A 57,671-nucleotide genomic window follows, 5' to 3' on the forward strand; every position below is an offset into this window, starting at 1 on the left:
CCCCGTCCAGAACGGGGACAGCGCCTTGCGCGATGATCGGGCCCACATCCATCTCAGCGGTAACAAAGTGCACCGTCGCTCCATGAATGCGTACCCCCTCGGTCAACGCTCGCTCATGAGTGTGCAGACCCGGAAAGCTCGGCAGCAGAGCAGGGTGGATGTTGATCATCCGTCCTTGCCACTGGTTCACGAACCAAGGCGTCAGCAAACGCAAAAAGCCAGCCAGAACAAGCAGCTCTACATTGTGTTGTTCCAGCATGGCGTGCAGATCACGCTCAAACGCCTCACGGTCCTTGCCGTAAAGCTTGTGATCCAGCGCGAACGTCGCAAAGCCCTCGTTAGCAGCGCGTTCCAGACCTTTCGCGTCAGGTCGGTTGGAGCCAACCACGACGATTTCCGCCGGATAATCAGGGGCTTTTGCGGCCTCAATAAGAGACAGCATGTTGGAGCCACGCCCTGAAATCAAAACACCAACGCGTTTCTTAGGCTGCGTGCTCATTTGGCAAAACCCAGCGCACCGTCAAACACAACCTGCTCAGTCCCGTCCTGCGCTGCTTCCAGCGTTCCGAGGGTCACAACAGTTTCACCTTCACGCTCAAGCACTTCGCGAACAGCATCCGCTTTGTCAGCTGCAACCGCAACCACCATGCCAACACCGCAGTTGAACGTGCGCAGCATCTCAAACTGCTCAATACCACCAGCATCAGCCAGCCAGCCGAAGACAGCAGGAGAGGAAATTGCAGAAAGATCGATCCGGGCAGCCAGCCCTTCTGGCAGAACGCGCGGCAGGTTCTCAGGAAGGCCGCCGCCTGTTATGTGCGCCAGAGCTTTAACGCCATTGGTTTCTTTAATAGCTGCCAGCAGCGGCTTTACATAAATACGGGTCGGCTCCATCAGCGCTTCGCCAAGGGTTTTATCCGCATCAAACGGCGCTTTATCAGCCCACGTAAGGCCAGAAACCTCAACGATCTTGCGAACCAGAGAGAAACCGTTGGAGTGAACACCGGAAGAGGCCAGACCAAGCAGAACGTCACCTTCGCCAATATCCTTGGATGGCAGCAGCGTACCGCGCTCAGCCGCACCAACCGCAAAACCGGCCAGATCGTAGTCACCAGCCGCATACATGCCCGGCATTTCAGCTGTTTCACCACCAATCAGCGCAGCTCCGGAGATCTTGCAGCCCTCTGCAATCCCCGCAACAACATCGGTCGCCATGTCCACGTCCAGCGCGCCAGTGGCGAAATAGTCAAGGAAGAACAGCGGCTCAGCGCCTTGCACTACAAGGTCGTTTACGCACATGGCAACCAGATCAATCCCCACGCCACTATGAACATTGGTGTCGATCGCAATTTTCAGCTTGGTGCCCACGCCATCATTGGCCGCCACAAGAACAGGGTCTTTAAATCCGGCGCCTTTCAGATCAAACAGGCCGCCAAAGCCGCCAATATCACTGTCAGCACCCGGACGACGCGTTGCTTTTACCAATGGGCTGATACGCTTGACCAGTGCGTTCCCGGCGTCGATATCGACCCCCGCTTGTGAATAGGTAAGGCCGTTTTTGCCGTTCTGGTCCTGGCTCATGGATACTGCTCCGCATCATCAAGAGTGTGGCGGCGGGGCCGCCTATGTAATTTGGCGGCATAAAAACAAAACTGCAGGGAATTGCAAGGCCGAAACAGAGAGGAATCGCAGCTGGTATCTCAGAAAAACGCAGATCTGTGCAGAACCAGCTAAGCTTTTGCAAATAAATGACGCTTTGAAAATCTCTTCATTTGAGGGAAAGATTTTCACCCCTATGAAGGTTCCCTCCAAATCACGCTGGCAAAATGGTGGAGTAGCTACTCTGGCAAACCTGATGCTGCGACTTGACGTAATAAGTCTATCGAAACTACAACCAACGTAAATTTTAAAGATGAGTTTGCGAGCAACCGCACCGCCGAAGATCCGGCTGGCCGCCGGGCTCCCTGCCTCCACCTGGAGATCGTTTATGAGTGTAAACAAGCAGTTGTTCTTCTGGTTGCTGTCCTTAGCAGCCTTCATTCTGTTTCTGACTGTCTTTCAGGGCATCCTGCTGCCGTTTGTCGCCGGCATGGCACTGGCCTATCTCCTCGATCCGATCGCCGATTATCTGGAAACCCACGGCTTCGGACGCATCTGGGCCACGGTCACCATCCTGCTCATCTTCCTCATCGTCTTCGTCGCAGCCCTGCTGATCCTCCTGCCAATTCTCGGCAAACAGCTGATCGCGTTTCTGGACTACCTGCCAGAACTGGCCGCAAACCTGGAAACCTTGCTCCGCGAAGGCCTCGGCCCGCAGCTGGACCGTCTCGCCAACCTGTCAGGGCAGGGCCAGAAGATCGACTGGGGCGCTTTCGTTGGCCAGGCAGCCAACTTTGTCGGCGGCTTACTCTCTTCCATCTGGAGCGGCGGTCAGGCCCTCATCTCCATCATCGGTCTGGCAGTCGTCACACCTGTGGTCGCCTTCTACCTGCTGCTCGACTGGGACAACATGATCGAGCGCATCGACAGCTGGCTCCCACGCGACTACCAGCAAACCATCCGCACCCTCGCGCGTGATATGGATTCCGTGGTCGCTGGCTTCGTGCGCGGACAGGTCCTTATGTGCCTGATCCTCGGAACGTTCTACGCCGTTGGCCTGCTCATCGTCGGCCTGAAATTCGGTCTGCTGATCGGTCTCACCGCCGGCCTCATCAGCTTCATTCCATATGTGGGCGCGATCGTCGGTTTCGGCCTCTCAATCGGTGTCGCTCTGGTCCAGTTCTGGCCTGATCCATTCATGATCGGTGCTGTACTTGCCGTTTTTGTTGTCGGTCAGTTCCTCGAAGGAAACGTCCTTCAGCCCAAACTTTTGGGTGGAAGTGTCGGTCTTCACCCTGTCTGGCTCATGTTTGCACTGTTCGCTTTTGGTTCTCTGATGGGATTTGTGGGGATGTTGATAGCAATTCCAGCCGCAGCAGTGGTTGGGGTACTAGCAAGATTTGCTCTCAGGCAATATCTTGCAAGTTCGCTTTATGCAGGTCACTACAAAAATACCAATAAGACGGAAGGACTGGAATGACAGGATCGACAGGGCCACAACAATTGCCTTTGGTCTTGCCCCATGAGGAGGCATTGGGGGTTGATGATTATCTGGTTTCAACGTCAAATCAGGCTGCATTCAATCTGGTTACCAACTGGCCGGAATGGCCATCTCCAATCGTCACCCTGCAAGGGCCGATTGGTTCGGGTAAAACACATCTGGTCAACGCCTGGCAGGAGCTCAGCGGCGCACAGATTGTCGGCGGCGATGAACTGGAATACCTCGACCTGACAGCACTGGCAGAAGCCGGTCCGGTTGCGGTGGAAGATCTGCACGCAGGCTTTGATGAAGCATCCCTGTTTCACCTGTTCAACGCGGTGCGTCTGACAGGCGGCAACATGCTGATGACCACCCGTGAGTGGCCACACACGTTCGACTTGAAAACAAAGGATCTTGCGTCCCGTTTTCGCGCAGCAACGCCTGTACAGGTCGAAGAACCGGATGACATGCTGCTCGCAATGGTCATGACCAAACATTTTTCAGATCGTCAGGTAACTGTTGACTCCAGTGTGATAGATTACCTCGTGATACGAATTGAACGGTCACTGGATGCTGCGCGCAATGTTGTAGACATGCTGGACAGGCACGCACTGGCGACGGGTCGGAAGATTTCTCGCGTTATGGCCTCCAAAATCTTGGAGAGTATGGGCGAGTAGCCACCTGGCTTTATTTTCCCGTCAAAAATGTGTGGTCTAAATGACCAGAATCATACAATTGCCAGCGCAATCGCCAGATAATCTTAGGCGAGGTGCGCCGATACTGGCGAACCCGGTCCACGGGCTGCGGAGGTACACGGAATGAATGAGTTTACGGAAATGAACGCTTTGGAAGACGAGACCACCGACACCGCAGACTATGAGGTGAACACAGGGCTGGCTCTGATGCAAAAGCCGGAGCGCTTTGTAAACCGTGAGCTCTCGTGGCTGCAGTTCAACCGCCGCGTTCTGGAAGAATCCATGAACCCGAGCCATCCACTTCTGGAGCGGCTTCGGTTCCTGTCCATCTCGGCCAACAACCTTGATGAGTTCTTCATGGTGCGTGTGGCTGGTCTGCGCGGCCAGCAACGGGCAGATGTGACAACCATCTCTGATGACGGCCTGACGCCGCCAGAACAGCTGGAAAAGATCTCTGTAGAGGTCAGCAAGCTGCAAAGTGAGCAGCAGGCACGGTTCCGTCAGTTGCGTTCTGAGCTGGCTGATGAAGGCATCTTCATCGTAGAAGCCCAGAACATGAGCCAGGCAGAGACTGATTGGCTGGAAGAGTACTTCCTCCAGCACATCTTCCCGGTTCTCACACCGCTGGCTATTGATCCGGCGCATCCATTCCCGTTTATCCCAAATCTGGGCTTCTCGCTGATCCTTGATCTGCGCCCGGTGGATGGCGGGGCAGGCATGACAGCACTGCTGCGTATGCCAAGCCAGATTGGCCGCTTCGTTGTGCTGCCAACACCGCGTGATGCAGGGCCAAAAGCCACTCGTTTCATCCCGATTGAAACCATCATCTCGCTGTTCATCGGCAAACTCTTCCCGGGCTATGAAGTCTGTGGCAAAGGCGCGTTCCGCGTGCTGCGTGACTCAGACTTGGAAATTGAGGAAGAAGCGGAAGATCTCGTACGCGTTTTTGAAACCGCACTGAAGCGTCGCCGCCGTGGGTCTGTGATCCGACTGGAGATTGAGGAAAGCACACCGGAAAGCCTGCGTGCCTTCGTCGCCAATGAGCTGGAAGTGACGGAAGAGGAAACCTTCCTTGCCAACGGTCTTCTGGCGCTGAACGACCTGTCTCAGGCCGTGAACGTTAAGCGCGATGACCTCAAGTTCCCACCATACAGCCCACGCTATCCGGAACGCATCCGTGAGCATGGTGGTGATTGTTTTGCTGCGATCCAGCAAAAAGACATTCTGATCCATCACCCTTACGAGAGCTTCGACGTTGTCGTCCAGTTCCTCCGTCAGGCGGCGCAGGATCCGGATGTTGTGGCAATCAAGCAAACGCTGTACCGCACATCCAACAACTCACCAATCGTGAAGGCACTGGCTGAAGCGGCAGAAGCCGGTAAGTCTGTGACTGCGCTGGTTGAGCTCAAGGCACGTTTTGATGAAGAAGCCAACATCCGTTGGGCACGAGATCTGGAACGCGCTGGCGTTCAGGTGGTCTTCGGCTTCCTTGAGCTGAAAACCCACGCAAAAGTCTCCATGGTCGTGCGCCGCGAGCAGGGCGGTTTGAAAACCTACTGCCACTTCGGCACAGGCAACTACCATCCGATCACCGCGCGCATTTACACCGATCTGTCTTACTTCACAGCTGAGCCAGCCATGGCCCGCGATGCAGCCAAAGTGTTCAATTACATCACGGGTTACGCTGAGCCGGGTGAACTGGAGCGCCTCGCTGTCTCTCCGATGAGCTTGCGCGCCCGCATCATTCAGCACACCGAAGAAGAAATCGCGCACACCAAAGCAGGTCGTCCGGGCCAGATCTGGATGAAGATGAACTCTCTGGTTGATCCGGGTGTCATTGATGCTCTGTACCGGGCCAGTCAGGCCGGGGTGCAGATCGATCTGGTCGTGCGCGGCATTTGCTGCCTGCGCGCAGGTGTGCCGGGCCTTTCTGACAACATCCGTGCAAAATCAATTGTGGGAAGATTTCTGGAGCACAGCCGTATCTTCTGCTTTGGCAATGGTCACGGGTTGCCCTCAGATGAAGCCCATGTCTATATCTCCTCAGCGGATATGATGCCGCGCAATCTGGATCGCCGGGTGGAGACACTTGTACCTGTTAAGACGCCAACAGTTCACAAGCAGATTCTCGACCAGATCATGGTTGCGAACTTAGAAGATAATCAACAAAGCTGGCGTCTGCTTCCAGACGGTAGTCATGAGCGTATTGTTGCAGAACCAGACGAAGATCCGTTCAACGCACACAAGTTCTTCATGACGAACCCATCTCTGTCTGGTCGTGGTAGCTCGCTACAGGGTGATAGCCCGAAACTTTTTGTAGAACGGCCAAATAGTGACAGATATCTCGACGAGTGATGAGCCTCGAGGACGATTTACAGAACCCGGACCAATAGCAATCATTGATATTGGTTCCAACTCTGTCCGTCTTGTAATTTATGAAAGACTGGCGCGTAACCCGACAGCGTTGTTCAATGAAAAAATCCTGGCAGGACTGGGGCGCGGCGTAGGCGCCACAGGCCGCTTGGGAGAAGAAAATGTAGCCACTGCATTGCGTGCATTGGTGCGGTTTCGTCGTGTCTGCGACCATGTCGGTGTCATCAAATTGCATATTCTGGCAACTGCAGCTGCTCGTGAAGCTGAGAACGGCGCTGACTTCATCGCTAAGGTAGAGAACATCTGCCGCGCCAAGGTTCAGATCCTGTCTGGCCGCGACGAAGCATTCTACTCTGCCATGGGCGTTTACTCCGGCTTCTGGCGTGCTGATGGTCTTGTTGGTGATCTGGGCGGTGGATCTCTGGAGCTTGTCGACATCAGTGCCCATGGCATTGGTGATGGCCGCACGTTCCCGCTTGGCGGTATTCGCCTGCAGGAGTCCTCTGAAAAGGACCTTGCATTAGCTAATGAAATCGCCCGCGAAGAGCTGGAAAAGGCCGATTGGCTTGGCAAGGCCAAAGACCGAAACTTCTATGCAATTGGCGGCACCTGGCGATCACTGGGCCGCTTGCACCTGTACCAACAAGGCTATCCGCTGCACGTGATGCATGACTACACCGTGCCTGCTGAAGTTATGATTGATTTCTGCGAGCAGCTCATGCGCGATGATTTGAGCAATGAGCCAAGCATTCAAGTGATCTCCAAGGCGCGTCGCGCGCTCCTGCCATACGGTGCAACCGTGATGCGTCAGACACTACTGCACTGTCAGGCCGATCAGGTCGTCTTTTCTGCACTCGGCGTGCGCGAAGGCTATCTCTATGATCAGCTTGATGAAGAAGGCAAGAAGCAGGATCCACTGATCACCGCAGCGCACGAGCTCGGCGTTCTGCGGGCTCGTGATCCTTCCTATTCAGCCGAAGTGGTTGAGTGGAGTGAGCAAGCCATGCGTGTTGCTGGTGTTGATGAGAGTGAGGGCGAACGCCGCCTGCGCATATCAGCGTGTCAGCTGACAGATATTGGCTGGCGGGCACACCCGGACTATCGTGGTCAGCAGTCACTGAACATCATTTCCAACGGCGGCTTTGTCGGTATCGATCATGCGGGCAGGGCCTATCTGGCACTCACCGTATTCTATCGCTACGAAGGCTTGATGGATGACGCTCTGTCTCCTGCAATCCGCAGCCTGAGCAACCCGCGTCTGATGAAGCTGGCGCGCATCCTTGGGGCGACCTTGCGTGTTGCCGCTCTGATCAGTGCCTCCATGAAAGGCGTGCTGCTTAAGAGTAAGCTGTCTCTGGTCAATGGCAAGCTCGTCCTAGCATTGCCGGCAGAACTTGCAGACATGCAGGGTGACCGCCTGACCAAACGCCTGAACCAGCTCGGAAGAGTGATGGATCTGGAAGCTGAAGTCAGAGTGCTCTAAGCCATCCAACATAGATACGAATAAGAAAGCCCCGACAAATCTTGCCGGGGCTTTTCTTATTTATCAGTAGGTTATACTGAGTGCTGGATTCAAAATCTCAGGTCAGGATTTTGCTTTTCCGTTACGGCTACCACGACGGCGGGAGCTATTCTCAACGCGCTCAACGGGCTCGCCTTGCTCGCAGATGACAACCTGACGACCATTAAACGCAAGGCCAATCTCACCCTTCTTCAGGCGAAGGGCATCTTCACCAAAGAGTTCTCTACGCCAGCCGGAAAGAGCCTGTACATCAGCTTCATCATGGGAAGCAATCTTGTCCAGATCATCCACGGTCGCAATCACTTTTGGCGCAACACCAAAGCTCTCGCTCTTCATCTTCAAAAGCACTTTGAGCAGATCAACGGCTGCAGATGCTCCATCCGGAGAAGGGCGGCCCTTTGGAACTTCAGGCAGATCCTCTTCTGCAATGGCCATAGCGCGTTTGACAGCATTGAGGATCTCTTCCGCATGGCGAGAACGCTCAAAACCGCGTGGAATAGTGCGCAGATGGCCAAGGGCTTCTGAGGTCTGAGGCTTTTGAGTGGAAACCTCAAAAATCGCGTCGTCCTTGATGACGCGGTTGCGTGGAATATCGCGCTTTTGCGCTTCCTGCTCACGCCAGAAGGCCAACTCTTTCAACACAGCAAGGTCACGCGGCTTGCGAACACGCAGCTTCATGCGCTGCCACGCCTTTGCCGGATCACTGCGATAGGTGTCGATGGAAGACAGGGTTGCCATCTCATCTTCTACCCAATGGCTGCGGCCCTTCTGTTCCAACTGCTTTTTCAGGAACAGGTAGACTTCGCGCAGGTGGGTCACGTCAGCCAAGGCATAAGCAAGCTGCTTGTTGGTCAAAGGACGGCGGGACCAGTCGGTAAATCGGGAGGATTTATCGATCCGCTCACCAGTCACTTTGGACACCAGCTGGTCGTAGGAAACGGAATCTCCGAAACCACAAACCATGGCGGCGACCTGGCTGTCGAACAAAGGTGAGGGCACAAAACCGCCCAGATGGTAGATTATTTCAATATCTTGCCGTGCTGCATGGAACACCTTCACGATGTCCGTATTGCGCATCAATGCAAAAAAAGGTTCAAGATCCAGATCTTCAGCCAGCGCATCAACCAACACAGCGTGATCTGGATTGGCGATTTGGATCACGCAGAGTTTTGGCCAGAAGGTGGTTTCCCGCAAAAACTCGGTATCAACTGTTACGAAATCTGAATTAGCAAGCTTGGCACACGCTTGCGCAAGCTCTTCTGTAGTTGTGATCATCTTCATGGTGACAAAGTCTATAGCGCAAGCGAAGGTGCTTGTCCCTATCTAACTTTCTCGTTTTCTCATCAAGTGGTTGTAAATGTCGATTTTTGCTCTCTGGCGACCAAAGGGTCGCAGTCAAAGCCTCGCGAAAACCACGTAGGTAGAGGAAACTCGGGAAATGTCCGCAAGAAACAGCGCCAAAGTCACTCACTTACTTGACTTTAGGATGCTGACATGTCTTTTCCAGCCGGATGACCTTTTGAATGGGTCAACCAGTTTCTGAATTTTATGATTCACTTGAATACCACTGAGGACGCTATGCATCGTTATCGAAGCCATACCTGCGGAGAGCTGCGGGCAAACAATGTAGGTGAAACCACTCGCCTTTCTGGCTGGGTACACCGTGTACGCGATCACGGCGGCCTGCTGTTCATCGACCTGCGTGACCACTACGGCATTACGCAGTGTGTTGTTGATCCGGACTCCGCAGCCTTCAAACTGGCTGAAACCGTCCGCTCCGAATGGTGCATTCGCATCGATGGTGACGTGAAGAAACGTTCTGACGAAACCATCAATGAAAACCTCGGCACCGGGGAAATCGAAATTTTTATCCGCGATATGGAAGTTCTCGGCGACTCTCAGGAGCTGCCTCTGCCAGTCTTCGGCGAACTGGAATATCCGGAAGACATCCGCCTGAAATACCGCTTCCTAGACCTGCGCCGCGACACCCTGCACGCAAACCTGATGAAGCGCACAAAGATCATCAACTCCATGCGCAAACGCATGAATGATGCGGAATTCAACGAGTTCCAGACACCAATCCTGACCGCGTCTTCTCCTGAAGGTGCGCGCGACTTCCTGGTGCCATCTCGTATTCACCCAGGCAAATTCTACGCACTGCCACAGGCACCACAGCAGTTCAAACAGCTGCTTATGATGTCTGGCTTTGACAAATACTTCCAGATCGCACCATGCTTCCGCGACGAAGATCCACGCGCTGACCGCCTGCCAGGCGAGTTCTACCAGCTCGACGTGGAAATGAGCTTCGTTACTCAGGAAGACGTGCTGCAGACCATGGAACCTGTGATCCGCGGTGTGTTTGAGGAGTTCTCTGAAGGTAAGCCAGTTACCAAAGAATTCCCGCGCATTCCTTATGCTGAGGCGATCCGCAAGTACGGCTCCGACAAGCCTGACCTGCGTAACCCGATCGAAATGCAGGAAGTCACTGAACACTTTGCTGGCTCCGGCTTCAAAGTCTTTGCACGCATGATTGAGAGCGATCCTAAGGTTCAGGTTTGGGCAATCCCAGCTCCTAAGGGCGGCTCCCGCGCATTCTGTGACCGCATGAACTCATGGGCGCAGAGCGAAGGTCAGCCAGGCCTTGGCTATATCTTCTTCCGCAAAGAAGAAGACACAATCGCCGGCGCAGGCCCAATTGCGAAAAACATCGGCGCTGAGCGCACCGAAGCTGTCCGCACACAGCTCGGCCTTGACGAAGGCGATGCAGTGTTCTTCGCAGCTGGCGATCCTAAGAAGTTTGCTGATTTTGCTGGTAAGGCACGTACCCGCGCCGCTGAAGAGCTGAACCTGATCGACGAAGATCAGTTCGCACTTTGCTGGATCGTGGACTTCCCAATGTACGAATGGGACGAAGAAAACAAGAAAGTTGACTTCTGCCACAACCCATTCTCCATGCCAGAAGGCGGTATGGATGGCCTTACCAACGTTGAGCCGCTTGAACTGAACGCCTACCAGTACGACGTCGTCTGTAACGGTTACGAAATCGGCTCCGGCGCGATCCGTAACCACCAGGTCGAAGTCATGAAGAAAGCCTTCGAAATCGCTGGTTACGACGAAAGCCTGCTCGAAGAGAAATTCGGTGGCATGTACCGCGCGTTCCAGTATGGCGCTCCTCCACACGGTGGTATGGCGGCTGGTGTTGACCGTATCGTTATGTTGCTGGTTGGCGCAAAGAACCTGCGTGAAGTGACTCTGTTCCCAATGAACCAGCAGGCACAGGACCTGATGATGGGTGCTCCAAGTGATGTGTTCCCAGCTCAGCTGCGCGATCTTCACATCCGTCTGAACCTGCCAGAAGCATAAGAGCCGCTGGCAGAAAAGCAGGTATGGCGAAGCTCGTCATAATGTTATAAATCTCATGAAAGGGCGGTCGTAGATCTACGGTCGCCTTTTCATCTTCTACCGGTAGCAAATTAAGCAGCCATACTTAATTTCGCTGGAAAAGCTGAGGGTTTTAGGTGTTCGACGCCATAAGCAAAAAGCTATTCGCGGACGATGAAGGCGCTCCCAGCCTCATTCGCCGCCTTCTCCGTGAAAACTTCGGGCAATACAAGTTCCAATACATGATCGCGTTTGCTTTCATGATTGTAGCAGCTGCAGCTGGTGCTGGCAGTGCTGCGATTATGAAAAACGTTATTAACCAAGTGTTTATCGACCGTGATATTACTATGGTCTATATTATTTCTGGCGCAGTGGTGACAATCTTTCTAACTAAGGGGCTGGCCACCTATGGACAAACTGTCGTTCTGAGCAAGATCGGAAACTCCATTGTTGCCAAGCTCCAGCGAGATATGTTCGAGAAGGTGACCCGTCTGGGCGTAAACTACTTCGACCACACCACCTTTGGCGACCTGGCAACACGTTTCAGTCACAACACAGGTGCTGCTCGTGGAGTTATGGATTTGATTATCTTGTCTGCAGGACGGGATGTTATGTCCGTGATTGGTCTGGTCACGGTCATGGTCTGGCAAAATCCGCTACTATCGCTGATCTCATTGGCTATTATGCCGCCAGCTGTCTATGCAGTATCTAGGCTTGTGCGCCGCGTGAAAAAGATAGCAAAAAGCCAGTTTGTTTCGCAAACAATGATCCTTTCTTTAGTCAAAGAAATGGCTCTTGGAATTCGTGTCGTTAAATCCTTCAATTATGAAGTGAGAATGCATGGCGCCATGGATGATGCTGTATCAAGCGTGGAGCAACAGTCCAATAAAATTGCAAGACTCACAGCCAGAACTTCTCCATTGATGGAAACTTTGGGTGGCATCGCAATTGGTATCATCATCCTCTATGGCGGTTATAGTGTGATTGCATTGGGTCAGGACCCAGGTGCGTTCTTTGCCTTCATTACCGCGCTGCTGCTTGCATATGAGCCAATCAAACGCCTTGCACGGTTCCAGGTCAATTTGAATACGAAGCTTGTTGGTGTGCGTCTGATGTACGAACTTTTGGATATGCCAGAGGAAAATCAGGTCACCTCTGATAAGCCTGACCTCGTCGTTTCGAAAGGCCGCATTGAGTTTAAAAACGTTGAGTTCGATTATGGTGAGACCAAAGCACTTAACGGTTTGGACATGGTCGCAAAAGCGGGCGACGTGACTGCGCTTGTTGGTGCGTCTGGTGCTGGTAAATCGACTGTCTTCTCGCTTATTGAACGCTTCTACGAGATTGATAAAGGCGCGATCCTTATAGATGATCAGGATATCCGTGACTTCAACATGGAGAGCCTGCGCAGCAACATCGCGATCGTCACACAGGATACGTTCCTGTTCGATCGGACAATCAAAGAGAACATCCTCATCGGTCGTCCGGATGCGACAGATGAAGAAGTCATCGAGGCTGCCAAGAACGCAAATGCCCATGAGTTCATTGAGAAGATGGAGAAGGGCTATGACAGCAAAGCAGGTGAGGGTGGTACACGCCTCTCAGGTGGTCAGCGCCAACGTTTGGCCATTGCACGCGCAATGCTCTCCAATGCTCCAATCCTGCTGCTTGATGAGGCTACGTCTGCTCTGGACGCTGAATCTGAGAATAAGGTGCAGACAGCTCTCGCACGCTTGATGAAGGGGCGCACCACATTGGTGATTGCACATCGCCTCGCAACAGTGCGCGATGCAGATACAATCCACGTTCTGTCACATGGCAAACTTCTGGAAAGTGGTACGCATAATCAGCTCTACGAGATGGATGGCTATTATCGCCATTTGTGTGAGCTTCAGTTCACCAACACAAAAGAAGAAACTCAGGAAGATTCTTCAGAAGACTGATGTTCCTCTTAAGTTTGGGCTCAGAGCAGAAAACTCTGGAACGGTAACAAAAAAGCCGCTGTGATCATCCAATCACAGCGGCTTTTCTTGTTCTGGATCAGATGAACTTACTCTGTGTAAGTCACTGTCGCCCCCAGTAGCTCAGGCAACTGTTGAGGTGCCAGAGCTGCAAGACCACCCAGCTGCATGAGTGGGACCGCAGACTGTGGCGCCAAAGTTACGCGGATGTTGGTTGGCTGGCCAGCAAACTTCTTTGCAGCATTTGCCAGTTCCAGCGCAAACTCAGTCTCAGCCAGCGGGCCAGCCTGCTGCAGAGAACCATCAATCATCATGGATGCCAGCATCTCAGCAGGAACGCCTGCCTGTTCAGCTTGTGCCGCCAGCAACTCACTGATCAGTGGTGAATCCATCACTTCAATCTGAGCACCTTTGAAGGTTGCCAGCGCAATTACAGCTTCTGCTTCATGTGGTTTTTCAAAGAGGGAGCGCGGAATGCCGCCCAGTTGAATATCTGCACGCAGCTTCAAGCCATTTTCCAGCTCAAACTCAAACTTCTCAAGAGTGAGATCTTCTGTGCTCTCATCCCAGGCGATTTTGAAGTCTTGGTTGAGCGTTACACGCTCAATACCAAGACGCTCGAATACACCAAGAACCATAGGTTCTTGCAGAAGTGCTGCGTCAAAGCTCAGGCCACTCACCACGTCAGAGACGCTGGTTGGGATTGGACCGATGTGACCATCCATCTCAATGGTCAGTTCCTTAAGAGAAATCGGGGAATCTAAATCGTCAGCAATACCTTCCGCGTTCTTGATGGAAAACTTGCCAATGGTTGGAATAAGTTCCATTGCAGCTTCAGGGTGCTGATCTGCGGTCTTAGCTTTTTCTAGGATTTCCCGCATGCTTGGCCATGCGACATTGGCAATTTCGAAAGTGCCAACGTCAAAGACAGCATCATCACCTTCAACGGCACCATGGAAGCCTTCCAATGTGATGTTGCCGATGCCGCTCAGGCTGAAGTCGGTCATAGACGCAGATGCCAGCTTCATTTCAAAGCTTGGGGCAACTTCGTTCATACGCTTGGCGCGAATTGGGTCCCAAGACTTGACCTCAAGATTTTTAATGTCCGAGTAGCCAATGTTGTATGAACCGAGAGCATCAAACAGTTCAAGCAACTGCATCTCTTGATCTTCATCAGACTTTGCGTCCAGATTTTCGAAGATAGAGAGAAGCTTGAGGCCATCGCCGTCTTTAATTGACAGGTCTTTTGCTGATGTTGATGCCGCTGTCATAGACAAAAAGCCAATTGGCTCATGCGCTTTAGCGCTATCAATCGACATTTCCAGGCTAATATCTTCAGTAGTGTAGCTGCCGATGTAGTTTGCCGAAGGAGCATCAGCCAACTTGAAGTAAGCAAGCACTGGGCGAGCATCCAAACGATCAATCTTCAGATTCTTATATGAAGTTACCGTGTTGGTGGCAACGTTTGAAGAGATATGCTCTCCGCTGATTTTGCTTTTACCAGTAGAGGTGTAACGCTCAAGCGAGATGGTTTCTGTAACGCCGTCTTTGATTGAGCCGGTTTTGAAGCCTGTCAGGACAGTGTCAGAAACAAACTCATCGGCGATGTTGAAGGTCAACGACATCTCACTGATGGCCGAGCTACCGTAGCTGGTGTTCAGCGACATGCCGAGCAGCTGAAGGAATGCTTCCTGACTGATACCTTCTTTCAGAACAGGGTGATCAACCCACTTCTCAGAAAAGTCAGAGATGGTGTAGTCGGTCATTGAGCCAGAGAACTGTGCAACTGGCTTCAAATCCTTCGCGCTTGCAATGTCTTTTACCGCGCTGTCTTCTTCGAGTACACGGATATCAAAGGTCGCCTTGCCGACCGTCAATGAATCGTAGCTAAAGACATCTCCATCAACCGCAGAGCCCGTAAAGACCATTTTGGGAATGGTAACATCGGCGGAAAATGTAGCAGTTGGCTCACCTTCATCGTTTTTGATGGAGAACACGCCTGCAACATTGTAGTCGCGGATTTCAGTCGTATCGCCGCTCTCAATAGCTTCCGCATAAGAAGCTTTTTCAAAACCGCTTTCCAGATACCAAGCATTGTACTTGTCGAGAAGATCGGATGCTGGGCTGGAAAGGGCAGGTTGGGCGGATAAACCTAATACAGTGATTGAAACGGCAAAAAATCCCTGCCGCTTAAAATTTTGGAAAGGCATTAAATAAACCTTCAATGGTCAGTAGGAGGGTTCCTCGCTAGTTTACATTTGCTTCAAGCGCGATGCCAAGCAAAGAAATGATTGAGACGGGAGAAATTGCAGATACCCCAAGAATTTGTGTTACACTGATTGGTGCCTTAGGGGTAGCACTCAGTGTGATACTCTGCGGATTTTGCAAAAAGCTATAAACGGCTTCCGTAAACTCCAGCTGCTTGGCTTGATCCGGTATCCTCTTAAACTGCTTTTCAGCACGATCAGTCAGCTGGCGGACATACGCTGATTTGGACTGGCCCTGTCGATGGGCCTGCTGTTCTAGAACCTCATCCAGGCCACCTTCATTGATCAGGGACAGGTCGAAGTTTGCCACTGCCGCGCTTTGCAACAGATCCAATGCAATAACGTTGTCTTTGGTCGCCAGCTCAGCGATCTGTTCAACAACGGTATCTGTCAGGCCTTCTAGCTGGACAGAGAGCTGCACGGAAAAGAGATCACGTAAAACAATGGCTGCGCTGGGAATGTTCACTTCGCCAGTATCGCCATTCCATTCGCCTTCAAAATCAATGTCTGCATTCACTTGCGGCAGCCCCAATTCATCAAGAAGTTGCTGTTGAGGAGGGGCAAACATTGTTCGGTTCAGCTCGATATTGGCAACCTGAACGCTCGCGATAATCGGAAAACCGCCATTATTGATGTCAAAGTCAATTGTCACCCGCTCAATGGGCATGGATTGACCGCTGGAGCGGTCCTCAAACAACAGGCCCATGACTTCGGCAGTGGAGTAAAGCGAAGTGGGGAGGTCTGATGCCGGATTTTTCAGATCATCTTCGTTAGGCAGATAAAGATCCGTAATCGCAATCCTGTCTGCAGAGAACTTGAAATCAGTTTCATCAATCTCAAAATTCGACGCTGCAAACGCACCGACAAAAATCCGGCCATCACTTTCCAGCGATGCTTGCGCAAGACCAAGATCACCGATCTTAAAACGCGTTGATTTGTCTGCAGTCGGGTAACCTTCAATACCGCCAATTGAGAGCACGTCGTTATCAACCGTTACCGGCCCCACATGTGTGAGCGTCAGGCCGCGATCCTGCAGGTTTTGCAAAAATGCCTTGGCAACAGGATTGTCAGTATTGATCTGAGCTGAAGCCGCGACTGCGAAAAAGCAGCTCAAAAAGAGAGCAAGGAAGAACGCAAAAGCAGAACGATGACGTTGTAACTCAGAACTGTGCATGTTTCGGCTCCAGGTTTGCCGCTTGAAGGCAGTTGGAGCGTAAAATGACATGGCGAGGGTTAGGGGCGCGTGTATATCACTGCAAAAAGTCAAATCACTCTAAGAGAAAACGACCAGCTTTTGTGCGTTTGGATGCAAATTTTGAAAGCATCTGGGGATCGTTTGGGGTGTTTGGATGATTTTTACAGTTTTAAGTAAGCCTTAATCATAGAAATAGGTAGCCGTAGTCTGCAATTTAAGGTCGTTGTTGTGTCTCGCCATTATTTCGTATTTGTCCGCGCAATTTTGGTTGCTTTGGGATTGGCGCTTCTGCCACTGCTCATCGGAAATATGATCCTTGAGAACTTCGCGATGCATCAGGCGCGCAACGAGATGAACGCCATTGCAGATCGGTACATCTCCCGTAGTGAAGCGGCAATCTCTGACGTGGTGGAAGTTCTGCGCCAGATGCAGGTGAAAGGCCTGACTTCCTGTACCCGCCAAAATCAGGGCGAGTTTGAAAAAACGCTTTCAGAAAATGTCATCATCAACGCCATTGGTATCGTGGATCATCGCGGTGTGCCCATGTGTTATGTGCCTGCTCAGGTGCGCCGCGGAAGCAGCATTCTACCGGCACTGAAGCCTGATGCGCCCCGCGTTGGGATTGGCATGTCTTGGATGGAGTATCAGGGCATCCGCACTGCGCTGGTTTCCTGGAAACTGCGCAATGGCTGGCGTTTGGTTGCCAACATCTCTCCAACCGTTCTGGCTATCGAACCAGGCCCTGACTATCTGCGCCACGCTTCCGAGATCGAAGTACGCCTTGGCCGCGATCATGTCTGGGTGAACCCGGCCAACAGCAATCTGCCGGTGATCATGGGCAGCAACTTCATCGAAGAGTTTGCAGCCTCCACCATCTACCCGATCAATGTGCGGATCAGAAGTGACCGGAATGCCGTCATGAGCCTCGTTGGAGAGCTCAAGATTGTCGCTGTGATCGCCTGTTCTGGTATTGCCATCTTCCTCATCGCTCTTGGCGTCTGGCTCTCTTGGAAGCCGGAAAAGGACGCAGAAGACGACTTCGTCGCCTCCATCCGCAACAACGAGTTTATTCCGTACTACCAGCCTGTCGTTGATATCGTGACAGGTGAGCTACAGGGCTGCGAAATGCTGATGAGGTGGCAGCTCCCCAACGGGAAAATGGTGCCTCCAGGTCAGTTTATGACCTACGCGGAAACCTCGGGTCATATCTTTGAGATGACCCGAAGCATCATGCGTCAGTCAATTGACGATCTCGGAGAACTCTATTCCAAACACCCCGAACTCAAGCTCTCTGTGAACCTGTTTGCAGGCCACTTCAACGATCGCTCCATCGTGGATGATCTGCTCGATATCTACGAGGACTCTCCAATCGCTCTTAATCAGGTCGTAATGGAGGTGACCGAACGCCAGCCTCTGGAAGATATCGATCTGGCCAGAAAAATCATCGCAGAATTGCAGGCACACGGTATTCGCGTCGCATTGGATGATGTGGGAACAGGTCACGGCGGTCTGGCATACCTACAAAAGCTTGGCATGGATATCGTCAAGATCGATAAGATGTTCATCGACCCACTGGGCAGCGAAGAAAATGCATTCCGTCTGGTTGATGCCATAGCTGAACTGGCTGACACCATGAACATGGGCATCATTGCTGAGGGCGTAGAGAAGTACGAACAAATCGTGTTGCTACGCGAGCTCGGCGTATCTTCCGCACAGGGTTACATCTTCTCCAAGCCACTGCCTGCTCGCAAGTACCTTGAGTTTGCGGAAGATATCTTCACAGATCGCCGCAATCCGGTGAAGGTGCTGGAAGAGAAGAAAGAAGCCTCAGACGCTGCATTAGAGCAAGTCGCGTCTCAGGACAGCTCCAACTAATCCACCCAATCCCGTTCGTACAGAGCCTTCGTTTATTGCCTGTTGAAGGGCATTAATCACGCCGCCGCGTGCACAACTTTGCATATATCGTTGAATAATCAACAAATATTCCATAATTAAATAGGGTGTATGTTAGATAGGTTACTATACCGCAAGGGCTTCCAAGGAGGATAGGTTGATTTCTTGCTCCTGAAGGGGAGGTGGAAGACAGCATTCTACGGAACAAAGCAACTGGAAAAGAAATATTCACTCGCACGGGTTTAATTAGCTGCATGTGCCTCAGCACAGCCTTCAGCTTGGGTTAGCCTTTGCCAAACTCATCAATCGGAGCAAGGCTAACGATGAACCAGATCATAAAGGGTGCGGAATTGGAGAGCGCAGTTCCTGCAAATGTCTTTGTAGAAACAGTAACGGAAGTGACCCATTTCACGGACCGTCTTTTCCGGTTCAAAATTACGCGCCCAACAAGCTTCAGATTCCGCTCTGGTGAATTTGTGATGATCGGTTTGATGATCGATGGCAAGCCTCTGTTCCGTGCCTACTCTATCGCCAGCCCATCCTGGGATGAGGAACTGGAGTTCTTCTCCATCAAGGTGCCGGATGGCCCGCTGACCCAGCATCTGCAGAAGATCAAAGAAGGGGATCACATTCTTCTGAAGAAGAAGTCCACTGGTACCCTTGTCCTCGATGCCCTGTCTCCGGCAAAACGCCTTTACATGTTCTCTTCCGGCACCGGCATCGCGCCGTTTGCCAGCCTGATCCGCGATCCGGAAACCTACGAGAAGTTTGAGGAAGTGATCCTGACCCACACCACTCGCGAAATTGCTGAACTGCGCTATGGAGAAGAGCTGGTCGCTAACATCACCAATGATCCACTGATCGGCGAAGTCGCAGCGGGCAAGTTGCACCTTTACAACTCTGTGACCCGAGAGCGTTTCAAACGGGAAGGGCGTATCACGCACCTGATTGAAAGCGGTAAACTCTTTGATGATCTCTCAGTGCCAGCCCTGGATGTTGCTGAAGACCGGGCCATGATCTGCGGTTCCATGCATATGATTGCAGATACCAAAACGCTGCTGGAACAGCGTGGCTTTGCCGAAGGCGCCAACAACCATCCTGGTGATTTTGTTGTTGAACGTGCGTTCGTGGGCTAACCTGCCACGAAATATGTGATAGCTCATTTCTGTTGCAGCGTATTCCCGCAAATCTGTTTCGATTGTTGGGTGAGAATACGCTCTAAACCAATGATTTAGAGCCTGATGCGCAAATAGTTATGAGCGCAGGCTGCTCTGGATTGGAGATGGGCTCACGTGGGCAAGAAAATATCCTCTGAATATCTGCGTCGGGCCGCGCTGCATTATCTCAACAGATACAGCGCGTCCGAAGACAGCTTGCGCCGTGTTTTGAAGCGCAAGATTGAGCGCCGCGCCAGAGAAGCAGAAGAAGATCCCCACGAGTATAATGAGCTGATCGAGCCTGTGGTCGCGTTTTGCCGTGAGCACAGCTTCATTGATGACCTGCGCTTTGCCCAAAGCAAAATCAGGTCTGGCACGGTCAAAGGCAAGTCCAAGTCCCGTATCAAGCTGGAACTCAGCGCTAAAGGTGTGTCTGGCGAAAACATCCAGACTGCCTTTGATGATGAAGAGCACGACGACCAGCGCGCCGCCATCTCCTATGCCAAACGTCGCAGACTAGGCCCATGGCGCACAAAGCCAAAAGAAGAGCGCCGCGACAAGGAACTGGCCAGTCTTGTGCGGGCTGGCTTCCCATATTCACTCTCCCAAAAGATTGTTGATATGACTTTGGAAGAGGCCGAAGACATCATCTACGCGGCAGTGCTCTGAGGATTTTCGTCAAATCCTTTGAAAAATCCCAAGGGCCTTTTGTAAAGGCAGCAAGAATTCTTCTCTAGATTGATCTGATCTGTACTTAATCCAGCACCGCACCTTTGGGAGAAAAGATGCCGGGTTCAGATCGACGCACCACCTTCAGAAAACACAATCTGCTGATTTCTGCGCTTGCCGGAGTGAGCCTGCTGATATTGCCAGCTGCTTCCTTGGCAAATGATCGAACACCCGCAAATGAGCCCCCCGAAAAAAAGGATGTCATCGTTACGCCCGAGCAAGGTGGAGGTCTACACGTTGACCAGATGCGTCAAACCAAGTGTGCTGTCATCATCGATGACTTCGACGAGTATCCCAGCCCGGAAAACTGGGACATCCACCGGATGAACAAGCCGGAAAACTTCCAGATTGAAAGTGATGTGGTGCGCGATGGCGGCCATGCGCTGGCAATCACGGTCTTCGGTGATGATGAGTTGGATTCGGAAGGCAATCTCAAAAACGAACTTTGGGAAGCCCGCCAGAAGCGCTGCGATTTTGGAGATGAGGTTTGGTATTCGTTCAGCTTCAAAATCGATGGAACAGTTTGGCCTGCAGGCTCAACCCGATGGGTGATCGGTCAATGGAAAGAAGATTCCGGCGGAAGCCCATTTCTCGCGCAACGCTTTGACAACGGTGTCTTTCACATAACCGTGCAGCACAACGATACACGCAAGTTGGTCGCACAGGCTGAAGGCAGCTATCAGCAGGATTTCAAAGGCTTCTCGCGTGAACTCCAGCAAATGCTGAGTTTGGATCGTCAGGGCTTTCGTAACAGAAATGATGCGACCCGCACCTCGGACGAGTTCCTTGGCAGTGGGCTCACTTTGGAAGAGCTGAAGAAGGCAATTGAAACGCAGGATACTTCCAAGTTCCCGTTTCTGGCAGATCCACAAACCTATTCAGATTACCCCGGCATCAAGATCGAACTCTCCGACGATCCCGTGCTGCCAGATCCCACTGACGGCTGGGTCGATATGCGCTATCGGGTGAAGGGAAGCCGTGTCGGGCAGGGGATCATCGAGATCTGGGCCAACGATAGGTTCATCGCCCGTGTCACCGGTTACATCGGTAACGATGAGTTCTCCGGTAATACCCAATACTTCAAGTTTGGGCATTACCGGGACTATGACCGCGATGATCTGCAATCAACTGTCTATCTGGACCGTTTTCGCAGAGGTCCACACCGGTCTGACGTGGATTAGAACAACCCTTCAACCTGACCGTTCTCATCAAGTCCAATGGTTTCCGCAGCCGGATGGCGTGGCAGACCCGGCATCACCATGATGTCACCCGTCAGGGCCACGATGAACCCGGCACCCGCTGAAAGCCTCACCGCCCGCACATGAATGCTGTAGTCGGTAGGAGCCCCGAGCAAGGATGGATCGGTCGAGAAGGAGTAGGGGGTCTTTGCCATACAAACGGAAAGATGCCCGTAGCCTTGCTCTTCATAGGCCTTCAGCTGATCCTTCACAGACTGATCGCAAGTGACCTTGGAGGCACCATAAATCTTCTTGCAGATGCGGCGGATCTTTTTCCAAAGCCCCAGATCATCCTCATAAAGATGCTTGAAGTCAGATTCAGTTGTCTGCAAAATTTCTGAAACTGAAGTTGCGAGCTGCTCGGTGCCCTTGGAACCATTGGCCCAGTGTGTGCACGGAACGGCCTTTACACCAAGTTTCTCCATACGCTTCATTATGGTGGCGATTTCCTGATCCGTATCAGGGCCATAGCGATTGATGGCAACAATCACAGGAACGCCGTAGCTCTGGCAGTTTTTAACGTGACGTTCCAGATTGCTCATGCCTTTTTCAAGTGCGTCGATGTTCTCTTCCGTCAACGCGTTCTTGGCAACGCCGCCATGCATATTCAAGGCACGCACAGTTGCCACAACTACCACCGCATTTGGTGTCAAACCAGCTTGGCGACATTTGATGTTAAAGAATTTTTCCGCACCAAGGTCTGCACCAAATCCTGCCTCCGTCACCACATAATCGGAAAGGCGCAAGGCTGTCTTGGTCGCGATCACAGAGTTGCAGCCATGTGCGATGTTCGCAAACGGGCCACCATGAATAAAGGCCGGATTGTTCTCCAGCGTCTGCACCAGATTTGGACGGAAAGCATCTTTCAGCAGAGCCGTCATCGCACCATCTGCTTTCAGATCACGGCAGTAAACTGGTGTCTTGTCTTTACGATACGCAATCAACAATCGGCCAAGCCGATCCTGAAGATCCTGCAGGTTTTCTGCCAGGCACAGCACCGCCATCACTTCAGAGGCAACGGTGATGTCATAGCCAGACTCGCTTGGGTATCCATTGCTCACACCGCCAAGGCCAGTGGTGATGGAACGTAGTGAACGATCATTAATGTCCACCACACGGCGCCACACGATACGGCGCTGATCAATGTTTTCCGCATTGCCCCAGTAGATGTGGTTGTCGATCATGGCAGAAAGCAGGTTATGAGCTGCGGTGATTGCATGCAGATCGCCGGTGAAATGAAGATTGATATCTTCCATCGGCACCACCTGGGCATAACCACCACCAGCAGCGCCGCCCTTCATCCCAAAACAGGGCCCTAGAGAAGGTTCACGCAGGCAGATGGTTGTTTTCAGGCCAATGCGGTTCAGTGCATCACCAAGGCCAACCGTCGTTGTCGTCTTGCCTTCACCAGCAGGAGTAGGGGAGACAGCAGTCACAAGTATGAGTTTTCCATGTGGCCGACTGTTCACTTCTGGCATCTCATCCAGGTTCACTTTAGCCTTGAAGCGGCCATAGGGCTCAAGAGCATCCTCAGGGATCTCCAGATTTTGAGCGATACGCGCAATTGGTTTCATGTCTGCTGCGCGGGCAATTTCAATATCTTTCATGGAAAATCTCCAGATTAGAACAGGTCACCAAAGGAGCCGGAGAGAGCGTCAAAACGCAAATCAGGCAGGAACAGCAATGTAATCCCTACGTAGAAGCTCTAACGAATGCACGTAGAAAGTTCAAGATTGTGCCCGATCACTTGAAAGCAACTTTGTTAACGGCTGTCATTTGTATTTCTGCTGAGACTGGAAACATTATTGCCTGAATAGCTGTTGGTCTGTTCTAAATATCACCAAACTTAGCTTGCACGACAAATCCAAGGGCTTTAGAGCTGTTTAGGTTTTCAAAATTATCTACGCCAAGGCCGTAGTTTCGTCGGTTAGGTCACCCCATGTTTTTATTCGAAGTTGCCGCGCTCGGTGCTGCTGCCACCTGGGCCATCGGTGGTCTCATTTCTGCAAAACCTGCTGCGCATTTAGGAGCCATCGGCTTCAACTGTGTGCGCATGTGGTTTGTTGTGCTGTTTCTGGGCGCCTATGTGTTGGCAACTGGCACCTGGAACACCGTTGATTCTAGCCATGCATCACTCATCTTCTTGTCTGGCTTTATCGGCATCTTCATGGGTGACACACTGTTGTTCCTCACCCTCAACCGCATGGGGCCGCGCCGTACAGCCATTCTGTTTTCCATGAACGCACCTATGTCTGCGCTACTGGGCTGGTTGTTCCTTTCCGAAGAGCTGTCTCTGCAGGCCGTAATTGGCATCGCCTGCGTTCTTGTCGGCGTTATCCTCGCCATCGCATTCGGAAAGCGCAAAGACCAACTGCATAAATGGGAAGCAATCAGAGGTCCGGTCGTGATCGGCGTCCTCTTCGGCACTTTGGCGGCTTTGTCTCAGTCCGTGGGCTCAATCATCATCCGCCCTGTCATGGAAAGTGGTGCTGACCCTGTCGCGATCTCCCTCATGCGCTGCACCATCGCTGCCTTTGGCTTGCTGGCGCTGTTCTACCTGCCAGGCCGTCCATTCCGCCTTGCAAACCCGATCAACAAAGAGATCGTCGCACTCGCATCTTTGTCCGGCATGCTTGGCATGGGCATCGGTATGACCTTGATCCTCTATGCACTCAGTGGCGGCGAAGTAGGCATCGTCTCAACGCTTTCCGCAACAACGCCAGCAATGATGCTTCCGGTTCTCTGGTGGCAGACCAAAGAGTTCCCAGCCATCGGCGCATGGATCGGAGCACTCCTCGTTATTGTTGGCTGTGCACTGATCTTCATGAGCTAATCAGCAGGAAAGATCATACTCCATCTAACCACCACAAGCAGGTGCGGCCAAGTAAGACCGCATCGCAAGATCTGGTAGTGGAACAATCACTTGCAATTTCTGTGAGTTTACCCAGCAATTGGTCGAATTTTATCAAGTTCCTTGCTGAGGCAGTTGACGGAAGCCCCTGAAATCTGATCAATAGCCGTGTATTTGGTATTTTTATCGATCAGATGAAAATGAAAAGGGAACACGGTCCTATCGGATAAGCCGTGGCTGCCCCCGCAACTGTAAGCGTAGAGTTGTTGCTCACACATGCCACTGATACAGCTGTTTAAAGCGGTGTTGGGAAGGCGGAGCAGCAGTAAGGACGCGCAAGCCAGGAGACCTGCCAGATGCAGTCACTCACCCAAAGCACGGGGCGTGTTAAGGGGCGGTATTCCGTTCAGGTGACATTCACAGTGCGTCTGACCGGCAATCAAACACACCTCTTTTCAAGAGGTTAGAGTAGATTTCTCCAAAGACGCACAATGCAATCAACAGCATGGCAGTTCTGAAAGCTGCTGTGAATGGTGGACCAAACTCGTGCGTAACACATCTTGGATCGCAGCTACCCTCAAGTCCGGCGTAGCTCTCTCAGCACTCCTCAGCTCAACCCTCGCATCAACTGCGCAGGAAGCTGATCTCGACGAAATCATCGTCATCGCCAACAGAACGGAAACCGAAGCCGGCAAAGTCGGCTCCACAACCCACGTCGTCACCGAAGAAGACCTGAAAAACGACGGCGCTACGTTTGTTCAGGATTATCTGGCGCAGCTCCCGGGCATTTCTCTCACGCAAAATGGAGGAGCAGGTACACTATCTACTCTTCGCATGAGAGGTCAAAATGGTAGATACATTAAAGTTTCGGTTGATGGCCTGGATCTAACCGATCCAACGCGCGCGCGGCCTTCGGCAGCGTTTCAACATATATTACTCGCAGATGTAGAACGTATTGAGATACTCAAGGGCTCTCAAAGTGCTCTTTATGGTGGGCAGGCGATTGCTGGTGTAATCAATATTGTAACTAAGCGTGCGGTGGCGGGAACGGTTAAACAATCCGGAAGAGTTGAAGTAGGTTCTTACGATACCAAAAGTGTTTCATATGGTGTTCGAGGGGCAACTGATCGCGCTGATATCGCTTTGGGCGTAGAGCACTTTCGTACGAGTGGGATTAGTGCGGTTTCCCCAAAAGGTAAATCAGCGGATGATGATGGTTACGAGAATACGACGCTGACAGCTAAAGGGTCCTACGATCTAACTGAAAATCTCAATCTTTACTTCGCGGCAAGAGGCACCAAAGGTATCACCGAACTTGATAGCCCCGGTCAACCGAACCTTAAAGATGACATGCATTATCGGCAAGTTTCAGGAAAGGTAGGTGCGAACTACCTTGCATTTGACGATCGGTTCTTTTCTGACTTTTCGGTACAGGTTACAGATATCAAGCGAGAACAGGATTTTGAGGATGCGTCCAAACAGAACTCTGTTTTTGAAGGACGGAAAGTTAAGCTTGACTACCTTGGTGAGTACGATGTTAGCGAAAAGACAAAGCTCAACTTCGGGGGAGATTGGTCTAAAGAGTTCTCAAAAACCAATGATCCGATCGATGACAGCAGTTCCATTGGTGGCGCTTTCCTTCAACTAATGATCGAACCACTTAATGGGCTGAGTTTGGCTGGCTCTGCGCGCTTTGATCAGCATAGTGAATTTGGCAGTTTTGTTTCGAAACGTTTGACTGCTTCTTATGAAGTTAATGAAGATCTGAGAGTTCGAACCAGTGTCGGAAATGGGTTCAGAGCTCCTTCGCTTTACGAACTTAATCACCCCAGCTATGGCAATCAGAATCTTGAACCAGAAGAAAGCCTTAGCTTCGATTTTGGCATAGATAAGAAATGGTTGGATGGACAGCTTTCAACGTCTGCAACTTACTTCAATATTATGACTGATGACTTGATTGATTATGACCGCTCGACCAGTAAGTATAATCAGATAAAAGGGACATCCCGCAGTCAAGGGGTTGAGTTGGAAATTAGTTATAAGCCAATCGATCGCTTGGTTTTGACTGCTGGCTATACCTACACCTACTCTATTGGTCCTGATAAGAAACGTTTAGCTCATGTTCCTCTTCACGATCTGTCCGTAGGTATGAATTATGATCTGACTGATGATATTTCGTTGAACGTTAATGGTACCTACCTTGGTGAAAATCTTGGCTCTGATTGGCCCAACATTGTGGATATGGAAGATGTCTTCTTGTTAGGTGCAAAAGCCTCATATGATGTGACCGAGGAGGTGGAGTTATATGTTCGTGGTGAGAACCTGCTGGATCAGGAGTATGAACTAATCAACGGCTATCAGACACCGGGCCTTTCCGTTTACGCTGGTGTTAGCGCCAGTTTCTGATTAAGTATGCCGCTCAGCAAAAGTTGGGCGGCATTCTCTGTTATCTTCAGTATTGCCCGATGCTGCGTTCTAAACTCTCACGCTGCTCAAAAGGTCTAAATGCGAAATAAGATCAAAAAGATCATGCAGACCGCACTGCTGATGACGTTGGTTATCAGCCCGGCAGCAGCCCGTGCAGATGAGAGTGGAGTGAGTGCACCCAAGCGGGTTGTTTCCATGAACCTGTGCACCGACCAATTCTCCATGTTGCTCGCAGGTGAGGGGCAGCTTGTCTCGGTTTCCAGATTGGCATCGGACCCAACGCTCTCCGTTATGAATGAAGAGGCGAAAGCCTACCCGATCAACTTTGGCGGGGCGGAAGAGATCTACCTGATGAACCCAGATCTTGTGATCGCAGGCACCTATACCAATCAAACCACCGTGCAGATGCTGCGTGGTCTTGGTATCACCGTGGTGCAGGTTCCGCCGGTGCGCACCATCCCGGATATTGCCAAGGAACTCCGTCGTCTCGGTAAGGTACTGGGGCAAGAGCAAAAAGCTGAGGCACTGGCCAGCCGGTTTGAGGCTACCGTTCAGCGTTTTGTGGAAGCGCAGCCCGATGAGAAAGCACGGGCAGGGGTCTACTACGCCAACGGCTACACCGCTGGGGACGGCAGCCTTGTCAATGAGCTGATCACGACAGCAGGCCTGCAGAACATCGCTAATTACCTTGGCCTGAAAGGCACCAGCAAACTGCCGCTTGAACTGCTGATCCTGGAAGACCCTCAGTTGCTTGTTGAGGGAACTCAGTTCTCCGACAAACCTGCATTGGCATTCGAACTGCTGGCTCATCCGGCTCTGAAACGAACACTCGGCAACAGGGGACGCGTTTTGGTGGAAGACAAGTATACCATCTGCGGCCTGCCGTTCGTCGCCGAAGCCATAGAGAAACTGGCTGATCAATCCAAACGCTTGGGGGCACAAGCTGAATGACAAAGCATCCAGATGCCCCGCTGATCGTAATCCTCAGCCTGATCGCAGTCGCGCTGTTCCTGACATCTCTCATGATCGGTGCTGCTGACCTGACAGTCACGCAGCTTTTTGAGGCTGCCTTTTCTGCAGAAAAGACACCGGTTTCCATCGTCTTCTGGGAGATCCGCGTACCGCGCGCGCTGTTGGGGGTGATCACCGGCGCTACGCTTGGCCTGTCTGGAGCCGTTCTCCAGGGCCTTCTGCGCAACCCACTTGCAGAGCCAGGCTTGATCGGCGTCAGCTCCTCCGCCAGCCTTGGCGCCGTCATTGCAATCTACACCGGCCTGACCATCACCATGCCATACGCACTCCCAGCATTCGCTCTGCTTGGGGCTGCAATCGCTGCTGTTCTGCTGCCCATGCTGGCTGGGGGAAGAGGGCAGACGCTGACACTGATCCTTGCAGGTGTCGCCATTTCCAGCATCGCCACCGCGCTCACGTCTTTGGCGCTTAACCTGTCTCCGAACCCCTTCGCAGCCATGGAAATCGTGTTCTGGATGCTCGGTTCGCTGAATGATCGATCCATGCAGCACCTTTACATCATTGCTCCGTTTATCGTGGTTGGGTGGGCACTGTTGCTCATCACCGGTAAGGGACTCAATGCTCTGTCGCTAGGTGAAGAAACCGCTCACACCATGGGCGTCTCACTGCCTCGCCTGCGCTTTTGTGCTATTGCCGGAACTGCAGCCAGTGTCGGTGCTGTGACAGCGGTAACCGGCACAATCGGCTTCATCGGCCTGATTGTTCCGCATTTGCTGCGCAAGATGGTCGGGGGAGAACCGCAACGTCTCCTCATTCCAAGTGCGATTGCAGGAGCTTGCCTGCTGACCCTTGCTGATATCACGGTAAAGCTCTTCGGCCCTCAATCCAACCTGAAGCTGGGTGTCCTGACGGCCATTGTTGGGGCGCCGTTCTTCCTCTGGCTGATCATCAAACAGCGGAGGGCGTTGATCTGATGCTGCTACAACTCAAAGACCTTTCCGTCAGTTACGGGCCAAAAAACATCCTCTCTTCAATCAATCTGGAGATTGGGAAAGGTGAGATTATTGGTCTGATCGGTCCAAACGGATCAGGCAAGTCCACCTTGATGAAGGCTATGGTCGGGCTCATCCCGTCAAATGGAGAGATTAGCTACAACAATCGGCTTCTAAAAAACATCTCCGCCCGCCAACTATCAAAGCATGTTGCTTACATGGCGCAGGAGCGGGATGTAGCATGGGATTTGTCTGTAGAACGCATCTTGGCGCTAGGTTGCGAAGCCATTGGCGGTTCCGTTCGTACTCCTAAACATAAAGCAGAACTAGAAGAAATCGTCTCAAGTCTTGGCCTGGAGTCAATCCGCAAAGAATCCATTCTTCAGGTCTCTGGAGGTGAAAAAGCCCGCGCACTTCTGGGGCGTGCTCTGATGCAGAAGACACCACTCATCATTGCAGATGAACCAACTGCAGGACTGGACCCGGAACACCAGTTGGAGCTTCGGGAAATCTTCCAGAAGCTACAGCAACAAGGCACCTCCATGCTGGTCAGCCTGCACGATTGGACATACGCCGCCCGTCTGTGCACGCGTCTGGCAATGCTGAAAGAAGGCAAACTGGTCGCTTACGGCTCACCGGAAGAGGTGCTGACACAGGAACGCGTTCAGGCTGTCTACCGTGTCAAAGCGCATATTCTGGAAACGGAGCAGGGGCCAGTCATCACCCCCACAACACGTCTTTAGGCCTCTAACTTATTCAGCCGCGAGGCTTTTGCGGAACATCCGGTCCAAGTAAGACGCTGCTTCTTTGAACCGGTCCTTGGACTTGTCCGCAGGTAGCAGCGTTTGCACCTGACTGTCAAAGTCAGCGTAATGCTGTGTGGTGGACCAGATGGAAAACAGCAGATGGTAAGGATCTGTTTCCGCAATCTTGCCAGCGTCCATCCAGCCCTGAATAACAACGGTCTTCTCGTCTACCAGTGACTTCAATGGTCCAGCAATCAGAGATTTGATGCGTGGAGCACCCTGCAGGATCTCGTTGGCAAACAGGCGGCTCTCACGCGGATAATCGCGCGCCATCTCCAGCTTGCGTCGCACATACGCGCAGATCTCTTCAATCGGCTCGCCTTCAGGGTTGAGCTGATGCAGCGGATCCAGCCACACATAAAGCAGACGCTCGATCAGCTCTGCATGAATGGCATCTTTGCTGTCGTAGTAATAGAAAAGGTTGGGCTTGGATAAACCCGCTTGCTGAGCCACCTGATCAATCGTAGAGCCACGAAATCCATAGGTTGAGAACACATCCAACGCCGCAGCGAGGATCTTCTCGGTCTTTTCCATCTGAATTCGTGTTTTACCTTTTGCCTCAGAAGCTTTAGCCATACTCTTTTCCAAAATTACATAGGCGCCGAGCCTTAAATACACGCTCAGCTAATAAGTAAGTTAGCACCTACGAAAACAACGTGCTCTTATCAAGCTAAACTCTGGTAGAAAAGTTGTGATGCGACAGCTCACTCTAATGATTGTTGTTTTTCTGCAATAGATAGAGAAAAGGCCGAGCTCACGTGGAGCCCGGCCTGTTTTCATCAGCTGACAGCTTCCGGTGTTTTCGCGTTATCCGCGTTAAAAGCCGGAATGATCTTCTCGCCATAGTCCGCGATGATCTTTTCTTCATCGCCGCTGTCCAGATAGATGTTGAACTGCGTGATGCCTGCATCCTTCAGCTTATTCAGCTTCTCGATGTGGTTCTCAGGTGGGCCAAGCACCGCAAAGCTCTCGACGATATCATCGGTAATGAAGTCCAGGAATGGGTTGTCGCTCTGACCGTGCTTGGAATAATCGTAACCGCGACGGTTCTCGATGTAAGAGGTCAGAGAAGCTGGCACCTGATCGGTGTTGGAACCGTATTTCTCAACAATATCCGCCACGTGGTTGCCCACCATAGCTGGGAACCACTTGGTCTTCTCAATACCTTCTTCCAGAGTGCCTGTGTGAGCCGGTGCAGCTGCCATGATGCCGAAGTTGCTCATGTCACGGCCAGCTTCCTCACCAGCTGCAACAGCCTGATCACCCAGCCATTTACAGATGCCTGGTTCTGCGATTTGCAGAATAAGACCATCACCAACGCGGCCAGCAGAGCTCAGTGCTTTCGGGCCATAAGCGGCAACCCAAACAGGCAGCTCATAACCATCTGCCCATGGGAACTTCACTGGCTCTGGACACTCGCCGTATTGTGCTTCATCACCGCGCACCAACGCTTTAACCACGTGGGTGAACTCTTCCAGACGCTTCAGCGGCGCAGGTTTTTTGCCCATCACGCGCACAGCACTGTCACCACGGCCAAGACCGATGTCAAAACGACCACCGGACTGCTTGGCAAGAGAACCAAACAAGCTGGCTGCATGAGACCAGTCACGTGTGTTTGGGTTGGTTACACAAGGTCCAAAGCGCATGTTTTTGGTGTGTTCCATACACATTGCCATGGCCACGAAGCTCTCACGCCACAGAATATGGCTGTCATAGAACCAGCAGTATTTGAAGCCTGCATTTTCGGCCTGACGAACCAGCGCTTTGGCGCGATCAGGTTCCACAAACCCTTTAAAACAAATACCAAAATCCATGTGTCTCTCCTCCACGAAAGTTAAGTTCTGGAATTAATGATCCGGTGCCCAGATGCGGATGCCCGCATGCGTAAATGGCACGGCTTTTGAAATATTCTGACGAATGAGAATTGGGGTGATCGCCTCAATGCAGCGTGCCGCTTTTGCGTTGCCGCTGTTGTAGGTTGTTACATCCAGTTTATTGACCAGTTCCATCACCACCTTGCGGGCAGCAAGGCTGTCACCACACACGAGGATGTCGCAGTTGATCGCCCAATCCAGATTGTTCAGTGTTGTGGCAGAAACATTATGCAAGGCACCCACAACAGGAATATCCGGGCCAAGCAACGCCTGAGCAGCCTCAGTCGCAGAACCTTCTGGCGGCATTTCAACTGTCTTTGGATCACCCGGCGCCAGTGGCACAACAATGTCGATGAGGATCTTGCCAGAAAGATGCGGCTTCAGAGCTTCCAGCGTCGCATCATGCGCCGCATAAGGCACCGCCAGCATCACACATTCGGTGGATGCAGCCACAGCATCTTCATTGCCCATGCCTTCAATCTTTGCAGAGCCTTCCGGAAGCTTTGTCATAAGCTCATCGGCAATGTCCTTGCCGCGGGCAGCATCACGGGAGCCGAGCGCAACGGGCACACCAGCCCGGGCAAATCTGAGCGCAAGCCCCTGACCCTGTGGCCCGGTTCCTCCGATAATCGCTAATGTCATCGGAACATGTCCTCCTTCTTCGATCTTATTAAATCCTGTGCTGAACTTGCTTCAAACGACCAGTTGAGCCCTCGAAACAGAACCACGGGTGTCTGTCCGGCTTTGCTGATCACCAATCCTGAAGCCGCTGCCAGCTCATCGGCAAAGGCTGGCTCCGTCACGCTGAGCAAACGCCCATGCGCATCCGAGTTGCCTTGTTCTTTGATGGTTGCCGGAACTCCGGCAAGGCCCACCGCCACATTCACCTGACCAAGCCGCCAGGGACGTCCAAATGTGTCGGTAATGGCAAAACCGATCTGCGCATTGAAACGCTTGGAAAGGGCTTCTTGCATGCGGGCAGCGCTGGCATCGGGATCTTCCGGCAGCAAAATCAGCGTCTCATCCGCGCCGCTGTTGGATTCATCTACCGCAGCATTGGCGGAAATGAAGCCCAGACGATGCTCACAGATCATTGTTCCTTCATTCTGTGTTGGCCGCTTGAAATGGCGAACCACACGTGTGCTTTCCTGCAGGATCACCTCAACTTTGCGGGGATCCTTGTTCAGCTCATCCGCATAGCCTTGCGCTTCCTCAGAAGGGATAACCTCTGCCAGATTGACAATGCGCCCCTCAGCTTTGGAGAAAATCTTATGAGCAGAGGTCAGAACATCTCCGTCCTGTAAAGAAAGGCCAGCTGCTTCAATCGCATCACCAAGAATGATTGCCAGATCATCGCCCGGTTTGATCTCCGGAATATTCGGAATCGCGTGTAAAGATAAGGTATGCATCAAACAGCTCTCCGGTCGCCATGTTTTGCAAGAAACCGGGGCTGAAGGTCTGCGAGGTCTTCCATATAATCGATATCTTTTGAAAAAGAGGAGGAGGGGGCAATCACACAGTCCAGACCGCGCTCTGCAGCCTGCGCCTGATGCTTCTGGAAAGAAGCATTGCCGTAAGTGAAGGTGATCGCATCCGGTGGCGTCGCAATCAGCACGTTGGTGCCGTAGTCATGGGCAGGGCACAGCACGAGAGAACGCGGAGAACCTGCAAGGCTCAAAAGCCGCTCAAACTCATCGAAGTCAGGCGCGGCAATATCAGCTGGCAAAACGCACAGCGTCTCATAGCCATGGGCCTTGGCCCAAAGAGCCGCAGTCGTCAGCGCAGAGTTCAGCCCATCTTCCTGACCTTCAAGGATAAGATGAACAGAGCATTCGTTCACACTGCCTGCGATCTCAAGCGAACTGGTCACCACAGCAATATCAAAGGTGGTGCGGCACTGTTTCTGTGCGTCCTGCAAAAAGCGAAGGGTCTGCGCAAACAAGTTTGCTGCCACAGTTGCGCGTTCAGTGGCATCAAGATGTGGTCCAAGACGAGATTTCGCTTTGGCAAAATCCTTCACCGGCACAACAACAAGTGTTTTAGGAGCTGATCCGGTCATGCGCTCAGTTCCTCACCAGAGCGATTAACTACACCCGAAACTGCGAGAAGCTTAGCTGCCAGCCGCACCTTGTCTTCCCGCGTCTTCATCAGGATTGCATCCTGCGACGTGCTCAGACCCAATCCGTTGATAGCTGAGATGTGCTGCTCATCCGCATGATCAATGACAAAGCAGTCCAGAAACTCAGCGTAAATCTGCGCAACACCAAACGCCGTGGCCTCGAAGCCAAGGGACGCCAACATTCGGTCTGCCGGACCTTTCACAACGCCGCCATTGATGATGGGCGAAACACCAATCTTCGGCGCTTTCGCAGCTTTCACCGCCTCCAGAATGCCGGGAACCTTGAGAATCGGCAGAATGCTCACCAGAGGGTTGCTCGGTGCAATCACAATCAGATCAGCCTCTGCCAATGCCTTCAGCGCTTCCTCAGTCGCATGGGCCTCTTCAATGTGGTCGTAATGCAGCTCACGAACGTCAGGGGCGCAGCGCTCTTTGACAAAATACTCCTGAAAACTCAGCCAACCCGCATCCGTTTTCACACGTGTCTGCACCACATCATCCGTCGGCAGAATAAGGTTACAGCTCAGCCCAAAACTCCTGGCGATATCTTGTGCAATCAACGTTGGTCGATCGCCCTGACGGCGGCGATGCGTACGGTAGATGTGCAGGCCGAAATCGCGGTCACCCAGAGACATCCATGTATCGTCACCAAGTTTGGAAAGTGTCTCCAACGCACGGTGGCTCTCATCTGCTACACCCCAGCCTTGCTGGCGGTCAATCACGTCGGCCAGTGTGTAGGTGAGGGTGTCGATGTCCGGCGAAACCCAAAGGCCGTGGAAGGCATCATCATCAGCAATGTTGCCGATGATGGAGAGCTCCACATTCTCCAGATGATAAAGGCCTTCCGCCATCTTGGCGCCGCCAACACCACCGGCAATCAGGGTAACTTTAACAGGTGCGTTTTGCGTCATCCGGCACCTCCAACCGCCTTTGCTAGAACGCCATCTTCTTCTGTCAGGAAGCTTAGAAGAGTAGAGTTGGCGCGCGCAATCAGCGGTGCTTGTTGCTCTGGCAGGCCATCGGCAAAATCATTGATCACATCATAAACGGTATTGCGCTGGATCGGCTGACGGCCCGCATCCTGTATGATCTGACACATCTCGTGGGCGGTGATCTCCTGACCATGCGCCGCACCGGCAGAACGGGAGATGCTCTCGTTCATCAACGTGCCACCCAAATCATTAACCCCGCATTGCAGCAGATCAGAGGCAAACTCTGGTCCCAGCTTGGTCCATGAGACCTGAATGTTGTCAATCCAGCCATGCAACATGATCCGCGAAACCGCATGCATCTTACGCACTTCCAGATCTGTCGGGCCGGGGCGTACGTTCTTTGGATCAAGCGTGTAAAGCGGGCTCTCAGAATGGACGAAACTCAATGGCACCAACTCAGTGAAACCGCCAGTTTCCTTCTGAATATCGCGCAGCAAGGCGATATGGGCCGCCCAATGCTCAGGCCCATCAATATGGCCATACATAATGGTTGCCGTGGTCGGAATGCCCACCTCATGCGCGGCCTTGATGATCTCCACCCACTTCTCGGTACTCAGCTTGTTGCGTGTCAGCTGTTGGCGGATGTCGGTGTCCAAGATCTCCGCTGCCGTGCCGGGCAGGGAGCCAAGTCCGCAATCTTTCAGATCCTGTAAAAATGCATGATATGACTGTTTGGTCTTGGCGGCGCCATACCACACCTCAAACGGTGAAAACGCATGGATATGCATGTCCGGCAGTGCTTTTTTGATTGCCAGAACAATCTCACGATAATAGGTGCCTTCCATCTTCGGGTGCAAACCACCCTGAATGCAAACCTCTGTCGCGCCGCGATCCCACGCTTCCTGAGCACGGGCAACGATCTGCTCCGGCACCAGCCATTCCGCGTCGGGATCCTCAGTCCGCTTAGCAAAACCGCAGAACTTGCAGCCCATGTAGCAGATGTTGGTGAAGTTGATGTTCCGGTTGACCACAAAGCCAACCTTGTCGCCATTCACCCGTTGACGCAGCGTGTCCGCAACATAGGCAATGGCGGGAAACTCTTGTGCCGGAGTGCGGAACAAGTGCTCACCATCTGCCTGTGAAATCTCGATGCCAGCCAGCGCCTTACTCAGAATATCGTGTGTTGGCGCGCTAAGCTCATGTGAGCGCAAGGCATCACTGGCAGAGTGAGGGAAACTGTGAAGCGTCATAGGGAACCTCCTGACTGAACTGCGGCGGAGGAACCCATTTGCTCCCAAAGCCCCTTGGATTTTGAAAGCACAACAGGATCCACAAACTCACTCTTCTCACGCAGATAGCTCGGGTAGACGGTCAACCGCTCCTCCAGCGTCTGCCCGGCTTGCTGCGTTGATTGGGCCAGCTCATCAATCACAGGCCAGCGATGCTGCGGGTTGATGAAATCAATGGTCACCGGAGAAATGCCGCCCCAGTCATTGATGCCAGCACTCAGGTACTCCATGTGCCGTTCGCTCAGGTTCGGCGGTGCTTGTAGACTGATCTCAGGTGACAGGATCAGGCGCGCAACGGCCAGCGTGCGCAGCATGTCATCCAACGAAGGCTCCGGATGGTTCTCCATCCCGATCCCCGGTTTACGCTGGAAGTTCTGGATAATCACTTCCTGAATATGCCCGTGACGTGCGTGGCTTTCGTTGATTGCCTCCAGAGCCTCAATGCGCTCTTCCCACGTCTCGCCAATGCCAATCAGCAAGCCAGTGGTGAACGGGATCTTCTTTTGACCAGCCCGCTCCAACGTACGCAATCGCTGAACCGGTGCTTTATCCGGGCACCCATAGTGCGGCTGGCCTTTCTTCATCAGGCGGCGGCTGGTGGTCTCCAGCATCATGCCCATGGAAGCTGCATAGGGGCGAAGCTGATCAATTTCCTCGTCGCTCAGCGTACCTGCATTCACGTGGGGCAGGAGGGTTGTCTCTCGTAAAACCATCTCGCAGGCATCTGCCAGATAGCTGACCATGGACCCGTAACCCAGCGTTGCCAGCGCAGCTTTCGCTTGCTCGTAACGCAGCTCGGGCTTCTCACCCAGGCTGAAGAGAAGCTCTTTGCAGCCGGTCTCTTCTCCCTGCCGCGCCGTCCGCATCACCTGTTCAGGTGTCATGATGTTGGCTTCGGGCGAGCTGGGGTGTTTGACAAATGTGCAATACGTACATGTATCTCGGCACATGTTTGTCAGCGGTACAAAAACTTTACGGGAGTAGGTGACAGTATCGCCCCAATACTGGCGCTTTACTGTAGCGGCCTGTTGCATCAGATCCCGAAGATCTGAGCCTCGCACTTCCCCCAGGTGTCGCGCTTGGTCAGCAGTCAGCATAATTTTTTACCTCTCGGTCAAAAAAATATCTGCAACTATCAGTTAGTCAAGCGTGAAATATCTCTTGGGTAGAATAATTATGCTGCAATGCAAATAAAACAAGCACAATAAAAGGCGTATTTGAGCAAAGAAAAGCTTTATTTTGCAACGCATTCTGTAAAGGTGCTCTGCAATATTTATGAAGTTTAAGCTCATTTGCGCAAAAGTTTAGCAGTACATGCAAAAATATGCGCCTTTCCAGATTGCTATTTTCTTTTGTAAGCAAATGAGGTGGTTTTGATTCCGATAGATCGGATATTTTCATCAAAAAACCTTAGGAACCTGTGGAGTTTTCTTGTCTGCAACACGCTTATTCTCTGGATTCAGCAGGGCTTCTAAGTGTTTTACCTATTGGAATATCAGGAGAATTTTTGAAGTTGGCTGGTGAAATTGATCCATTTTTGAAGGTGGGTTGACAGATAATTGACTGTTTGGTCCAATTTACCCCAAGTTTTGGGAGGGGAATATCCAAGATTTAAGCTGAGTTAAGCTGTTGCAAGAGCGAAAGATCTCTGCAAACTACATCTATCTGTTCCAAATGGGAAAAATAACCCTGCGGGAAATCTAGAAGATTGAATTTTTGACATAATTTGCCTGCAACCTGTCTTTACGCGGTTGTAGACCGTCAGGCATGTCAAGAAAGCGATAGAGCTTGAATCCTGCGAATATCCTCATCGGTTTTATCAGTTTTATGCTCCCTCGGGAGATTAAATAACGACAGCTAACCCGTTGTATTTCAGAAGAATATTTCTCGGGTAAGTTAAATAAAACGGCGTTGAAAAGACGTTATCGGAGAGACCTATGAGTAAACTTGGCTCAAATCATCGTATTAATGGTGACAGACTGTGGCGTAGCCTGATGGATATGGCCCAGATCGGACCCGGTGTCCGTGGTGGCAACAACAGGCAAACGCTGACAGATGAAGATGCCGAGGGCCGCAAGCTTTTCACCAGTTGGTGTGAAGCCGAAGGCATGACAATGCACGTCGACACAATGGGCAACATGTTCGCCCGCCTTGAAGGGGAAGATCCAAGTCTCGATCCGATTATGATTGGTTCTCACCTGGATACGCAGCCAACTGGCGGTAAGTATGATGGTGTGCTTGGCGTACTCGCAGGTCTGGAAGTGATCCGCTCCATCCGTGAGCGTGGAATTAAAACCAAACGTCCAATCGAAGTGGTCAACTGGACCAACGAAGAGGGCACCCGCTTTGCCCCGGCTATGCTGGCCTCTGGCGTATTTGCAGGCATGCATACCCAGGATTGGGCCTATGATCGCGAAGATGCGGAAGGCAAGAAGTTCGGTGACGAACTCAAGCGCATCGGTTACGTCGGTGAAGAGCCTGTCGGCCAGCGCAAACTGCATGCCATGTTTGAGCTTCACATCGAGCAGGGGCCAATCCTCGAAATTGAGGAAAAGGACATCGGTGTTGTCACCCACGGTCAGGGTCTCTGGTGGCTGCAGGTCACGTTGACTGGTAAGGACAGCCACACTGGTTCAACCCCAATGCCAATGCGCAAAAACGCAGGTCTGGGCATGGCACGCATCACTGAGCTGGTGCATCAGATTGCCATGGAGAACCAGCCTGAAGCTGTGGGCGCTATTGGTCACTGCGATGTCTATCCAAACAGCCGCAACGTGATCCCGGGTAAAACTGTCTTCACAATCGATTTCCGCTCCCCACATCAGAACGTTCTGGATGGCATGAAAGCCAAGCTGGAAGCGGAAGCGCCAAAAATCGCAGAAGAACTCGGCCTTGGCATTGAGATTGAAGCTGTTGGGCACTTTGATCCGGTCACCTTCGATGAAGGCTGTGTCACCGCTGTGCGCAACGCAGCTGAGCGTCTGAACTATTCCCATCGCAACATCATCTCCGGCGCAGGCCACGATGCCTGCTGGATCAACCGCGTTGCGCCAACGGCCATGATTATGTGCCCATGCGTGGATGGTTTGAGCCACAACGAAGACGAAGAGATTTCAAGAGAGTGGGCAACTGCAGGTGCCGATGTGCTGTTCCATGCAGTGCTTGAGTATGCCGAGATCGAGCAGGATACCACAGAGCCAGCCGAATAACCCTTAGATCTGAAAGAGTTGAGAGACCAAAATGTCTACAGTGATTAAAGGCGGCACGATTGTAACTGCCGATAGAACCTACAAGTCTGATGTTCTCGTGGATGGTGGCAAGATCATCGAAATCGGCGAGAACCTCTCCGGTGACGAAACGCTGGATGCCTCCGGCTGTTACGTTATGCCGGGCGGCATTGACCCGCACGTGCATCTAGAAATGCCGTTCATGGGAACGCATTCGGCTGACAACTTCGAGATCGGCACAAGAGCAGGCCTTGCAGGCGGTACCACCATGGTCGTGGACTTCTGTCTGCCATCGCCCGGCCAGTCCATGATGGAAGCACTTGCCATCTGGCAGCAAAAATCCGGTGCAGCATGCTCTGACTACTCCTACCACATGGCCGTGACCTGGTGGGGTGAGCAGGTCTTCAATGAAATGCAGGAAGTGGTCGATCGCGGCATCAACACCTTCAAGCACTTCATGGCCTACAAAGGCGCACTGATGGTGGATGATGACGAAATGTTCGCATCCTTCCAGCGCTGTGCTGCTCTGGGCGCAATGCCGCTTGTGCATGCGGAAAACGGTGATGTGGTCGCCACCATGCAGCAAAAACTGCTAGCAGAAGGCAACAACGGGCCAGAAGCGCACTCATACTCCCGTCCACCAGAGGTGGAAGGCGAAGCAGCCAACCGCGCTATCATGATCGCGGATATGGCCGGTGTGCCGCTCTACATCGTGCATACCAGCTGTGAGCAGGCCCATGAAGCCATTCGCCGCGCTCGCCAGAAAGGCATGCGCGTTTATGGTGAGCCGCTCATCCAGCACCTGACACTGGATGACAGTGAATACTCCAACCCAAGCTGGGATCATGCCGCACAGCGCGTCATGTCTCCTCCATTCCGCAACAAACAGCATCAGGACAGCCTCTGGGCTGGCTTGCAGTCTGGTTCTTTGCAAGTGGTGGCAACAGACCATTGTGCCTTCACAATGGAGCAGAAGCGGTTCGGTGTCGGCGACTTCACTAAAATCCCGAACGGCACCGGCGGTTTGGAAGACCGCATGCCAATGCTCTGGTCAACCGGTGTGCGCACAGGCCGCCTGACCATGAACGAGTTCGTAGCTGTCACTTCCACCAATATCGCCAAGATCCTGAATATGTATCCTAAAAAGGGTGCAATTTTGGAAGGGGCGGACGCAGACATCGTTGTCTGGGATCCAAACCGGTCAAAAACAATCACTGCAGCCAACCAGCAGTCCTGCGTTGAATACAACGTGTTTGAAGGCAGGGAAGTGGTCGGTCTGCCACGCTTCACACTCACCCGCGGCAAAGTCGCGATTGAGGAAAGCACGGTCAAGACTGAACCTGGTCACGGTGAGTTCGTTGGTCGCGAGCCAAATGCTCCGGTCGGCGCAGCTCTGTCAAAGTGGAAAGAAATCACAGCGCCGCGCAAAGTTGAGCGTCGGCCAGAATTGATGCCAGCAGGCGTATAAGCCTGACCACAGAGCGAACGGCGCATCTCCGAAAAGAGGGCACTGGCTTTCGGAACCAGATGCGCCGGGAAGCAAAAAATTAGAGCATGTCGCGGGCTTGAAAGCACTGCGATATGCCATCAGGCCCACGTGGGGTACGCGGGCTGGTCATTAATCGCAGCGGTATTTTTAGAGGGGATCTGCTGCTTTTAAGCTGAGGGGGTAAAACTCAATGTCGGATTCAACTCTAGGCTCAACCGGGAATGTAGTACCGGACGAGTTTGGTATTATCCATCAGGAACTTGTCGGAATTGATGGCGATCTTTACAACGAAGATCAGTTGCCAACCGCACCTGTTGCACGCACATGGAACTGGGTTTCCATTGCTGCGCTCTGGGTCGGTATGGTGGTCTGTATCCCAACCTACTTGCTCGCGTCCTATCTGATTGGCGCAGGCATGAGCTGGGATCAGGCGGTCATGACAATCCTGCTCGCCAACGCGATCGTTCTCATTCCAATGGTTCTGATCGGCCATGCAGGCACCAAGTACGGTATTCCGTTCCCGGTTCTGCTGCGCTCGTCCTTCGGTCCAGCTGGCGCGAAGTTTCCAGCTGTTGCCCGTGGTATCGTGGCATGTGGTTGGTTCGGTATTCAGACATGGGTCGGCGGTTCCGCGATCTACGTGATCCTGAACACGCTCATGGGTGGGGGCCTTGCAGGTGATCCGCTGCCAATACTCGGCATCAACGCAGGCCAGTTTGCCTGCTTCATGGCGTTCTGGGCATTGCACCTGTACTTCATCAAAAACGGTACAGAATCCATCCGCTGGCTGGAAACCTATGCAGCACCATTCCTGCTTGCAATGGGGCTGGCTCTGCTGGCATGGGCCTACGTCAACGCTGGTGGTTTCGGCGCAATGCTCTCCACTCCAAGCCAGTTCGCTGAAGGACAGCCGAAGGAAGGCCAGTTCTGGTCCGTCTTCTGGCCAAGCCTGACAGGCATGGTCGGCTTCTGGGCAACGCTCGCTCTGAATATTCCTGACTTTACGCGTTATGCGAAGAGCCAGAAAGACCAGTTCATGGGGCAGGCGATTGGCCTTCCAATCCCAATGGCACTGTTCGCGTTCATCGCGTCTGCTGTGACGTCAGCAACCGTGGTGATCTTCGGGGAAGCCATCTGGGATCCTATCGCACTGGCTGAGAAAATGGGCGGTATGAGCATCATCATCGCTCTGTTCGCACTCATCGTTGCAACGCTGACAACCAACCTGGCTGCAAACGTTGTGGCTCCGGCGCACGGATTCTCCAACCTGGCACCAAAAGCCATCAACCTGCGCATGGGTGGTTACATCACCGCAGCGATCGGTCTGGTGATGTTCCCATGGATCCTCGTGAACCACATCATCGGCTGGCTGATTGCATACTCAGCGCTGCTGGGTCCAATCGCAGGCGTGATGCTGGCAGACTACTACCTGCTGCGCAAAACCAAGCTCAACGTGGAAGATCTGTTCAAGCACAACGGCATCTATGCTGGTTCCAACGGCTGGAACTGGGCAGGCGTGCTGGCACTAGTCATCGGTATCCTGCCAAACCTTCCAGGCTTCATGGCAGGCGTAGGCCTCACAGGTCCGGCATCTCCACTGTTCGCAACCATCTACACATACGCATGGTTCGTCGGCCTGTTCGTGGCAGGCATCGCTTACCTTGCTCTGGCAAAAATCCTGAACAAGTAACAGCGAACTAAGCTAAGTAACGAGAAGAGGGGGCGGCGTATCAAGCGCCGCTTCCTCCTGTTTTAAAGGAAGAGAAAATGCCAAAAGCCTATTGGGTCGCTCACGTTACAGTCACAGATCCTGAGCCATACAAGCTCTACGCAGACGGAGCCTCTGCCGCTTTCAAAAAGTACAACGCCAACGTGCTGGCACGCGGCGGCAAATTTGAGGATCTGGAAGGCACCAACCATCCCCGCAATGTGGTGATCGAGTTTGCCGATATGGAAACCGCGATGGCTTGCTACAACAGCGAAGAGTATCAGGCGGCCAAAAAACATCGCGAAAACGCTGGCATTGCCAACATCATCATCGTGGAAGGCGCATAACGCACACCATACGAGATGAAACGAAAAAAGCCGCAGCGATCAAACTGCGGCTCTTTTTATATCATCTGACAGGAAACTTACTTGTCCCGCAGCTCCCGGCGCAGGATCTTGCCCACAGTGGATTTCGGCAGTTCTTTCAGAAACTCCACGTGTTTCGGTACTTTATAGGCCGCCATCGCTTTATGGCAGTATTCCTGAACCGCTTCCGGCGTCACATCCTCACTGCTGCGCACCACAAAGGCCTTCACTGCCTCACCAGTCCGCTCGTCAGACGTACCCGCAACAGCCACTTCGACCACACCTGTGATCTCGGCAATCACTGCCTCAACCTCAGCCGGATAAACGTTGAAGCCGGACACAAGCACCATGTCCTTCTTCCGATCCACGATCTTGAAGTTGTTGCGCTTGTCCATGATCGCAATATCACCGGTGCGGAAGAACCCGTCCGGGGTCATCACAGCAGCTGTTGCATCCGGCTTGCGCCAGTATCCCTGCATGATCTGCGGACCGCGCGCACAAAGCTCACCCGGCTGGCCAGGCGGAACTTCATTGTCCTCCGCGTCCAGCAGCTTGATCTCCGTCATCGGCATGGACTGGCCGACCGTCTCGGTAAACTCGGTGCTGTCAAACGGGTTCACAGAAAGGATCGGTGACGTCTCACTCAGGCCATAGCCTTCAATGATGTGGTGACCGGTCACCTGTTTCCACTTATCTGAAATCGCCCGCTGAATGGCAGAGCCGCCACCCATGGCGAATTTGTAGTTGCTGAAGTCCAGCTCATCAAAGCCCGGCGTATGCAAAAGGCCATTGAAGAGCGTGTTCACACCGGTAATCACGCTGAACTTCCAGTTCTTCAGCTCACCCACAAACCCCGGCATATCTCGCGGATTGGTGATCAGAACGTTTTGCGAGCCAAGCCAGTAGAACGACAGGCAGTTCACCATCAACGCGAAGATATGATAGAGCGGTAGCGCCGTGATCACGATCTCTTCGCCCGCCCGCATAAAGCCATCTGTAGCCGCATCAAACTGCGCAATGTTGGCCACCAGATTGCCATGGCTCAGCGCAGCACCCTTGGAAAGACCAGTTGTGCCGCCTGTATACTGCAGGTAAATCAGATCGCTTGGATTGATTTGCGGGGGCGCAAACTCCAGCTGCTCGCCCTTCGCAAGAACGTCTTTGACCGTCAAACGATCCGCAAATATTTCATTCGCAGGCGGCGAGGGCATATCCACCCCAGTGGCATCTCCCACGTTCGCGATGATCACATTCTTGATCGGTGTATCAGCAACCACTTCTGCCAGAGTTGGGCTGGAACCGGAGAAAATGAAGATGGTATCCGTATCCGCATCATTCAGCTGATGCTTCAACTCGCGCGGTGTGTAGAGAGGGTTGACGTTCACCTGCACCAGTCCGGCGCGCAATATGCCGAACATGATAACCGGAAACGCCAGTATATTCGGCAGCATAATGGCGACGCGGTCGCCTTTTTTCAGGCCCAGCTCATTCTGCAAATAGGCAGCGACTGCGCGTGATTTCTCATCAACATCTTTAAATGTAAGTGACTGACCAAAGTTGGTGAAGGCTACATTATCTGCGAAGCGGCCATTTGCCTCCTCAAATATTTCCACGACAGATCTGTAGCCATTCACGTTGATTGGCTTGGTAAATACAGTAGGTGTCCACGCTGGAGCACTAAGTGTATCAGTCATAATTCCTCCCAAAATTAAAACTTATACGCGTATATTAGAATATTCTTTCAGCTTACGCTTTAGGAATATCGGTCACCCTTCAATATCTGATGGATTTTCTCTTTTTGACTCTCAAACTCTTTTGATGGAGTACGCCCCAGCACGCCCATAGCGGCCAGGAAGAGCATGTCGACCATCGCTTGAGACCCAAAATGAGCAGGGCCAGCATTGCGGATCGCCTGATTGGCCGTAAAGCCGGTGATCAGCTGAATCGCCTGACGCACCTGAAGCTCCCAATCCTCAAAGGGGATCTCGTCTTTATAAGGCTCGCAGAGGGTCAGAATGCGCTCTGCAGTAGCTAGAGTCAGCTGCTGGAATCGCTTCCAGGTTTCAGGCTCTTTGGCGGAAACTTCATGGGCAGCACGGTAAAGCCCGACATTTTCCTGAAGCAGTTGCTGGTTCAGGGCTGTGACAAAGTAAATGGTGCTCTCCAAAGTCCCCAATGGATCCTGCAAGTCCTGAATAAGGCCTTGCGCATGCTCCTCGTATATTTCAAAAAGGCGCTCGAACAACATCTCTTTGTTCTTGAATCGAAAGTAAAAATTGCCCGTTGAAGAGCCCGCGAGTTGAACGATATCTGAAACCCGCGCCCGTGCCACACCTTCCTTGGCAAAAATCGTTTTTGCAGCTTGCAGGAAATTCTGCTCCGCCTCATAGCCTCGTTTTTGTTTTGGCTTATAAGATTTCATTTTACACTCAAACTAGACGATAAGTTCTGTTTTTGATAATGAGAATAGAGTTGCCAAACTATAGCATCTCTCAGGTTGGGGCCACCGATAATAGCAGAATGCATGTGTGATTTGGGAACATATAGGGGGGACGATGAAAATACATGGATTATTGCTGGGTGCTGCTGCATCTATCGTCGCGTCAGTTGGGGGTGCTGAAGCCGCGAAAGAACTGAAGTTTGCAACAAGTGCACCTCTGGGTACCCCTTGGGTAAAACATGTTGATGCCATCGCCGAAAAGATCAGCACAAATTCTGAAGGCGAAATAAGCGCGAAATTATTTCATGCAGGCCAGCTTGGTACTGAGCCTGTGATGGTCCAGAAAACAATCCGCGGACGCATTGATATTCTCGGCTCTTCCATGACTGCGTTTTCAACCGTAGTGCCTGAAATGGCGCTCATGGGTGTCCCGTTCCTGTGGGACAGTTACGCCCAGATCGATTGTGCCATGGACAAGCACCTCACATCTGTTTTTGAGCCGCTTTTTGAAAAGAAAGGCCTGAAGTTCCTCCAATGGAATGAACTCGGTTGGATCCACGCATTCGGGACCAAACCACTGGTCACGCTGGACGATGTCAAAGGCGTCAAAGTGCGTGCTGCTCCTGCAAAATACTCCACCAACTTCTGGCAGGGCATGGGCGCGAACGGGGTCGTGTTGCCATTGGCAGAAACCCCATCTGCCATCCAGACCGGAATGGTAGAAGGCGGAACTCTACCAGCCATGACCTATGTGGCTATGGGCATGGGCAAACTGGCGCCCCATCTCACTCTTTCCGCCCACCTGCATCAGTCTGGCGCGCTCGTCATGAGCATGCGCACCTGGAGGAAGCTGAGCGCAACGGAGCAGGAGAGCATCACCAACGCATTGGTGCCTGTTCAGGGCCTGAGGGACGAAGTGCGCAATATGGCGGATGGCATGGTCGCAGGTTTTCAGGAAAACGGTGGTCACGTCCATAAACTATCATCGGACCAGCGCGAAGCGTGGAAGACAGCCGTTGTGCCACTACGAGAGCAGTTGGTCAGCTCAATTGGTGGTCAGGCAGAAGAAATCTGGCCGAAAATTCTGGAGGCAAGACAAGCCTGCACACTCTGACCTGAACCAGAAAGGAAGAGCCCATCCGTTTTAAGGGCTCTTTTCATTTTGCATGAAGCGATTTTTCCATCTGCTCTACCGCTTTGAAGCGACCTTCGCGGCTCTGGCCTACATCATAGTTGTGGTGGCCATGCTGGCAGATGTGGTTGCGCGCGAGTTCTTTGAGACCTCGTTGATGCACAGCAGCAAAATCGCGTTGTTCTCGGCTATTTTCGCAGGCATGCTCGGCTTGGGGCTGGCCACGTCCTCCGGCACCCATATCCGCCCCAAATTCACTGACAATGTGCTGCCACAAGCATGGCAGGCCCTGCTGCAAAGGCTGGGTGATGTGTTGAGCGGATGTCTCTTCCTGCTCGCTGGCTACATCTCTTTTGAGCTTGTACGCTCGTCCTATGAGATTGGCTTTCTCGTGCCCGTTGTGGATTGGCCACTGTGGTGGTTCCAAACCATCATGCCCTACGCCTTCTGTTCCAATGCGCTCCGCCATTTTGGCTTTGCCGTGATGCCCTCGTTGAAACCAGCGGAGGCTGATCTGGAATGAGCACCGCTGTCCTTCTAACACTCGCTGTCATCCTCATGCTGGTCTTGCGCCAGAACCTGATCGTGATCCTGATGGTTCTGGGCGGTGCTGTGCAGCTGTTTTACAGCGACGGCGAGCTGATGTTCATGGCAGAGGACTTCTGGGCGGCACTGGACCGTGAGGCGCTGCTCTCAATCCCGGTCTTCCTGCTTTGCGGGTCCATCATGAGCCGCGGTGCCATCGCAGAGCGTCTTGTAAATGTGCTAAAGCAGCTCACCGGCTCGCTGTCCGGCGGCCTTGGGGTGGCAACTATTTTGTCCTGCGCCTTCTTTGCAGCGATTTCCGGCTCTTCAATGGTCACACTGCTGGCCGTGGGCACCGTCCTTTATCCGGCTTTGAAAGAGCAGGGCTATTCAACCCCATACGCCCTTGGAGCTCTCTCCAGCGCAGGCACATTGGGTGTCGTCATTCCGCCAAGCATCCCGATGATCATCTACGGACTGGTCACGGAAACGTCGATCACCGACATGTTCTTGGCCGGGATTGTTCCAGGTTTGCTGCTCACACTCATTCTGGCCTCTTATTCCGCATGGGTGAACAGAACCATACCGCGCATCGGCTTTGACTTGGCAGACGCAAGCACCGCCATTTCTAATGGCATCTGGTCATTGCTCATGCCCGTCATCCTGCTTGGTGGTATCTATTCCGGTTATTTCACCGCAACTGAAAGCGCGGCCATTGCACTGGCATATGCGCTCGCTGTTGAGTTGTTCATCTACAAGGAATTGACGCTGACGCAGCTTTGGGATGCTGTCATTCACACCACCCAGTTGCTCGGCGGCTTGCTGCCCATCGTTGCCATCGCCGCAACTCTGAACATGGTGCTGACCACCGAGCAGGTGCCGGGCCAGCTGGCAGATTGGTTGTCTGCCCATGTTGAGGAGAAGTGGCTCTTCCTGATTGGCCTCAACATTCTGCTTCTGCTGGTTGGTTTCTTTATGGAAATCATCTCAGCACTGCTGATCATGGCGCCGATCCTGCTGCCCGTTGCCGTCGCTTACGGCATTGATCCGGTGCATCTGGGCATCATCATGATCATCAATCTGGAGATTGGTCTGCTCACGCCGCCCGTCGGTATCAACCTTGTGGTGGCCTCGCAAGCCTTCAAGGAAAGCTTCTGGACAGTCACCAAATCTATCGTGCCCTTTGTCCTGCTTATGCTCATCGTCTTGCTGCTCGTCACTTTCCTGCCAGAACTTTCCCTGATCTTCGTTAGTTGAGGAACCTGTAAAATGACCGACAACATCTTCAAACTGACAGCTATCGAAGTCGCAGCCGCGATCAGCAACCGCCAGATTTCCTGCGCTGAGGTGATCGATCAGCATCTGGCCCGCATAGATGAAAAAGCCCATCTGAATGCCGTCACCACTCGTTATGACGATAAGGCCCGCAAAGCAGCTGAACTGGCAGATCAGGCTGTTGAACGCGGCGATGAACTCGGCCCGCTCCATGGGGTGCCCGTGACTATCAAGGAAAATGTTGATCAAGAAGGCGCCTCAACCAACAACGGTGTCAAAGCCTTCGCAGGCCTGATTGCCAAACAGGATGCACCTCTGGTCGAGCGCCTGAAACGGGCAGGGGCCATCCCCATTGGCCGCACCAACACGCCGGAAATGTCGTGGCGCTTCCATACAGACAACGTCCTGTTCGGCCAGACACTGAACCCGTGGAACCCGGCCCTCACGCCGGGCGGCTCAAGCGGTGGAGCAGGCAGCTCTCTGGCCGCGGGCATCGGCTACATCGCCCACGGCTCAGACCTTTCCGGCTCCATCCGCCTGCCAGCCTTTTGCTGCGGCGTCCTCGGCCTACGCCCATCCCATGGCCGCATACCGTTTTACAACGCCACCAGCCCAGCAGAGCGCCCCATGACCATCCAGTTGTCGTCCGCCCAGGGCCCACTCGCACGGTCCGTCGATGATCTCAAACTCGTCTATGATGTCATGCGCGGTTATTCCGATCTGGATACGTGGTCTCTGCCAGACATGGACGAGGATAAGTCCTATCCCAACACCGTCGCACTCATTACACCCTCTGACGCCGATCCGAAAATCAACGAGGTGCTGAAACAGGCCGCAGAAGTGCTGGCGCAGCGGGGATACAAGGTGGAGAACACCTCCATCGACTTCATTCAGGAAGCCTTCGATCGCTACTCATCTTTGTTGATCACCGAAGTGGCGCTGCAAAAAGAGACAATCATCGACAAGTTTGCATCAGAACAGCTGCGCACCGTATTTGAGTACTACACACAATTGGCACCGCCCATGGACTATCACGGCTATGCACGCGCTTTGGCCTCCAGATCCCACTACCACCGCCTGATTGACCAATTTCAACGCAAATATCCCGTAATCATTGCACCCGTTTGCACAAAAAACGCATTTGAGGCAGGCGCCGATGTTAAATCGGTCGGGAGCCTTGAAGAGGTCATAAAAACAACCACTTACCTCGGGTCGATGAATTTCCTCGACCTGCCGTCCATGAGTATCCCAAGCAAAGAGAAACATGAGGGTGTTCCAATCGGCATCCAGCTCATTGGCCCGCGTTACGGCGAAGAGCATTTATTCAAAACTGCTAAAGTACTGGAGCAAAACGGCTTTATCTCTTCACAACTGGCAGGTGAAGACGCTGCGTCAAGCATGGCCGATACTGCGTAACTTCCCTCATTTGCCGTGGTTTCCGGAAATTTAGAATAGAAAACGGGAAGAAATAGACGCCGCCGCCCCATAGGTTTTGCTCAAAGGTGAGCTGCAGGACGTTCGTCTCAAGGCTTTCCGGTTATCCCCTCAAGAACTATGCAACCTGAAGCGCTGGCGAGCTCTTCGGGAAATGGGAGAAAAGCATGGCCCGAAACCCCAAAATTACCTTTGTTGGTGCCGGTTCGACCACCTTCATGAAGAACATTATCGGCGATATTCTGCAGCGTCCGGCGCTGTCCGGAGCACATGTTGCTCTTATGGATATCAACGAAGAGCGCCTTGGTGAATCTGAAATCGTTGCCCGCAAACTGATTGCGACACTGGGAGTGAGCGCAACAGTTTCAACCCACACCAACCAGATGGAAGCTCTTGATTCCGCTGACTTTGTTGTGGTTGCATTCCAGATTGGCGGCTACGAGCCGTGCACCGTCACCGACTTCGAAATTCCAAAGAAGTACGGCCTGCGCCAAACTATCGCCGACACCCTCGGCATCGGCGGCATCATGCGCGGCCTGCGCACCGTTCCGCACCTCTGGAGCATCTGCGAAGATATGCTCAAGGTTTGCCCGGAAGCGGTCATGCTGCAATACGTGAACCCAATGGCGATCAACACTTGGGCTATCGCGCAAAAGTACCCACAAATCAAACAGGTAGGCCTCTGCCACTCTGTTCAGGGTACGGTGAAAGAACTGGCCCACGACCTCGATCTGGATCCTGCAAACATCCGCTACAGATGTGCAGGTATCAATCACATGGCGTTCTACCTGTATCTGGAAGAGATCAAGGAAGACGGCACTTTTGAAGACCTCTACCCACGTCTGATGGAAGGCTATCGTGAAGGTCGCTATCCGAAACCATCAACTTGGAATCCGCGCTGTCAGAACGTTGTGCGCTACGAAATGCTCACTCGTCTCGGTCACTTCGTGACTGAAAGCTCAGAGCATTTTTCCGAGTATGTTCCGTGGTTTATCAAGCGTGACCGTCCTGATCTTCTGGAGAAATACTCCATTCCGCTCGATGAATATCCAGTCCGCTGCGTTGAGCAGATCGAACGCTGGAAGTCTCAGGTAGAAGACTACAAGAACGCCGAGAGCATCGAAGTGGAGCGCAGTCAAGAGTACGCCTCCACCATCATGAATTCCATCTGGACGGGCGAACCATCCGTAATCTATGGGAACGTTCAGAACAAAGGCTACATCACCTCTCTGCCTCAGGACTGCGCGGTGGAAGTGCCTTGCCTCGTTGATCGAAACGGCATTCAGCCAACGCATATCGGCAAACTGCCTGCACAGCTGGCTGCACTTATGCGCACCAACATCGGTCCGCAGGAGCTGACAGTTGAAGCCCTCATGACCGAGAACCGCGAGCATATCTACCACGCTGCCATGCTGGATCCGCACACTGCAGCGGAGCTGGATCTGGAGCAGATCTGGGCAATGGTGGACGAGCTTTTAGAAGCGCACAAGGACTGGTTGCCAGCATGGACGCAGAAACAAGTGCTTGAAACTGCGTAAAAAGAACCTGTGCTTGTTAGAGTAATGCGATGACATAAGCGGTTGTCTGGAACGAGGCAGCCGCTTATGTATATTCTGATATATCAAAGAAGAGTGCCAAGCACTCCCTGGGGGAACAAATGTCTGGGAATGTCACCTTTCATGATCTGAAGGACGCAAGTGTATTCATCACGGGCGGTGGAGCAGGGATCGGCGCAAGCCTCACTGACGGCTTCATGCAACAAGGCGCCAAAGTCGCTTTCGTGCAGCGCTCAGATGCTTCCGACTTTGCTGAGCAGATGAAAGAAAAGCACGGCGTCGCACCTTTGTTCATCAAGTGTGATGTCACCGATGTCGATGCACTGCAAGCTGCCATCAAACAGGCTGAAGAAGCTCATGGCCCCGTTACTGTGCTGGTCAACAATGCTGCAAACGATACCCGCCACAGCCTGGAAGAGTTCACGCAAGATCAATGGGATGCATCCATGAACGTGAACTTGCGCCCGCACTTCTTCACCGCTCAGGCAGCTGCAGCCGGTATGAAAGCAGCAGGTGGTGGTTCAATCATCAACTTCTCCTCCATCTCGTACATGATGGGCAACGCAGGTTATCCAGCCTACGAGACCTCCAAAGCAGCAATCACCGGCCTGACCCGCGCACTAGCCCGAGAGCTGGGGCCAGACAACATTCGCGTCAACGCTCTGATGCCGGGTTGGGTGCTCACGCAGCGCCAGAAAGACCTCTGGGCCACGCCAGAAGACCTGAAGGCACATCTGGGCCGTCAGTGTCTGAAGGAGCATCTGGAACCAGATGATATCATTGATGCAACACTGTTTTTGGCGTCCAAAGCCAGCCGCATGATGACCAGTCAGGCGCTTGTGATTGATGGCGGTGTCGTCGTCACCGGCTAAAAGCAAAAAGCGGGTGGGAAACTGCCCGCTATATTTTCCCGATGTTCCGTGCCTGCTTGCGAAAAGCCGCTGGGGACGTGCTGAAGTGGTTCTGAAACGCCTCATAAAAGCTTGAAAGCGAACGGAAACCGGAGTCCATGGCGATGGACAAGATCTTCATTTCAGACTCTGCAAGCAACATGCGCGCATGTGAAAGTCGCACGCGGGTCAGATGCTCCTTGATAGGCAAGCCCACAATGCGCTTGAACAGCGTCATCGCATGACTTGGCGATAAGCCAACAAATTCAGCAACATCGGTGACGGAAATATCGGAGGTGTGGTTCTCGGATATGAACCGTAACATCTCTTCCACATGCAACATGGACTTTCCACGACCCACCACCGTGCTCGACTGACGATAGTCATGATGCAGCGTGTTCCAGCCATCCAGTGCCAATCTGGTAAAGCGCGATGAGATCTCACTCAGCACCAGCTTGCGCCAGTTGATGTCATCTCTTTTGAACTCAGTTGCCCAATGCCCAAAGCGAACAGCATCAATCGGGCAGGGCGCCTTGTTGCAAATCACATCTCCGGAAATGAGCGCATCTGTGATGCGTGTTGGCAGCCCCCACTGCAAGATTTGTGCAAAGGAGATGTAAAGGTTGACCATATCACCATCACCGCGCACATCCACAACACCGTGCGGCGCAGCCCCCCAGAAACAAATCATGTAACCGGGATGTACCGTCACATGACTTCCCGAGAAGGAATAGTCCATTTCACAGTTGATCAGGAAATTGACTTCAATAGAAGCATGGTGATGGTACGGTCTTTTGGAGAATACATGAGGTTTATGACGCATAATTAGGAAATTATCTGTCGAGGGGATAACGCTCTGGTCCAGATATTGGCGATATAGATCGTCGCTAATACTCAATTATACATCCTCCTCTTACGTCAATATTCAAAGAGCCGAATGAATCGATATTTATACGAGAGTTCGGCTCTCTGTATTCTCCCATGTGTATAGTATAGAGAAATACGCAGTTTAAAAGCATCTGCGAAGAAAATCGGAATTTTTGAGTAGAAAGCCGGAGGAAATTGAACTGCACCGGTGGCCATGATGGTGTTGGGAGTAACGTAAAAGGGGGAGGAATTGATGTCTTCAACAAACCTTGTGTCTAAAATTTGCTTAGCTGCAGGCGTAAGCCTTTGCGCTGTCATGGCAAGTTCGGCACTGGCCGATAAGATGCCGGTTGAGCAGTCCATGTCCACACTGGAGTATGAGCTGCTGTCACGCGGTGATCTGTGGACCTACAAAAAGCTGGATGGCTACAGCGAAGCACCATTCCTGAATGATCTGGTCAAAGCAGGCAAGCTGCCACCAGTCGAAGAGCGCTTGCCAGCAGAACCACTCGTCATGAAAACCATGGCAATGTCCGACGGCATCGGCGTTTATGGTGGCGTATTCCGCCATGTGATCGGCGGTCGTCCGGAAGGCTGGAACTGGCTCGCTGGCCAGCATCAGGGCTGGGGCGGCATCAACATGGCCGTTCAGGAATGTCTGGTCCGCAATGGCCCGCTCTGGCAGGTTAAAGCAGAAGAACAGTCTGGTCCGCTGCCAAATCTTGCTAAAAGCTGGGAGTGGAGCGAAGACAGGACTGAGCTGACCATGCATCTGGTTGAAGGCGTCAAATGGTCAGATGGTGATCCGTTTGATACAGAAGACATCCGCTTCTGGTGGGAAGACAACGTTCTCGATGAAAACGTTGCATCCCGTTTGCCGAAAGGTGGTCTCGGTGATGGCACTACTCTTGAAGTGATTGATGCTTACACATTCAAGTTCACCTTCACCAAGCCGCAAGGCCCGGAAATCCTGAAGTCTCTGGCTTACATTCAGGGCTGTCCTGGACCTGCGCACGCTTTGAAAGCAAAGCATCCGAAGTACAACAAGGATGCTTCCTACGAAGAATATCGCAACGCAATGCCAGCTGATGCGGTGCCACCAGCTGTGCTGGGTGCTTGGGTGCCAGTGCGCCACAAAGCCGATGAACTGGTCATTCTGCGCCGCAATCCATTCTACTGGAAAACGGATGAAGCCGGCAATCAGCTGCCATACCTGAACGAGATGCACTTTAAGCTGACCACATGGTCAGACCGCACCACACAGGCAGTGGCGGGCACCGGCGACTTCTCCAATATGGAAAATCCGGGCAACTACGTGGAAGCGCTCAAGCAGACCCTTTCTGCAGATGCGCCAGTTAAAGCCAACTTTGGCCCGCGTGTTCTGTCCTGGCGTCTGGAGTTCAACTTCTCTGAAACCAACGGCGTTCAGGATGAAGTCGACGCAGAACTGCGCAAGTTCTTCAGAAACAAAGACTTCCGTGTTGCTGTCAGCCATGCGTTGGATCGTCAGGCAATCGGTCAGTCTGTTGCACGTGGTCCGTTCATGTACCCATACTCCGGCGGCTTCTCCAGTGGGTCTCCGTATTACGACTACGACAGCACCGTCTACTATCCATATGATCTGGCGAAAGCCAACGCCATGCTGGATGCTCTGGGCCTGAAAGACACAGATGGCAACGGCATCCGCAACATGCCGGGCACAGGAGCTGATCTGGAAATCGATATGATGACCGATCGCCAGCAGGTAACGGACAAAAAACAGGCCGACGCTGTCATCCTGATGCTGGCAGAAGCAGGTATCCGTGTCCTTATCCGCAATGTGGACGTGATCGACACAGCTTCCAAGAGCGGCGACTTCAACATGTTGATCCGCCGTAAGGAATGGAACCTGCCGACCCGCGAGACCTGCTATCAGCTTCCAATCGCCAACAGCTGCCCATCACGGCACCTGCCGGGTTCAGATGGCTCACGCAATCTGATGGATTTCGAAGTTGAGATGGTCGACGCCTACAACACCATCCTGTCCAGCTGGGATGCAGTCGAAGCAGCTGAAGCTGCCAAGACAATCCAGCGTCTGTGGACTGAAAATGCCTATACCATTGGCACCGTTCAGGCTCCTGCTGCGCTTCTCGTCAACAAGCGCATCAAGAACGCTCACCCAGGCACACCAGTCAACATGTTCGAATGGGCAGAAGACGGTGTGGTGCGTGAGCGCCTCTGGACACCAAAGGATCAGCAGTTGAAAGAACTCCTCCCAGGAACAATCGCTGAATATTAAGGCAGAAAGGGCGGGCCGCTTCTGGCCCGCCCTCGTAATAATAAGCAAAAAATGCTCATAGCTGGGAGGGCTAGATAGATGGGCCTGTTACGCTTTTTGGCGCAACGTGCAGCTGCAACACTGGTCTTGTTGATTGGGATCTCCATTGTATCCTTCGCAATCATACAAGCCGTACCGGGCGACTACGTTGACATGTGGATGTCAACCACCGCCGCACAAACCGGACAATCCCGTGCAGCTTTGGAACCTCAAGCAGAAATTCTACGTGCGCAGCTAGGGCTGGATCAGCCGGTTGTTGTGCAGTACTGGCGCTGGATCGTCGGCATCGTCACCGCTGGTAACTTTGGGGACTCGTTCTTCTTCTCCAAACCAGTCACGGAAGTTATCGGCCTGCGTCTGCCACGTACACTGGCTCTGGCATTCACCGCAATGGTGCTTGCCCAGTTCATCGGCGGTGCGCTCGGTGTTTACGCAGCCATGAACCAGTACAAGCTTGGCGACACCATTTCGACCATCGTTGCTTTTCTCGGCATCGTCATCCCGAAATTCGTAATCTCGCTGATTATTCTGTATTATCTGGCCTTCGTCTGGCACTCACCTTATATCGGCGCACTCCAGTCGCCTGAGTATCTTCTGCAGGATCATTGGTCCCTTGATAAGCTTTGGGACTTCCTCAAACACGTCTGGCCAATCTTGCTCATCTCCATCTGGGCAGGGCAGGCATACACGCTGCGCATGATGCGCGGGAACCTGCTGGATGTGATGAAATCCCAGTACATTGAAACTGCGCGCGCCAAGGGGCTGTCTCGCCGTCGCATCATCATGGTGCACGCCATCCCGAATGCGCTACACCCCGTTATCATGAACATCGGCAGCCGCTTTGAGTACATGATTAAGGGTGAAATCGAGATCGCCATCGTTCTTGGCGTTCCAACAATTGGCCCACTGATCCTGTCTTCAGTTGCTGAGCGTGACATGTATGTGGTCGCTGCCATCTTCATGCTCGTTGCCACCATCATGGTGGTCGGAAATCTGGTCGCTGACCTGCTTCTGGCCGTTGTTGACCCACGTGTCCGTCAGGCTGCCATGGAAGGAAGTACGTGATGACCCAGATTGACAGCGATGCAATTGAACACGGCAGTGTAGACGCGCAGCAACTGGCAGAAGACCGGCCTTCCATTTCCTACTGGGGCCTTGTCGTTCGCCGCTTCGTCCGCAACAAATACGGCATGGTTGGCTTCATAGCCTGCATGCTGATCTTCCTGACAGCCATTTTCGCGGGCTTCATCGCGCCATATGGACCGCAAACAGCCAACCGTGCGGCGTTGTACTCACCGCCGCAAACACTGCATTTCTTCACGCCAGACGGCAGCTTGACGACACCATACGTCACCGGCTTCAAAGAAGAAATGAACATGCAGACCTTCGAGATCACATTCGTGCCTGATCTCGATAAGATCTCCTATGTCGCTCTGTTTGTGGAAGGGGAGCCCTGGCAGTTTCTGGGCATGACCTTCAACACCCATCTGTTCGGTACAACAGACGGCAGCAAGTTCCACATTCTGGGCACGGACAATCTGGGCCGTGATGTGTACTCCCGTATGATCTACGGCACACGCATCACACTGCTCATGGCGCTGCTGGTGATGGGCTCCGCTTGCGTGATTGGCATCATTATGGGCGTCAGCTCAGGATATTTCGGCGGGCTTTATGATCTGGTCGTCCAGCGACTGGTTGAGTTCATCAAAGCATTCCCGGATCTGCCGCTCTATCTGGCTCTGGTTGCCTTGCTGCCGCGCCGCGCTGAACCAATCACCATCTTCATCATGTTCGCATGCATCCTTGTGCTGCTGAGATGGGCAGACCTCTGTCGCGAGCTGCGCGGCAAAGTCTTCTCCATGCGCAATCTGGAGTATGTCCGGGCCGCGGAAGCGGTGGGCGCATCCAACAGCCGTATCATCGGCGCCCATATCGTGCCGAATACGTCTTCGCACATCATCGTCTGGGCGACCTACCAGTTGCCGGAAATCATCTTGCTGGAGAGCTTCCTGTCATTCCTCGGAGTGGGCATTCAACAGCCGATGGTCTCCTGGGGCAGCATGCTCAACCAGATCCTCGACTTCCAGTCCTTCAGTGCCGCACCATGGATGATGGCACCAGTTGCGATGATCATTATTTCCGTACTCGCCTTCAACGCCGCTGGCGATGGCCTTCGTGATGCAATGGATCCCTACAGCAATGCCTAGTATCGACCAAACACAACACAAAGACCTTCTCACCATCAGCGATGTGGCCGTCAGCTTCAAGACCGTGACGGGAACTGTGGAGGCAGTGAAAGGCGTGAGCTACTCCGTAGCAAAGGGCGAAACGCTGGCCGTGGTGGGTGAGTCCGGTTCTGGCAAGTCCGTAACTGCCCGCGCGATCATGGGTATGCTCGCTGAAAACGCCACTCTGGCAGAAGGCTCGCACATCGAGTTTGATGACCGTGATCTGGCAAGTATGAGTGAGCTGGAGCTACAAAAGATCCGCGGTAATCGCATCTCCATGATCTTTCAGGAGCCACTCACCAGTCTCAATCCGGTCTATCGCATAGGTGATCAGATCATTGAGATGATCCGCTCTCACCGCAAAATTTCCAAGGCAGACGCCAAAGTCGAAGCTATTCGCATGCTGGATGAGGTGAAGATCCCGGACCCCGAAATCCGCTTCAGCCAGTATCCGCACCAGCTTTCA

Annotated in this window: 47 protein-coding genes and 1 riboswitch (2 of these 48 running past the window's edge); of the genes, 30 read left to right on the top strand and 17 right to left on the bottom strand. The window is 52.7% G+C overall.

Going from position 1 to position 57,671, the window contains the following annotated elements:
• A protein-coding gene (gene purN / locus AC3CB2_RS04220; protein WP_352930663.1) for a phosphoribosylglycinamide formyltransferase crosses the window boundary here: on the bottom strand, nucleotides 1-499 show its 5' portion. It extends 155 nt beyond the left edge of the window; only the first 499 of its 654 coding nucleotides appear in the window; its start codon is at nucleotides 497-499; the stop codon falls past the left edge of the window.
• A complete protein-coding gene (purM, locus tag AC3CB2_RS04225; RefSeq protein WP_352930661.1) occupies nucleotides 496-1,581 on the bottom strand; it encodes a phosphoribosylformylglycinamidine cyclo-ligase in 1,086 nt (361 codons plus the stop codon). The genes purN and purM overlap by 4 nt, the downstream gene beginning before the upstream one ends.
• On the opposite strand from purM, the gene AC3CB2_RS04230 reads away from it, so the two are divergent.
• From AC3CB2_RS04230 to AC3CB2_RS04250, 5 genes are all read left to right on the top strand, one after another.
• Entirely contained in the window at nucleotides 1,580-1,903 is a 324-nt protein-coding gene (locus tag AC3CB2_RS04230) for a hypothetical protein (protein ID WP_352930659.1), read from the top strand. The two genes, purM and AC3CB2_RS04230, sit on opposite strands and share 2 nt — an antisense overlap.
• 84 nt (nucleotides 1,904-1,987) lie before the next feature.
• The gene (locus AC3CB2_RS04235; protein WP_008551950.1) at nucleotides 1,988-3,079 is read left to right on the top strand and encodes an AI-2E family transporter; all 1,092 of its coding nucleotides are present in this window, start codon (nucleotides 1,988-1,990) and stop codon (nucleotides 3,077-3,079) included.
• Entirely contained in the window at nucleotides 3,076-3,756 is a 681-nt protein-coding gene (locus AC3CB2_RS04240) for a P-loop NTPase family protein (RefSeq protein WP_008551821.1), read from the top strand. Before AC3CB2_RS04235 ends, AC3CB2_RS04240 begins: the two co-directional genes overlap by 4 nt.
• Before the next feature lie 159 nt (nucleotides 3,757-3,915).
• A complete protein-coding gene (locus AC3CB2_RS04245; protein WP_208608752.1) occupies nucleotides 3,916-6,129 on the top strand; it encodes an RNA degradosome polyphosphate kinase in 2,214 nt (737 codons plus the stop codon).
• Nucleotides 6,107-7,630 carry a Ppx/GppA phosphatase family protein gene (locus tag AC3CB2_RS04250; RefSeq protein ID WP_037037856.1) on the top strand — a complete coding sequence of 508 codons (1,524 nt, stop codon included), beginning with the start codon at nucleotides 6,107-6,109 and terminating at the stop codon, nucleotides 7,628-7,630. The genes AC3CB2_RS04245 and AC3CB2_RS04250 overlap by 23 nt, the downstream gene beginning before the upstream one ends.
• Before the next feature lie 102 nt (nucleotides 7,631-7,732).
• Here the strand turns inward: AC3CB2_RS04250 and rnd are convergent, their stop codons facing one another.
• Nucleotides 7,733-8,950: a ribonuclease D gene (gene rnd, locus AC3CB2_RS04255; RefSeq protein WP_008551784.1), complete on the bottom strand. Its 1,218-nt coding sequence runs from the start codon at nucleotides 8,948-8,950 to the stop codon at nucleotides 7,733-7,735.
• A 297-nt stretch (nucleotides 8,951-9,247) separates the two neighbouring features.
• On the opposite strand from rnd, the gene aspS reads away from it, so the two are divergent.
• Entirely contained in the window at nucleotides 9,248-11,032 is a 1,785-nt protein-coding gene (aspS, locus tag AC3CB2_RS04260) for an aspartate--tRNA ligase (protein WP_008551974.1), read from the top strand.
• Between the two features lie 155 nt (nucleotides 11,033-11,187).
• Entirely contained in the window at nucleotides 11,188-12,993 is a 1,806-nt protein-coding gene (locus AC3CB2_RS04265) for an ABC transporter ATP-binding protein (protein ID WP_352930656.1), read from the top strand.
• Between the two features lie 107 nt (nucleotides 12,994-13,100).
• Here the strand turns inward: AC3CB2_RS04265 and AC3CB2_RS04270 are convergent, their stop codons facing one another.
• Together AC3CB2_RS04270 and AC3CB2_RS04275 are read right to left on the bottom strand one after the other, a co-directional pair.
• Entirely contained in the window at nucleotides 13,101-15,221 is a 2,121-nt protein-coding gene (locus AC3CB2_RS04270; RefSeq protein WP_352930654.1) for a hypothetical protein, read from the bottom strand.
• Nucleotides 15,222-15,258: 37 nt separating this feature from the next.
• Nucleotides 15,259-16,452, bottom strand: a complete 1,194-nt coding sequence (locus AC3CB2_RS04275; protein WP_352930652.1) for a hypothetical protein — start codon at nucleotides 16,450-16,452, stop codon at nucleotides 15,259-15,261.
• Between the two features lie 249 nt (nucleotides 16,453-16,701).
• Here AC3CB2_RS04275 and AC3CB2_RS04280 point away from each other — a divergent pair, with 249 nt between their 5' ends.
• From AC3CB2_RS04280 to AC3CB2_RS04295, 4 genes are all read left to right on the top strand, one after another.
• A complete protein-coding gene (locus tag AC3CB2_RS04280) occupies nucleotides 16,702-18,348 on the top strand; it encodes an EAL domain-containing protein (protein ID WP_352930650.1) in 1,647 nt (548 codons plus the stop codon).
• Nucleotides 18,349-18,689: 341 nt separating this feature from the next.
• Nucleotides 18,690-19,502, top strand: coding sequence for a ferredoxin--NADP reductase (locus AC3CB2_RS04285; RefSeq protein ID WP_352930648.1), 813 nt, complete (start codon nucleotides 18,690-18,692; stop codon nucleotides 19,500-19,502).
• 156 nt (nucleotides 19,503-19,658) lie between these two features.
• On the top strand, nucleotides 19,659-20,192 hold the full coding sequence (locus AC3CB2_RS04290) for a regulatory protein RecX (RefSeq protein ID WP_352930646.1): 534 nt from the start codon (nucleotides 19,659-19,661) through the stop codon (nucleotides 20,190-20,192).
• 116 nt (nucleotides 20,193-20,308) lie between these two features.
• Nucleotides 20,309-21,433, top strand: a complete 1,125-nt coding sequence (locus AC3CB2_RS04295; protein WP_014285371.1) for a heparin lyase I family protein — start codon at nucleotides 20,309-20,311, stop codon at nucleotides 21,431-21,433.
• Here AC3CB2_RS04295 and AC3CB2_RS04300 read toward each other — a convergent pair.
• Nucleotides 21,430-23,097, bottom strand: a complete 1,668-nt coding sequence (locus AC3CB2_RS04300) for a formate--tetrahydrofolate ligase (RefSeq protein ID WP_352930644.1) — start codon at nucleotides 23,095-23,097, stop codon at nucleotides 21,430-21,432. The two genes, AC3CB2_RS04295 and AC3CB2_RS04300, sit on opposite strands and share 4 nt — an antisense overlap.
• A 332-nt stretch (nucleotides 23,098-23,429) precedes the next feature.
• Here AC3CB2_RS04300 and AC3CB2_RS04305 point away from each other — a divergent pair, with 332 nt between their 5' ends.
• The 5 genes from AC3CB2_RS04305 to AC3CB2_RS04325 all read left to right on the top strand — a co-directional run bounded on the left by AC3CB2_RS04305 (nucleotide 23,430) and on the right by AC3CB2_RS04325 (nucleotide 29,475).
• Nucleotides 23,430-24,323: a DMT family transporter gene (locus tag AC3CB2_RS04305; RefSeq protein ID WP_352930642.1), complete on the top strand. Its 894-nt coding sequence runs from the start codon at nucleotides 23,430-23,432 to the stop codon at nucleotides 24,321-24,323.
• A 176-nt stretch (nucleotides 24,324-24,499) separates the two neighbouring features.
• Nucleotides 24,500-24,712, top strand: a riboswitch (cobalamin riboswitch).
• Between the two features lie 175 nt (nucleotides 24,713-24,887).
• On the top strand, nucleotides 24,888-26,747 hold the full coding sequence (locus tag AC3CB2_RS04310) for a TonB-dependent receptor plug domain-containing protein (protein WP_352930640.1): 1,860 nt from the start codon (nucleotides 24,888-24,890) through the stop codon (nucleotides 26,745-26,747).
• A 99-nt stretch (nucleotides 26,748-26,846) separates the two neighbouring features.
• On the top strand, nucleotides 26,847-27,719 hold the full coding sequence (locus AC3CB2_RS04315) for an ABC transporter substrate-binding protein (RefSeq protein ID WP_352930638.1): 873 nt from the start codon (nucleotides 26,847-26,849) through the stop codon (nucleotides 27,717-27,719).
• Complete coding sequence (locus AC3CB2_RS04320; RefSeq protein ID WP_352930636.1) at nucleotides 27,716-28,714, top strand: FecCD family ABC transporter permease; 999 nt, start codon at nucleotides 27,716-27,718, stop codon at nucleotides 28,712-28,714. Before AC3CB2_RS04315 ends, AC3CB2_RS04320 begins: the two co-directional genes overlap by 4 nt.
• Nucleotides 28,714-29,475: an ABC transporter ATP-binding protein gene (locus AC3CB2_RS04325; protein ID WP_352930634.1), complete on the top strand. Its 762-nt coding sequence runs from the start codon at nucleotides 28,714-28,716 to the stop codon at nucleotides 29,473-29,475. The genes AC3CB2_RS04320 and AC3CB2_RS04325 overlap by 1 nt, the downstream gene beginning before the upstream one ends.
• Nucleotides 29,476-29,484: 9 nt before the next feature.
• Here the strand turns inward: AC3CB2_RS04325 and AC3CB2_RS04330 are convergent, their stop codons facing one another.
• The 8 genes from AC3CB2_RS04330 to cofG form a co-directional block, all read right to left on the bottom strand.
• Nucleotides 29,485-30,114 (bottom strand): TetR family transcriptional regulator C-terminal domain-containing protein, encoded by a 630-nt coding sequence (locus AC3CB2_RS04330; RefSeq protein ID WP_014285378.1) that lies wholly within the window; start codon nucleotides 30,112-30,114, stop codon nucleotides 29,485-29,487.
• Nucleotides 30,115-30,317: 203 nt separating this feature from the next.
• Nucleotides 30,318-31,352, bottom strand: a complete 1,035-nt coding sequence (locus AC3CB2_RS04335) for a TIGR03842 family LLM class F420-dependent oxidoreductase (protein WP_008547329.1) — start codon at nucleotides 31,350-31,352, stop codon at nucleotides 30,318-30,320.
• A 33-nt stretch (nucleotides 31,353-31,385) separates the two neighbouring features.
• Nucleotides 31,386-32,054 (bottom strand): NADPH-dependent F420 reductase, encoded by a 669-nt coding sequence (gene npdG, locus AC3CB2_RS04340; RefSeq protein ID WP_014285379.1) that lies wholly within the window; start codon nucleotides 32,052-32,054, stop codon nucleotides 31,386-31,388.
• Entirely contained in the window at nucleotides 32,051-32,821 is a 771-nt protein-coding gene (gene cofE / locus AC3CB2_RS04345; RefSeq protein WP_352930632.1) for a coenzyme F420-0:L-glutamate ligase, read from the bottom strand. The genes npdG and cofE overlap by 4 nt, the downstream gene beginning before the upstream one ends.
• On the bottom strand, nucleotides 32,821-33,471 hold the full coding sequence (gene cofC, locus AC3CB2_RS04350; RefSeq protein WP_352930630.1) for a 2-phospho-L-lactate guanylyltransferase: 651 nt from the start codon (nucleotides 33,469-33,471) through the stop codon (nucleotides 32,821-32,823). Before cofC ends, cofE begins: the two co-directional genes overlap by 1 nt.
• On the bottom strand, nucleotides 33,468-34,442 hold the full coding sequence (gene cofD / locus AC3CB2_RS04355; protein ID WP_352930628.1) for a 2-phospho-L-lactate transferase: 975 nt from the start codon (nucleotides 34,440-34,442) through the stop codon (nucleotides 33,468-33,470). The genes cofC and cofD overlap by 4 nt, the downstream gene beginning before the upstream one ends.
• Nucleotides 34,439-35,713 (bottom strand): 5-amino-6-(D-ribitylamino)uracil--L-tyrosine 4-hydroxyphenyl transferase CofH, encoded by a 1,275-nt coding sequence (gene cofH / locus AC3CB2_RS04360; protein WP_352930626.1) that lies wholly within the window; start codon nucleotides 35,711-35,713, stop codon nucleotides 34,439-34,441. The genes cofD and cofH overlap by 4 nt, the downstream gene beginning before the upstream one ends.
• Nucleotides 35,710-36,849 (bottom strand): 7,8-didemethyl-8-hydroxy-5-deazariboflavin synthase CofG, encoded by a 1,140-nt coding sequence (gene cofG, locus AC3CB2_RS04365; protein ID WP_352930624.1) that lies wholly within the window; start codon nucleotides 36,847-36,849, stop codon nucleotides 35,710-35,712. The genes cofH and cofG overlap by 4 nt, the downstream gene beginning before the upstream one ends.
• An 840-nt stretch (nucleotides 36,850-37,689) precedes the next feature.
• Between cofG and AC3CB2_RS04370 the strand changes: the two genes are divergently transcribed.
• The 4 genes from AC3CB2_RS04370 to AC3CB2_RS04385 all read left to right on the top strand — a co-directional run bounded on the left by AC3CB2_RS04370 (nucleotide 37,690) and on the right by AC3CB2_RS04385 (nucleotide 42,523).
• Complete coding sequence (locus tag AC3CB2_RS04370) at nucleotides 37,690-38,961, top strand: Zn-dependent hydrolase (protein WP_352930622.1); 1,272 nt, start codon at nucleotides 37,690-37,692, stop codon at nucleotides 38,959-38,961.
• Nucleotides 38,962-38,992: 31 nt separating this feature from the next.
• Complete coding sequence (gene hydA, locus AC3CB2_RS04375; protein ID WP_352930620.1) at nucleotides 38,993-40,447, top strand: dihydropyrimidinase; 1,455 nt, start codon at nucleotides 38,993-38,995, stop codon at nucleotides 40,445-40,447.
• 211 nt (nucleotides 40,448-40,658) lie between these two features.
• Nucleotides 40,659-42,158, top strand: a complete 1,500-nt coding sequence (locus AC3CB2_RS04380; protein WP_352930618.1) for an NCS1 family nucleobase:cation symporter-1 — start codon at nucleotides 40,659-40,661, stop codon at nucleotides 42,156-42,158.
• A gap of 77 nt (nucleotides 42,159-42,235) precedes the next feature.
• Complete coding sequence (locus AC3CB2_RS04385; protein ID WP_008546710.1) at nucleotides 42,236-42,523, top strand: DUF1330 domain-containing protein; 288 nt, start codon at nucleotides 42,236-42,238, stop codon at nucleotides 42,521-42,523.
• Between the two features lie 77 nt (nucleotides 42,524-42,600).
• Here the strand turns inward: AC3CB2_RS04385 and AC3CB2_RS04390 are convergent, their stop codons facing one another.
• Together AC3CB2_RS04390 and AC3CB2_RS04395 are read right to left on the bottom strand one after the other, a co-directional pair.
• Nucleotides 42,601-44,235: an AMP-binding protein gene (locus AC3CB2_RS04390; RefSeq protein WP_352930616.1), complete on the bottom strand. Its 1,635-nt coding sequence runs from the start codon at nucleotides 44,233-44,235 to the stop codon at nucleotides 42,601-42,603.
• Between the two features lie 59 nt (nucleotides 44,236-44,294).
• Nucleotides 44,295-44,963 carry a TetR/AcrR family transcriptional regulator gene (locus AC3CB2_RS04395; protein ID WP_352930614.1) on the bottom strand — a complete coding sequence of 223 codons (669 nt, stop codon included), beginning with the start codon at nucleotides 44,961-44,963 and terminating at the stop codon, nucleotides 44,295-44,297.
• A gap of 133 nt (nucleotides 44,964-45,096) precedes the next feature.
• Between AC3CB2_RS04395 and dctP the strand changes: the two genes are divergently transcribed.
• The 6 genes from dctP to AC3CB2_RS04425 all read left to right on the top strand — a co-directional run bounded on the left by dctP (nucleotide 45,097) and on the right by AC3CB2_RS04425 (nucleotide 51,775).
• Nucleotides 45,097-46,095 (top strand): TRAP transporter substrate-binding protein DctP, encoded by a 999-nt coding sequence (gene dctP, locus AC3CB2_RS04400; RefSeq protein WP_352930612.1) that lies wholly within the window; start codon nucleotides 45,097-45,099, stop codon nucleotides 46,093-46,095.
• A gap of 52 nt (nucleotides 46,096-46,147) precedes the next feature.
• On the top strand, nucleotides 46,148-46,636 hold the full coding sequence (locus AC3CB2_RS04405; protein ID WP_352930610.1) for a TRAP transporter small permease: 489 nt from the start codon (nucleotides 46,148-46,150) through the stop codon (nucleotides 46,634-46,636).
• The gene (locus AC3CB2_RS04410; protein WP_352930608.1) at nucleotides 46,633-47,895 is read left to right on the top strand and encodes a TRAP transporter large permease; all 1,263 of its coding nucleotides are present in this window, start codon (nucleotides 46,633-46,635) and stop codon (nucleotides 47,893-47,895) included. The genes AC3CB2_RS04405 and AC3CB2_RS04410 overlap by 4 nt, the downstream gene beginning before the upstream one ends.
• Nucleotides 47,896-47,907: 12 nt before the next feature.
• A complete protein-coding gene (locus AC3CB2_RS04415; RefSeq protein WP_352930606.1) occupies nucleotides 47,908-49,329 on the top strand; it encodes an amidase in 1,422 nt (473 codons plus the stop codon).
• A 185-nt stretch (nucleotides 49,330-49,514) separates the two neighbouring features.
• Nucleotides 49,515-50,885, top strand: a complete 1,371-nt coding sequence (gene melA, locus AC3CB2_RS04420; protein ID WP_352930604.1) for an alpha-glucosidase/alpha-galactosidase — start codon at nucleotides 49,515-49,517, stop codon at nucleotides 50,883-50,885.
• 119 nt (nucleotides 50,886-51,004) lie between these two features.
• Nucleotides 51,005-51,775 carry an SDR family NAD(P)-dependent oxidoreductase gene (locus tag AC3CB2_RS04425; RefSeq protein ID WP_008546924.1) on the top strand — a complete coding sequence of 257 codons (771 nt, stop codon included), beginning with the start codon at nucleotides 51,005-51,007 and terminating at the stop codon, nucleotides 51,773-51,775.
• Nucleotides 51,776-51,803: 28 nt separating this feature from the next.
• Here AC3CB2_RS04425 and AC3CB2_RS04430 read toward each other — a convergent pair whose 3' ends face one another.
• A complete protein-coding gene (locus AC3CB2_RS04430; RefSeq protein ID WP_352930602.1) occupies nucleotides 51,804-52,691 on the bottom strand; it encodes a helix-turn-helix domain-containing protein in 888 nt (295 codons plus the stop codon).
• Nucleotides 52,692-52,913: 222 nt separating this feature from the next.
• Between AC3CB2_RS04430 and AC3CB2_RS04435 the strand changes: the two genes are divergently transcribed.
• From AC3CB2_RS04435 to AC3CB2_RS04450, 4 genes are all read left to right on the top strand, one after another.
• Entirely contained in the window at nucleotides 52,914-54,938 is a 2,025-nt protein-coding gene (locus AC3CB2_RS04435; RefSeq protein ID WP_352930600.1) for an ABC transporter substrate-binding protein, read from the top strand.
• 78 nt (nucleotides 54,939-55,016) lie between these two features.
• Entirely contained in the window at nucleotides 55,017-56,042 is a 1,026-nt protein-coding gene (locus AC3CB2_RS04440) for an ABC transporter permease (RefSeq protein WP_352930598.1), read from the top strand.
• On the top strand, nucleotides 56,042-57,184 hold the full coding sequence (locus AC3CB2_RS04445; RefSeq protein ID WP_352930596.1) for an ABC transporter permease: 1,143 nt from the start codon (nucleotides 56,042-56,044) through the stop codon (nucleotides 57,182-57,184). The genes AC3CB2_RS04440 and AC3CB2_RS04445 overlap by 1 nt, the downstream gene beginning before the upstream one ends.
• Nucleotides 57,138-57,671: the 5' portion of an ABC transporter ATP-binding protein gene (locus AC3CB2_RS04450; RefSeq protein WP_425328934.1), read on the top strand. 1,128 nt of this gene lie beyond the right edge of the window; the window shows 534 of its 1,662 coding nt (coding positions 1-534); the start codon lies at nucleotides 57,138-57,140; its stop codon lies beyond the right edge, outside the window. Before AC3CB2_RS04445 ends, AC3CB2_RS04450 begins: the two co-directional genes overlap by 47 nt.

This window comes from Pseudovibrio sp. SCP20, from assembly GCF_057774105.1.

What these genes read in the sequence shown, in the direction of transcription:
- AC3CB2_RS04270 (WP_352930654.1), bottom strand. Translation starts at nt 15,221, where the DNA reads ATGCCTTTCCAAAATTTTAAGCGGCAGGGATTTTTTGCCGTTTCAATC.
- AC3CB2_RS04385 (WP_008546710.1), top strand. Translation starts at nt 42,236, where the DNA reads ATGCCAAAAGCCTATTGGGTCGCTCACGTTACAGTCACAGATCCTGAG.
- cofG (WP_352930624.1), bottom strand. Translation starts at nt 36,849, where the DNA reads ATGCTGACTGCTGACCAAGCGCGACACCTGGGGGAAGTGCGAGGCTCA.
- hydA (WP_352930620.1), top strand. Translation starts at nt 38,993, where the DNA reads ATGTCTACAGTGATTAAAGGCGGCACGATTGTAACTGCCGATAGAACC.
- AC3CB2_RS04320 (WP_352930636.1), top strand. Translation starts at nt 27,716, where the DNA reads ATGACAAAGCATCCAGATGCCCCGCTGATCGTAATCCTCAGCCTGATC.
- AC3CB2_RS04440 (WP_352930598.1), top strand. Translation starts at nt 55,017, where the DNA reads ATGGGCCTGTTACGCTTTTTGGCGCAACGTGCAGCTGCAACACTGGTC.
- AC3CB2_RS04390 (WP_352930616.1), bottom strand. Translation starts at nt 44,235, where the DNA reads ATGACTGATACACTTAGTGCTCCAGCGTGGACACCTACTGTATTTACC.
- AC3CB2_RS04305 (WP_352930642.1), top strand. Translation starts at nt 23,430, where the DNA reads ATGTTTTTATTCGAAGTTGCCGCGCTCGGTGCTGCTGCCACCTGGGCC.
- AC3CB2_RS04240 (WP_008551821.1), top strand. Translation starts at nt 3,076, where the DNA reads ATGACAGGATCGACAGGGCCACAACAATTGCCTTTGGTCTTGCCCCAT.
- cofC (WP_352930630.1), bottom strand. Translation starts at nt 33,471, where the DNA reads ATGACCGGATCAGCTCCTAAAACACTTGTTGTTGTGCCGGTGAAGGAT.
- AC3CB2_RS04445 (WP_352930596.1), top strand. Translation starts at nt 56,042, where the DNA reads ATGACCCAGATTGACAGCGATGCAATTGAACACGGCAGTGTAGACGCG.
- cofE (WP_352930632.1), bottom strand. Translation starts at nt 32,821, where the DNA reads ATGCATACCTTATCTTTACACGCGATTCCGAATATTCCGGAGATCAAA.
- npdG (WP_014285379.1), bottom strand. Translation starts at nt 32,054, where the DNA reads ATGACATTAGCGATTATCGGAGGAACCGGGCCACAGGGTCAGGGGCTT.
- AC3CB2_RS04285 (WP_352930648.1), top strand. Translation starts at nt 18,690, where the DNA reads ATGAACCAGATCATAAAGGGTGCGGAATTGGAGAGCGCAGTTCCTGCA.
- AC3CB2_RS04370 (WP_352930622.1), top strand. Translation starts at nt 37,690, where the DNA reads ATGAGTAAACTTGGCTCAAATCATCGTATTAATGGTGACAGACTGTGG.
- AC3CB2_RS04315 (WP_352930638.1), top strand. Translation starts at nt 26,847, where the DNA reads ATGCGAAATAAGATCAAAAAGATCATGCAGACCGCACTGCTGATGACG.
- aspS (WP_008551974.1), top strand. Translation starts at nt 9,248, where the DNA reads ATGCATCGTTATCGAAGCCATACCTGCGGAGAGCTGCGGGCAAACAAT.
- AC3CB2_RS04410 (WP_352930608.1), top strand. Translation starts at nt 46,633, where the DNA reads ATGAGCACCGCTGTCCTTCTAACACTCGCTGTCATCCTCATGCTGGTC.
- AC3CB2_RS04380 (WP_352930618.1), top strand. Translation starts at nt 40,659, where the DNA reads ATGTCGGATTCAACTCTAGGCTCAACCGGGAATGTAGTACCGGACGAG.
- AC3CB2_RS04415 (WP_352930606.1), top strand. Translation starts at nt 47,908, where the DNA reads ATGACCGACAACATCTTCAAACTGACAGCTATCGAAGTCGCAGCCGCG.
- AC3CB2_RS04300 (WP_352930644.1), bottom strand. Translation starts at nt 23,097, where the DNA reads ATGAAAGATATTGAAATTGCCCGCGCAGCAGACATGAAACCAATTGCG.
- AC3CB2_RS04235 (WP_008551950.1), top strand. Translation starts at nt 1,988, where the DNA reads ATGAGTGTAAACAAGCAGTTGTTCTTCTGGTTGCTGTCCTTAGCAGCC.
- AC3CB2_RS04330 (WP_014285378.1), bottom strand. Translation starts at nt 30,114, where the DNA reads ATGGCTAAAGCTTCTGAGGCAAAAGGTAAAACACGAATTCAGATGGAA.
- AC3CB2_RS04395 (WP_352930614.1), bottom strand. Translation starts at nt 44,963, where the DNA reads ATGAAATCTTATAAGCCAAAACAAAAACGAGGCTATGAGGCGGAGCAG.
- AC3CB2_RS04230 (WP_352930659.1), top strand. Translation starts at nt 1,580, where the DNA reads ATGGATACTGCTCCGCATCATCAAGAGTGTGGCGGCGGGGCCGCCTAT.
- AC3CB2_RS04295 (WP_014285371.1), top strand. Translation starts at nt 20,309, where the DNA reads ATGCCGGGTTCAGATCGACGCACCACCTTCAGAAAACACAATCTGCTG.
- AC3CB2_RS04405 (WP_352930610.1), top strand. Translation starts at nt 46,148, where the DNA reads ATGAAGCGATTTTTCCATCTGCTCTACCGCTTTGAAGCGACCTTCGCG.
- melA (WP_352930604.1), top strand. Translation starts at nt 49,515, where the DNA reads ATGGCCCGAAACCCCAAAATTACCTTTGTTGGTGCCGGTTCGACCACC.
- dctP (WP_352930612.1), top strand. Translation starts at nt 45,097, where the DNA reads ATGAAAATACATGGATTATTGCTGGGTGCTGCTGCATCTATCGTCGCG.
- AC3CB2_RS04335 (WP_008547329.1), bottom strand. Translation starts at nt 31,352, where the DNA reads ATGGATTTTGGTATTTGTTTTAAAGGGTTTGTGGAACCTGATCGCGCC.
- cofD (WP_352930628.1), bottom strand. Translation starts at nt 34,442, where the DNA reads ATGACGCAAAACGCACCTGTTAAAGTTACCCTGATTGCCGGTGGTGTT.
- cofH (WP_352930626.1), bottom strand. Translation starts at nt 35,713, where the DNA reads ATGACGCTTCACAGTTTCCCTCACTCTGCCAGTGATGCCTTGCGCTCA.
- AC3CB2_RS04435 (WP_352930600.1), top strand. Translation starts at nt 52,914, where the DNA reads ATGTCTTCAACAAACCTTGTGTCTAAAATTTGCTTAGCTGCAGGCGTA.
- AC3CB2_RS04325 (WP_352930634.1), top strand. Translation starts at nt 28,714, where the DNA reads ATGCTGCTACAACTCAAAGACCTTTCCGTCAGTTACGGGCCAAAAAAC.
- AC3CB2_RS04245 (WP_208608752.1), top strand. Translation starts at nt 3,916, where the DNA reads ATGAACGCTTTGGAAGACGAGACCACCGACACCGCAGACTATGAGGTG.
- purM (WP_352930661.1), bottom strand. Translation starts at nt 1,581, where the DNA reads ATGAGCCAGGACCAGAACGGCAAAAACGGCCTTACCTATTCACAAGCG.
- AC3CB2_RS04275 (WP_352930652.1), bottom strand. Translation starts at nt 16,452, where the DNA reads ATGCACAGTTCTGAGTTACAACGTCATCGTTCTGCTTTTGCGTTCTTC.
- rnd (WP_008551784.1), bottom strand. Translation starts at nt 8,950, where the DNA reads ATGAAGATGATCACAACTACAGAAGAGCTTGCGCAAGCGTGTGCCAAG.
- AC3CB2_RS04425 (WP_008546924.1), top strand. Translation starts at nt 51,005, where the DNA reads ATGTCTGGGAATGTCACCTTTCATGATCTGAAGGACGCAAGTGTATTC.